This is a genomic window from Providencia sp. TYF-12 (assembly GCF_041344805.1).
Taxonomy (GTDB): Bacteria; Pseudomonadota; Gammaproteobacteria; order Enterobacterales; family Enterobacteriaceae; genus Providencia; species Providencia huashanensis.
In genome coordinates this window covers 2,881,879-2,939,549 of the sequence record NZ_CP166833.1, presented here as the reverse complement: position 1 = coordinate 2,939,549, position 57,671 = coordinate 2,881,879, and the positions used below count along the sequence as shown (strand labels likewise).

The 57,671-nt window shown below is 38.1% G+C and carries 57 protein-coding genes and 4 tRNA genes (1 of these 61 running past the window's edge); 34 read left to right on the top strand and 27 right to left on the bottom strand.

Annotated elements, in window-relative coordinates; all coding sequences use genetic code 11:
• The 5 genes from citX to citC all read right to left on the bottom strand — a co-directional run.
• Positions 1 to 281, bottom strand: the 5' portion of a protein-coding gene (citX, locus tag ABE954_RS13420) for a citrate lyase holo-[acyl-carrier protein] synthase (protein WP_042844183.1). 259 nt of this gene lie to the left of the window's left edge; 281 of the gene's 540 nt are visible here — the first part of the coding sequence; it begins with the start codon at positions 279 to 281; its stop codon lies beyond the left edge, outside the window.
• Between the two features lie 2 nt (positions 282 to 283).
• Positions 284 to 1,756 carry a citrate lyase subunit alpha gene (gene citF, locus ABE954_RS13415; protein WP_370661218.1) on the bottom strand — a complete coding sequence of 491 codons (1,473 nt, stop codon included), beginning with the start codon at positions 1,754 to 1,756 and terminating at the stop codon, positions 284 to 286.
• A gap of 64 nt (positions 1,757 to 1,820) precedes the next feature.
• Positions 1,821 to 2,717 (bottom strand): citrate (pro-3S)-lyase subunit beta, encoded by an 897-nt coding sequence (citE, locus tag ABE954_RS13410; RefSeq protein WP_042844181.1) that lies wholly within the window; start codon positions 2,715 to 2,717, stop codon positions 1,821 to 1,823.
• Positions 2,717 to 3,013 (bottom strand): citrate lyase acyl carrier protein, encoded by a 297-nt coding sequence (gene citD, locus ABE954_RS13405; RefSeq protein ID WP_042844180.1) that lies wholly within the window; start codon positions 3,011 to 3,013, stop codon positions 2,717 to 2,719. The genes citE and citD overlap by 1 nt, the downstream gene beginning before the upstream one ends.
• Positions 3,010 to 4,086 carry a [citrate (pro-3S)-lyase] ligase gene (citC, locus tag ABE954_RS13400; RefSeq protein ID WP_042844179.1) on the bottom strand — a complete coding sequence of 359 codons (1,077 nt, stop codon included), beginning with the start codon at positions 4,084 to 4,086 and terminating at the stop codon, positions 3,010 to 3,012. The genes citD and citC overlap by 4 nt, the downstream gene beginning before the upstream one ends.
• Before the next feature lie 368 nt (positions 4,087 to 4,454).
• On the opposite strand from citC, the gene dpiB reads away from it, so the two are divergent.
• Positions 4,455 to 6,083, top strand: coding sequence for a sensor histidine kinase DpiB (dpiB, locus tag ABE954_RS13395; RefSeq protein WP_048606926.1), 1,629 nt, complete (start codon positions 4,455 to 4,457; stop codon positions 6,081 to 6,083).
• A gap of 1 nt (position 6,084) precedes the next feature.
• On the top strand, positions 6,085 to 6,765 hold the full coding sequence (dpiA, locus tag ABE954_RS13390; RefSeq protein WP_042844177.1) for a two-component response regulator DpiA: 681 nt from the start codon (positions 6,085 to 6,087) through the stop codon (positions 6,763 to 6,765).
• Between the two features lie 240 nt (positions 6,766 to 7,005).
• On the opposite strand, the gene ABE954_RS13385 is transcribed toward dpiA, so the two are convergent.
• Complete coding sequence (locus ABE954_RS13385; protein ID WP_042844176.1) at positions 7,006 to 8,034, bottom strand: SEL1-like repeat protein; 1,029 nt, start codon at positions 8,032 to 8,034, stop codon at positions 7,006 to 7,008.
• Positions 8,035 to 8,961: 927 nt separating this feature from the next.
• On the opposite strand from ABE954_RS13385, the gene dtpA reads away from it, so the two are divergent.
• A complete protein-coding gene (gene dtpA / locus ABE954_RS13380) occupies positions 8,962 to 10,434 on the top strand; it encodes a dipeptide/tripeptide permease DtpA (protein WP_042844175.1) in 1,473 nt (490 codons plus the stop codon).
• A gap of 47 nt (positions 10,435 to 10,481) precedes the next feature.
• Here the strand turns inward: dtpA and glpX are convergent, their stop codons facing one another.
• Positions 10,482 to 11,459: a class II fructose-bisphosphatase gene (gene glpX, locus ABE954_RS13375; RefSeq protein WP_370661219.1), complete on the bottom strand. Its 978-nt coding sequence runs from the start codon at positions 11,457 to 11,459 to the stop codon at positions 10,482 to 10,484.
• 148 nt (positions 11,460 to 11,607) lie between these two features.
• Positions 11,608 to 12,531, bottom strand: coding sequence for an AEC family transporter (locus ABE954_RS13370; RefSeq protein ID WP_042844172.1), 924 nt, complete (start codon positions 12,529 to 12,531; stop codon positions 11,608 to 11,610).
• A gap of 607 nt (positions 12,532 to 13,138) precedes the next feature.
• Here ABE954_RS13370 and ABE954_RS13365 point away from each other — a divergent pair.
• The 17 genes from ABE954_RS13365 (at position 13,139) to ABE954_RS13285 (ending at position 27,285) form a co-directional block, all read left to right on the top strand.
• Positions 13,139 to 16,015 carry a DUF2339 domain-containing protein gene (locus tag ABE954_RS13365; RefSeq protein WP_210787276.1) on the top strand — a complete coding sequence of 959 codons (2,877 nt, stop codon included), beginning with the start codon at positions 13,139 to 13,141 and terminating at the stop codon, positions 16,013 to 16,015.
• A complete protein-coding gene (locus ABE954_RS13360) occupies positions 16,012 to 17,499 on the top strand; it encodes a DUF3999 family protein (RefSeq protein WP_042844170.1) in 1,488 nt (495 codons plus the stop codon). The genes ABE954_RS13365 and ABE954_RS13360 overlap by 4 nt, the downstream gene beginning before the upstream one ends.
• A gap of 171 nt (positions 17,500 to 17,670) precedes the next feature.
• Positions 17,671 to 17,931 (top strand): hypothetical protein, encoded by a 261-nt coding sequence (locus ABE954_RS13355; RefSeq protein ID WP_042844169.1) that lies wholly within the window; start codon positions 17,671 to 17,673, stop codon positions 17,929 to 17,931.
• A gap of 96 nt (positions 17,932 to 18,027) precedes the next feature.
• Positions 18,028 to 18,441 (top strand): GFA family protein, encoded by a 414-nt coding sequence (locus ABE954_RS13350; protein WP_042844168.1) that lies wholly within the window; start codon positions 18,028 to 18,030, stop codon positions 18,439 to 18,441.
• Positions 18,442 to 18,686: 245 nt separating this feature from the next.
• Positions 18,687 to 19,094: a phosphate-starvation-inducible protein PsiE gene (gene psiE, locus ABE954_RS13345; protein ID WP_370661220.1), complete on the top strand. Its 408-nt coding sequence runs from the start codon at positions 18,687 to 18,689 to the stop codon at positions 19,092 to 19,094.
• Between the two features lie 292 nt (positions 19,095 to 19,386).
• Positions 19,387 to 20,940 carry an AbgT family transporter gene (locus tag ABE954_RS13340; protein WP_042844166.1) on the top strand — a complete coding sequence of 518 codons (1,554 nt, stop codon included), beginning with the start codon at positions 19,387 to 19,389 and terminating at the stop codon, positions 20,938 to 20,940.
• A gap of 63 nt (positions 20,941 to 21,003) precedes the next feature.
• Positions 21,004 to 22,236 (top strand): peptidase T, encoded by a 1,233-nt coding sequence (gene pepT, locus ABE954_RS13335; protein WP_042844165.1) that lies wholly within the window; start codon positions 21,004 to 21,006, stop codon positions 22,234 to 22,236.
• A gap of 202 nt (positions 22,237 to 22,438) precedes the next feature.
• A complete protein-coding gene (locus tag ABE954_RS13330; RefSeq protein ID WP_274921884.1) occupies positions 22,439 to 22,711 on the top strand; it encodes a hypothetical protein in 273 nt (90 codons plus the stop codon).
• Positions 22,712 to 22,737: 26 nt separating this feature from the next.
• Entirely contained in the window at positions 22,738 to 23,124 is a 387-nt protein-coding gene (locus ABE954_RS13325) for a LuxR C-terminal-related transcriptional regulator (protein WP_274921883.1), read from the top strand.
• Positions 23,091 to 24,923, top strand: a complete 1,833-nt coding sequence (uvrC, locus tag ABE954_RS13320; RefSeq protein ID WP_042844163.1) for an excinuclease ABC subunit UvrC — start codon at positions 23,091 to 23,093, stop codon at positions 24,921 to 24,923. Before ABE954_RS13325 ends, uvrC begins: the two co-directional genes overlap by 34 nt.
• A gap of 57 nt (positions 24,924 to 24,980) precedes the next feature.
• Positions 24,981 to 25,529, top strand: a complete 549-nt coding sequence (pgsA, locus tag ABE954_RS13315; RefSeq protein WP_042844162.1) for a CDP-diacylglycerol--glycerol-3-phosphate 3-phosphatidyltransferase — start codon at positions 24,981 to 24,983, stop codon at positions 25,527 to 25,529.
• 166 nt (positions 25,530 to 25,695) lie between these two features.
• A tRNA-Gly gene (locus tag ABE954_RS13310) sits at positions 25,696 to 25,771 on the top strand.
• A gap of 23 nt (positions 25,772 to 25,794) precedes the next feature.
• A tRNA-Cys gene (locus ABE954_RS13305) sits at positions 25,795 to 25,868 on the top strand.
• Between the two features lie 6 nt (positions 25,869 to 25,874).
• A tRNA-Leu gene (locus tag ABE954_RS13300) sits at positions 25,875 to 25,961 on the top strand.
• 132 nt (positions 25,962 to 26,093) lie between these two features.
• Positions 26,094 to 26,180, top strand: a tRNA-Leu gene (locus tag ABE954_RS13295).
• Between the two features lie 270 nt (positions 26,181 to 26,450).
• Positions 26,451 to 26,603, top strand: coding sequence for a hypothetical protein (locus ABE954_RS13290; RefSeq protein WP_042844161.1), 153 nt, complete (start codon positions 26,451 to 26,453; stop codon positions 26,601 to 26,603).
• Between the two features lie 121 nt (positions 26,604 to 26,724).
• Positions 26,725 to 27,285: a hypothetical protein gene (locus tag ABE954_RS13285; RefSeq protein ID WP_339871217.1), complete on the top strand. Its 561-nt coding sequence runs from the start codon at positions 26,725 to 26,727 to the stop codon at positions 27,283 to 27,285.
• Between the two features lie 33 nt (positions 27,286 to 27,318).
• Here the strand turns inward: ABE954_RS13285 and ABE954_RS13280 are convergent, their stop codons facing one another.
• Positions 27,319 to 27,873 (bottom strand): SMI1/KNR4 family protein, encoded by a 555-nt coding sequence (locus ABE954_RS13280; RefSeq protein ID WP_042844158.1) that lies wholly within the window; start codon positions 27,871 to 27,873, stop codon positions 27,319 to 27,321.
• A gap of 163 nt (positions 27,874 to 28,036) precedes the next feature.
• Between ABE954_RS13280 and ABE954_RS13275 the strand changes: the two genes are divergently transcribed.
• Together ABE954_RS13275 and fabV are read left to right on the top strand one after the other, a co-directional pair.
• A complete protein-coding gene (locus ABE954_RS13275) occupies positions 28,037 to 28,351 on the top strand; it encodes a DUF1090 family protein (protein ID WP_048606937.1) in 315 nt (104 codons plus the stop codon).
• Positions 28,352 to 28,477: 126 nt separating this feature from the next.
• Positions 28,478 to 29,677, top strand: coding sequence for an enoyl-ACP reductase FabV (gene fabV, locus ABE954_RS13270; protein WP_371025483.1), 1,200 nt, complete (start codon positions 28,478 to 28,480; stop codon positions 29,675 to 29,677).
• Positions 29,678 to 29,743: 66 nt separating this feature from the next.
• Here the strand turns inward: fabV and ABE954_RS13265 are convergent, their stop codons facing one another.
• Both ABE954_RS13265 and ABE954_RS13260 read right to left on the bottom strand, forming a co-directional pair.
• Complete coding sequence (locus ABE954_RS13265; protein WP_371025482.1) at positions 29,744 to 30,253, bottom strand: YcxB family protein; 510 nt, start codon at positions 30,251 to 30,253, stop codon at positions 29,744 to 29,746.
• A 131-nt stretch (positions 30,254 to 30,384) separates the two neighbouring features.
• On the bottom strand, positions 30,385 to 30,924 hold the full coding sequence (locus tag ABE954_RS13260) for a toxin-antitoxin system YwqK family antitoxin (RefSeq protein ID WP_225832896.1): 540 nt from the start codon (positions 30,922 to 30,924) through the stop codon (positions 30,385 to 30,387).
• 236 nt (positions 30,925 to 31,160) lie between these two features.
• Between ABE954_RS13260 and ABE954_RS13255 the strand changes: the two genes are divergently transcribed.
• Together ABE954_RS13255 and ABE954_RS13250 are read left to right on the top strand one after the other, a co-directional pair.
• Positions 31,161 to 32,390 (top strand): nicotinamide mononucleotide deamidase-related protein YfaY, encoded by a 1,230-nt coding sequence (locus ABE954_RS13255; RefSeq protein WP_166687133.1) that lies wholly within the window; start codon positions 31,161 to 31,163, stop codon positions 32,388 to 32,390.
• A complete protein-coding gene (locus ABE954_RS13250; RefSeq protein WP_206227325.1) occupies positions 32,371 to 33,144 on the top strand; it encodes a nucleotidyltransferase domain-containing protein in 774 nt (257 codons plus the stop codon). The genes ABE954_RS13255 and ABE954_RS13250 overlap by 20 nt, the downstream gene beginning before the upstream one ends.
• A 5-nt stretch (positions 33,145 to 33,149) precedes the next feature.
• On the opposite strand, the gene ABE954_RS13245 is transcribed toward ABE954_RS13250, so the two are convergent.
• Complete coding sequence (locus tag ABE954_RS13245; RefSeq protein ID WP_048606946.1) at positions 33,150 to 33,578, bottom strand: hypothetical protein; 429 nt, start codon at positions 33,576 to 33,578, stop codon at positions 33,150 to 33,152.
• 140 nt (positions 33,579 to 33,718) lie between these two features.
• Positions 33,719 to 34,144, bottom strand: a complete 426-nt coding sequence (locus ABE954_RS13240; RefSeq protein ID WP_042844149.1) for a universal stress protein — start codon at positions 34,142 to 34,144, stop codon at positions 33,719 to 33,721.
• 302 nt (positions 34,145 to 34,446) lie between these two features.
• Between ABE954_RS13240 and ABE954_RS13235 the strand changes: the two genes are divergently transcribed.
• Positions 34,447 to 34,653 carry a ParD-like family protein gene (locus ABE954_RS13235; RefSeq protein WP_048606948.1) on the top strand — a complete coding sequence of 69 codons (207 nt, stop codon included), beginning with the start codon at positions 34,447 to 34,449 and terminating at the stop codon, positions 34,651 to 34,653.
• A complete protein-coding gene (gene map / locus ABE954_RS13230; RefSeq protein ID WP_042844148.1) occupies positions 34,646 to 35,416 on the top strand; it encodes a type I methionyl aminopeptidase in 771 nt (256 codons plus the stop codon). The genes ABE954_RS13235 and map overlap by 8 nt, the downstream gene beginning before the upstream one ends.
• A 79-nt stretch (positions 35,417 to 35,495) precedes the next feature.
• Here the strand turns inward: map and ABE954_RS13225 are convergent, their stop codons facing one another.
• The 5 genes from ABE954_RS13225 to ABE954_RS13205 all read right to left on the bottom strand — a co-directional run bounded on the left by ABE954_RS13225 (position 35,496) and on the right by ABE954_RS13205 (position 40,079).
• Entirely contained in the window at positions 35,496 to 35,927 is a 432-nt protein-coding gene (locus ABE954_RS13225) for a carboxymuconolactone decarboxylase family protein (RefSeq protein WP_264402847.1), read from the bottom strand.
• Positions 35,928 to 36,093: 166 nt separating this feature from the next.
• Positions 36,094 to 36,864: a DeoR/GlpR family DNA-binding transcription regulator gene (locus ABE954_RS13220; protein ID WP_042844145.1), complete on the bottom strand. Its 771-nt coding sequence runs from the start codon at positions 36,862 to 36,864 to the stop codon at positions 36,094 to 36,096.
• Between the two features lie 3 nt (positions 36,865 to 36,867).
• A complete protein-coding gene (locus tag ABE954_RS13215; protein ID WP_042844362.1) occupies positions 36,868 to 37,824 on the bottom strand; it encodes a D-threonate 4-phosphate dehydrogenase in 957 nt (318 codons plus the stop codon).
• Between the two features lie 16 nt (positions 37,825 to 37,840).
• Positions 37,841 to 39,115, bottom strand: a complete 1,275-nt coding sequence (locus tag ABE954_RS13210) for a four-carbon acid sugar kinase family protein (protein WP_042844144.1) — start codon at positions 39,113 to 39,115, stop codon at positions 37,841 to 37,843.
• A 10-nt stretch (positions 39,116 to 39,125) separates the two neighbouring features.
• Positions 39,126 to 40,079, bottom strand: a complete 954-nt coding sequence (locus tag ABE954_RS13205) for a 2-keto-3-deoxygluconate permease 1 (RefSeq protein ID WP_129465816.1) — start codon at positions 40,077 to 40,079, stop codon at positions 39,126 to 39,128.
• Between the two features lie 827 nt (positions 40,080 to 40,906).
• On the opposite strand from ABE954_RS13205, the gene ABE954_RS13200 reads away from it, so the two are divergent.
• Positions 40,907 to 42,190 (top strand): dicarboxylate/amino acid:cation symporter, encoded by a 1,284-nt coding sequence (locus ABE954_RS13200; RefSeq protein WP_042844141.1) that lies wholly within the window; start codon positions 40,907 to 40,909, stop codon positions 42,188 to 42,190.
• 66 nt (positions 42,191 to 42,256) lie between these two features.
• Here ABE954_RS13200 and ABE954_RS13195 read toward each other — a convergent pair whose 3' ends face one another.
• Positions 42,257 to 43,144 (bottom strand): LysR substrate-binding domain-containing protein, encoded by an 888-nt coding sequence (locus ABE954_RS13195; RefSeq protein WP_042844140.1) that lies wholly within the window; start codon positions 43,142 to 43,144, stop codon positions 42,257 to 42,259.
• Positions 43,145 to 43,265: 121 nt separating this feature from the next.
• Here ABE954_RS13195 and ABE954_RS13190 point away from each other — a divergent pair, with 121 nt between their 5' ends.
• The 3 genes from ABE954_RS13190 to ABE954_RS13180 all read left to right on the top strand — a co-directional run bounded on the left by ABE954_RS13190 (position 43,266) and on the right by ABE954_RS13180 (position 45,851).
• Positions 43,266 to 44,009 carry an aspartate/glutamate racemase family protein gene (locus tag ABE954_RS13190; RefSeq protein WP_071548005.1) on the top strand — a complete coding sequence of 248 codons (744 nt, stop codon included), beginning with the start codon at positions 43,266 to 43,268 and terminating at the stop codon, positions 44,007 to 44,009.
• A gap of 261 nt (positions 44,010 to 44,270) precedes the next feature.
• Complete coding sequence (locus ABE954_RS13185) at positions 44,271 to 45,215, top strand: SPFH domain-containing protein (RefSeq protein ID WP_042844138.1); 945 nt, start codon at positions 44,271 to 44,273, stop codon at positions 45,213 to 45,215.
• 186 nt (positions 45,216 to 45,401) lie between these two features.
• Positions 45,402 to 45,851 carry a GNAT family N-acetyltransferase gene (locus tag ABE954_RS13180; RefSeq protein ID WP_166687136.1) on the top strand — a complete coding sequence of 150 codons (450 nt, stop codon included), beginning with the start codon at positions 45,402 to 45,404 and terminating at the stop codon, positions 45,849 to 45,851.
• A gap of 169 nt (positions 45,852 to 46,020) precedes the next feature.
• Here the strand turns inward: ABE954_RS13180 and ABE954_RS13175 are convergent, their stop codons facing one another.
• The 3 genes from ABE954_RS13175 to ABE954_RS13165 are packed head-to-tail and all read right to left on the bottom strand — an operon-like array spanning position 46,021 to position 48,044.
• The gene (locus ABE954_RS13175; RefSeq protein WP_036958647.1) at positions 46,021 to 47,277 is read right to left on the bottom strand and encodes a PTS ascorbate transporter subunit IIC; all 1,257 of its coding nucleotides are present in this window, start codon (positions 47,275 to 47,277) and stop codon (positions 46,021 to 46,023) included.
• Between the two features lie 11 nt (positions 47,278 to 47,288).
• Positions 47,289 to 47,576, bottom strand: a complete 288-nt coding sequence (locus ABE954_RS13170) for a PTS sugar transporter subunit IIB (protein WP_042844135.1) — start codon at positions 47,574 to 47,576, stop codon at positions 47,289 to 47,291.
• A gap of 21 nt (positions 47,577 to 47,597) precedes the next feature.
• On the bottom strand, positions 47,598 to 48,044 hold the full coding sequence (locus ABE954_RS13165; protein WP_129465817.1) for a PTS sugar transporter subunit IIA: 447 nt from the start codon (positions 48,042 to 48,044) through the stop codon (positions 47,598 to 47,600).
• A gap of 230 nt (positions 48,045 to 48,274) precedes the next feature.
• On the opposite strand from ABE954_RS13165, the gene ABE954_RS13160 reads away from it, so the two are divergent.
• The gene (locus ABE954_RS13160; RefSeq protein WP_042844132.1) at positions 48,275 to 49,309 is read left to right on the top strand and encodes a LacI family DNA-binding transcriptional regulator; all 1,035 of its coding nucleotides are present in this window, start codon (positions 48,275 to 48,277) and stop codon (positions 49,307 to 49,309) included.
• A gap of 254 nt (positions 49,310 to 49,563) precedes the next feature.
• A complete protein-coding gene (locus ABE954_RS13155; protein WP_042844131.1) occupies positions 49,564 to 50,457 on the top strand; it encodes an endonuclease/exonuclease/phosphatase family protein in 894 nt (297 codons plus the stop codon).
• Between the two features lie 67 nt (positions 50,458 to 50,524).
• Here ABE954_RS13155 and ABE954_RS13150 read toward each other — a convergent pair whose 3' ends face one another.
• A complete protein-coding gene (locus ABE954_RS13150; RefSeq protein WP_042844130.1) occupies positions 50,525 to 50,815 on the bottom strand; it encodes a hypothetical protein in 291 nt (96 codons plus the stop codon).
• 1,122 nt (positions 50,816 to 51,937) lie between these two features.
• Between ABE954_RS13150 and ABE954_RS13145 the strand changes: the two genes are divergently transcribed.
• Positions 51,938 to 52,261, top strand: a complete 324-nt coding sequence (locus ABE954_RS13145; RefSeq protein ID WP_371025481.1) for a hypothetical protein — start codon at positions 51,938 to 51,940, stop codon at positions 52,259 to 52,261.
• A 118-nt stretch (positions 52,262 to 52,379) separates the two neighbouring features.
• Here the strand turns inward: ABE954_RS13145 and ABE954_RS13140 are convergent, their stop codons facing one another.
• Together ABE954_RS13140 and ABE954_RS13135 are read right to left on the bottom strand one after the other, a co-directional pair.
• Positions 52,380 to 54,008 (bottom strand): FGGY-family carbohydrate kinase, encoded by a 1,629-nt coding sequence (locus ABE954_RS13140; protein WP_131679945.1) that lies wholly within the window; start codon positions 54,006 to 54,008, stop codon positions 52,380 to 52,382.
• A 45-nt stretch (positions 54,009 to 54,053) separates the two neighbouring features.
• Positions 54,054 to 54,782, bottom strand: a complete 729-nt coding sequence (locus ABE954_RS13135; protein ID WP_042844127.1) for an SDR family oxidoreductase — start codon at positions 54,780 to 54,782, stop codon at positions 54,054 to 54,056.
• A 237-nt stretch (positions 54,783 to 55,019) separates the two neighbouring features.
• On the opposite strand from ABE954_RS13135, the gene ABE954_RS13130 reads away from it, so the two are divergent.
• On the top strand, positions 55,020 to 56,048 hold the full coding sequence (locus ABE954_RS13130; RefSeq protein WP_042844126.1) for a LacI family DNA-binding transcriptional regulator: 1,029 nt from the start codon (positions 55,020 to 55,022) through the stop codon (positions 56,046 to 56,048).
• A 65-nt stretch (positions 56,049 to 56,113) separates the two neighbouring features.
• On the opposite strand, the gene fetB is transcribed toward ABE954_RS13130, so the two are convergent.
• Together fetB and fetA are read right to left on the bottom strand one after the other, a co-directional pair.
• Entirely contained in the window at positions 56,114 to 56,890 is a 777-nt protein-coding gene (fetB, locus tag ABE954_RS13125) for an iron export ABC transporter permease subunit FetB (RefSeq protein ID WP_042844124.1), read from the bottom strand.
• A 12-nt stretch (positions 56,891 to 56,902) separates the two neighbouring features.
• On the bottom strand, positions 56,903 to 57,553 hold the full coding sequence (gene fetA / locus ABE954_RS13120) for an iron ABC transporter ATP-binding protein FetA (protein WP_042844123.1): 651 nt from the start codon (positions 57,551 to 57,553) through the stop codon (positions 56,903 to 56,905).
• Positions 57,554 to 57,671 lie beyond the last annotated feature (118 nt).

The following is a 57,671-nucleotide window of genomic DNA, read 5'->3' as shown; positions in this document are numbered from 1 at the left end:
CATTCCGGTCCTGTTTTTAATGCCCATGATTGTTGTGATAAAAACACCCACTGCCTGCGTGAAGCAATTTGTTTAAGCGCATTTAGTCCTTGATTAAAAACATGTCTAACAAGGGAGTTATCTTTAACCGCTCCCGGGAAAACGACAGTAAATGAAATCAAGGTTACCTGATGGAGACCAATCCATTGTTGCTGACGAGCCTGACGGGCATCACGGCTATCTAGCAGTTCAGGTAAGGAAATTTCAAATTGCTCTTGAGTATCAGGCAGTGGGTAAAACATAGTTACTCCTTCACTTGATGAACAATATCAATGACCGAACCATCGCGGTAGCGAACAACGGCCACGACCTTATCGGTAAATTCAATTGGATTAGGAGTACCAGTTAAGAGTTGTGCTCGTTCTCTTAACCAGTCCATTGAAACAGTTTTAATCCCTTGGCTTTCAAGTTGTTGTTTTAATTCAGGACGAGCTGGGTTTACTGTAATACCATGGTCCGTCACGAGAATATCAACGCTTGAGCCTGGAGTAACACAAGTTAATACTTCATCAACTAAGGTTGGGATGCGCCCGCGAACTAATGGTGCCACAATGATGGAGAGTTTTGAGGCCACCGCTGTATCACTATGACCACCTGAAGCTCCACGAATGACACCGTCAGAGCCGGTTAATACATTGACATTAAAGCGAGTATCGATTTCTAGCGCACTGAGTACCACCACATCAAGCATATCAACGGAGGCCCCTTTAGAATCAAAGCAAGCATATTGATTCGCACTGATTTCAATATGATTAGGGTTGCGGCCTAATGATTCTGCGGCGGCTTTATCAAAACTTTGTACATCTAATAATTTGCGAATTAAGCCTTTCTCATGTAAATCAACAATGGTTGACGTGATCCCGCCCAATGCAAAGCCTGCGGTAATATTGTGACGTCTCATTTTATCTTCAAGAAAACGAGTTACTGCCAGAGATGCACCGCCAGTCCCTGTTTGCAATGAAAAACCATCTTTAAAATAACCGGATTTTTCGATCACATCCGCGGCGGTACGGGCAATGAGAAGTTCCCGAGGGTTAGATGTCATACGGGTCGCATCGGCGCCAATTTTATCTGCGTCGCCTACGCGTTTTACTTTCACAATGTAGTCAACTTCATCTTGTTTAATACTGGATGGGTTATGTGGGTAATCCAATAATTCTTCTGTCAGCATGACCACTTTTTTAGCTGTTTCTGCGTCAATTTTGGCATAACCTAAAGAACCACAGCTTGCAGTTCCTGTATAGCCATTGGCATTACCGTACTCATCACAAGAAGGAACACCAATAAAGGCTACATCGATTGATAGCTCACCGCTATGTATTAAGTTTGCTCGTCCGCCATGTGAATGGATTTGTACTGGCTCATCCAATTCTCCACGTGAAATAGCCTCAGCTAATGGCCCCCGAATACCTGAGGTATAAATTTTACGAATAACGCCGTGGCGAATATGTTCAACTAAGGGGGAGTGACATGCACTTAATGAACTAGAAGCAAGGGTAAGGTTACGAAAACCCATTTCGGCAATCACTTGCATCACCATATTAACGGTAAGGTCGCCACCACGAAATGCGTGATGGAATGAAATCGTCATACCGTCTTTGAGGCCAGAACGACGGATAGCAACTTGTAAATCATCGCACAGTTTGCGATTTCTCGGTTTTTGTACCTGCTGTTGTATTTTGCCAATATCTTGGAATTCTTGTTGAGTTTCATCCATATTTGGTTGTAGGTAGGCTGATACGCGAGCCTGACGCTGAGTACTATTTGTCATTTTATTTGCCTCACTCTTCCCGAATGCCTGATAATGCTGCGCGTGATAATACAAGACGGGCTCTATCAATCACTGGGCCATCGACCATTTTTCCGTTTAAAGACACAACACCTTTACCTTCAAGGGCAGCTGAATCAGCTGCTTCAACAACACGTTGAGCATGGTCGACTTCTTTTTGAGTAGGTGCATACAGGTTATGAAGTAACTCAATTTGTCTTGGATTTATCAATGACTTGCCATCAAAGCCGAGTTGTTTAATGTGAGCGGCTTCGTGTAGAAAGCCTTCTTCATTATTAGCGTCAGAATAAACGGTATCGAAAGCTTGGATACCAGCTGAGCGTGCGGCTTGTAAAATGGCGCACCGAGCATAGAGGAGTTCAACGCCGTCAGGAGACCGCTCGGTGCGCAAATTGCGGACATAGTCCTCGGCACCTAGTGCGATGCCAATAAGTCGTTGTGATGAATGTGCAATATTAACAGCTTGGGTGATCCCCATAGGGGATTCAATGGCGGCCAGTAATCCAGTACTGCCTTCCTCACGACCACAACTTTTTTCAATACGTAGAATTTCATTTTCAATATCAATAACGTCTTGCGCAGTATCGGTTTTTGGCAAGCGAACAATATCGGCGCCACCGCGAACGACGGCCTCAAGATCGGCGACACCAAATGCGGAATCCAATGCATTGACACGAACAATAGTTTCAATATCTTGATAAAGCGGGTGTTGTAATGCGTGGTAAACTAAACGTCGAGCTGTGTCTTTTTCACGCAGTGTAACGGAGTCTTCAAGGTCAAACATCAGCGCATCTGCTTTATAAATAAAGGAGTTGCTTAGCATCGCTGCGTTTGAGCCAGGGACAAAAAGCATGCTTCTGCGTGTCCGTGATTTTTGTTGTGGAGTCATTATTTTTCCTCCCAAGGTAGGTAGTCGATATCACAAGCGCGAGCGAATAATGCTTCAAGACGTGCTCTGAGTACGCATTCCAATGCACCTTTATCATCAACGATGATTTGTGCACCTTGGATTTCATGCCGCTGTATCATTTCTTGTACGATCTGCGTGATGGCATCACCGAATTGTTTTTCGACACTGCTGGTTACTTGCACTGAAACTTCTTGAGTATCTTCTAAAGGTTCTATGCGAACCATGACATCACTTGATTCAAGCGTGCCAGCTATTGCTGCGTGTTTAATCTTCATATTTCACCTATGGCTAATTCAGAACTTTCGGTGCGGTTTATTGTGGTTGTTACTTGGTTAGCGAGCATTTCTTGTAAATATTGATATGTCGCTTCAGGCACAATCGCTTTAATTGCCGCAAGATCTTTTTTAGCGAGCAGTCTTCTAACTTGCGAGGCGGAAACCGCCGTGCCATTGATGACTATTCGCGGAAATTCAATGAGTTCTATAGGTGGAAAATTCATAGCGTCCGTTTCCAGCCAGAAGCGCATGTCTTGGTTATATTGATTAGTGACTTGGCAAAAAGGCTCAGAACCTACAAATCGATGGGTGATCCCAAGAGCTGGGGCGATATATTGACGAAAAATCTTAATATCGATCTCGGTATAACAGTTATTGGCAACCGTTTTATCTTTTATAAAGTAGCAAGGGAAAGTCGCTCGAGAAATAATATATTCAGAGCCTTTATGGATAGTGAGATTGTCTATCCCTTTTGTGCCCGCCTCAATCAAATTAAGCCTAACTTTATAAGGAAAGCGCGAGGTATCTTCTTTGACGACAAATAAATGTAGCCAATCGCACGCTTTTGCCGCTTGTTCTATCAAATAACGGTGTCCAAGGGTAAATGGATTGGCATTCATCACAATGGCGCCAATTTTTTTCCCATCTTTACGCTGTGCTTTTAAGCTTTCAATATAGCGTTTTAGATAACAGCAACTGTTTTCCATCAGCACCATGACATCAGGGACAGTTGCAATAGTATGAAAACCACATTGTTGAAATAGGCTTTCGTTCTGAAATTTGGTATAAATAAATAAATGTGTTGTGTTATTTTCATAAGCGAGATTAACAAGTTCTGTTGCTAACTTTAATGCAAGGCCTTCGCCACGAACATCATCGCTAATTGCAACGCATTTAATCACGTTTTTAGCTAATCCCCCGCATGCAATTAATTTTTCATTACGGGTTATAGTAATAAAAACGTCGATACTTGAATCAAGCTCTAAATCGTTTTCCTTTAAAAACTGAGTAATTTCAGCAAGTTTCCTGTTCTCATGACGTTTTACCTGATTAAACGTTATGTTTTCGAACATAATAGTATCCTGCATCTCATTTAGAGATGTTTTTAAAATGTTGCTAATGTTAAAGTTAATTAAATAATTATTTTTAGAATTTTTTAGTGCGCTTAATATAAGTAATTATTTAATTTCCCTTTTCAATATTAATATTAAAGAAGCTGTATTTAATATACTTGACCTATTTCATGTTTCTTAAATGAGTTTGTATTTGTTTAATGGTTTTAAAGTTTTTAATTATTGGATATGTTTTTTATTGCTTGGTTTTTATGTGTTTAATTATTAATATGTGTATTATACCTTTGGCTTTAACCTGAGTTATCCGTTATATTGTTATCTTTGTATTTAACAAATTTTTTACTTTTCATAGTGTAACGAGATTTAACATGAAAAAAGAATATGCATTCTCCTCACTGAAAAAAGTAAGCTCGATTTCGTTTTCAGTACGAGTATTCTTTCTTCTATTACTTGTCTCTGTCTTTTTGACGTTTGGGTTGGGTAAATATTTTACAGATACTGCGGAAAGCCGGTTGATTGCGAATATTAGGTCTCTAGCGATGAGCCAAGCGAAGCTAATCGCTTCAATTGAAGGGGTGGTGCAATCTGTAAAAAATAAAGATATCCCAAGACTGAAAATTATTGCAGATAAACTCAATCAAGATTCGAATTATGATTATGTGGTGATTGGTGATGAAAACTCGATTCGCCTATATCACCCAAACAGCCAGAAAATTGGCTACAAAATGCAATGGAACAAACCAGGTGCATTGGAGCGGGGCGAAAGTTACTTCATCAATGGTGAAGGTTCGATGGGAAATGCGGTACGAGCAAAAACTCCCATTTTTGATGAGCAGGGTAAAGTTATCGGGGTGGTTTCTATTGGTTATTTAACCAATAAAATTGACACCTCCCGCAGTGAACTATTTGTACAAACTGGCGCTACGTTTCTCGGTATATTGATTATTTTATTGTTTTTATCTTGGGCATTCTCACGCCTAATACAGAAACAAATGTTGGGCATGGAGCCAGAGGAAATCACACAATTAGTGTTAGTACAAAAAGGGATATTTGATGCCGTTTTTGAAGGGGTCATCGCTGTTAATACCCAAGGGCAGATTATCAATATCAATTCGAATGCTAGAAAAATGCTCATGTTGAGTGAGCCATTAGGGCAACTAACGGGTATGCGCGTTTCAGAAAGAATATCGCCCGCTGATTTTTTTATGACCGATATTGCGACAACTCGGCATGATGTGATTTGTGAATTTAATGGGCTAAATGTGATTGCAAATCGAGTAGCTATTCGTGATAGTGAGCAACTTGTGGGGGCTGTAATCAGCTTTCGTAGTCAAAATGATATTGAATCCTTAAATTCTCAGTTAACACAAGTGCGTCAGTATGTTGAAAATTTACGCACACTACGCCATGAACACCTTAATTGGATGTCAACATTAAGTGGTTTATTGCAGATGAAAGAGTATGACCAAGCTTTGGCTCTAATTAAAGGTGAATCAGAGTCCCAACAACAATTGATTGATACGTTACGCAGGCAATTTTTTGATAAGCAAGTTGCTGGCTTATTATTTGGTAAGTATCATCGAGCCAAAGAGCTAGGGTTACAATTAAAGTTTACGGCGGGTAGCCAACTGCGCGACTTACCTGATTCATTAAACAGTACTGAATTTTGTGCTGTCTTGGGTAATTTATTGGATAATGCTTTTGAAGCAAGTTTGAAAAGCAACCAAGGGAATAAGCAGGTCGAGTTATACCTTTCTGATGAAGGAAAGGAAATAGTTATTGAAGTTGTGGATCAAGGTTGTGGTTTCCCCGAAGAGCTTCAAAATAAATGGTTTGAACGTGGAGTGACAACCAAGACAGATGCAACAGATGGCCATGGTATTGGGCTCTATTTAGTTGCATCTTATGTTAAGCGCTGTAATGGCGCGGTGATTATTGAAGAAAATCAACCGCATGGTACAGTATTCTCAATTTTTATTCCGAAAGTGAAGATATAAAATGATTAAGATAAAAATCCTCATTGTGGAAGATGAGTTACTTCTGGCAGAAATGCATGGCGAGTATATAAAAACGTACCCTGCATGTGACAAAGTGTGGCTTGCGGGGAACCTAGCTGAAGCTAGGAAAATGATTGAATATATGAAACCCGATCTAATTTTATTAGATAACTATTTACCTGATGGTAAAGGTATTGATTTGGTTCATGAATTAATACAAGAAAGAAACAACGCAGATATTGTTTTCACAACCGCAGCAAGCGACATGGAAACGGTCTCTGAAGCAATTCGCTTAGGGGTTTTTGACTACTTAGTGAAACCTATCGCTTATGAGCGTTTAGGGCAAACATTAGATAGGTATATTCAACGTAAATCTGTTCTGCAAGCGAATAGTAAAACTAACCAAAGTAAAATTGATGATATGTTTAATACTTATGCGCGTGGTGAATCGAAAGAAGAGCTACCGACGGGGATTGACATCATTACATTAGAAAAAATATTAGCGCTATTTGCTGATTCAGAAGCAGAATATACAGCTGAAAGTATCGCTGAAACAATAAAATTGAGCCGCACAACAGCAAGACGTTATTTGGAATATTGTTTGGCAAAAAATAAAATTGAGGCTGAAATTGAATACGGGAAAGTGGGGCGACCACAGCGAGTCTACCGCAGAAAAATGTGAATGTTTGTATTAATCTGCGCATATCGATAAAAGTTCTGCATGGGGTATATATTCAATGCAGAACTTCTTGTATATAGCACCACTTTGGCTCAATGGGTAACGATAACGTCATGATATAAAAGGGAGTTAAATGGGGGGCATGTAGATTAAATTACATTATGAGAGTAAAGCGAAATGCCTATAAAAACGTTTGTTCGCCCCATCCAATTATCGCTGCACATAAATTGCATCCTCATTAAGTTATTTGCGCTGGTTTTCCAAAATTAATACTTTTTTTGCAGCTCGTTCATCACCTTTAGCGGCGGCAAGCTTATACCAACGTAGCGCTTTTTTATCATCGGCTTCAACCCCCATCCCATACTGGTAGCATGCCCCAGCTGCATATTGGGCATCAGCACTATTTTGCTGCGCCGCTTTGATAAACCAGTGACAGGCTTTAGTCTGGTCAGTTTTAATGCCATCACCGCGAGCATAGATAAGCGCAATATTAAATTGTGCGGAAACCTCACCTTGCTCGGCCGCCAAAGTTAGCCATTTTATTGCCGCTTGGGGATCTTTTTCGGTGCCTTGCCCGGTTAGGTACAGCATACCTAAACTATTTTGAGCAGGGGAAAAGCCTTGCTCCGCTGCGCGAGTAAAATATTGGAAAGCTTGTGGGTAATTGACTTTGTCATACATACCTGTTGCGGATTGATAGCCAAGCAAGTAGAGGGCTTGTGGATGGTTTTTCTCAGCAAGTTCAAGGTATATTTTTTGTGCTTTCTGCGGGTCTTTAGTTACTGCTTTACCTTCTTCATACCAGTAAGCAAGGGTTAACATAGCCGCTGGAAATTGCTGTTCGGCCGCTTTTTTTAACCATTTTTCTGCTTCTGCTGGGTTTTTCTCAAGAGCCTTATCGATACCATATAAGGTGTATTCTGCCATATTCATCTGGCCAATAGGGTCGCCGTTTTCAGCGGCTATCTTCATCCAGTGCAGCATTTGTTTTTCATCTTTTGGGATGCCAGTACCTTGTTGGTACATGAGCGCAAGGTTAATTTGCGCTTTTGTAAACCCCTGTTGGGCTGATAAGAGGTACCAATTTATTGCATTTTCAAATTGCTTATTGGATTGATAAAACATGGCCAAATTGAATTGGGCTTCGGCTTGCCCTTCATTTGCTAACCCTAATAATGTTTTTTCATCTAGAGGGGTTGGCGTAGGCTCAGCAAAAGCTAAGTGTGCAAAGAGGCTGCCGATGATAATTAAAGGAAGAAGTTTTTTTTTCACAAGGCGACCTCAATGTTGGTTTTGTCACAGTTTAGCGGGTAACTTATTTGGTTTTGTTCAGACCTGCAAGGGTTAAAGCAAATTGTACATTATGATTATCAAATCAAATGGTTAAATATTGCTAAAAAGTGAAAAAATAAAAAAAGAGAAAAAATATGAACTTTTTCTGAAATTAGCATGTCTTACTAGTATCTATATACTGTTTGCTTGCGTAAACATTCATATATTTACCCTCATCATTCATTTCTTTACACGAAGTAATGTAATAATGCACCTACGTAGTGATAGTTTGATTTAGTAAAAAGATCCTTGAGTAGAATGCATTGTGCCCAGTTTGTTACTGGGCTTTTTTTTGTCAAAATTTTACGTATTTTTCCCACTCATTAAACCCTCGAACCATTTTCTTGCACTCAATATATTCTTGGTTTTTATTTATTTGAATTATGCTTTTCGTTCATATCACTAATGTTAATAATCGGTGGTGCGATAGTTTCATGGCAGAATAATATTCTTAACATTAAGTATACAAGTGATTAAATAGTGGGCGTTGATAGTTTCGCTATTTTGTTAAAAATTGAAGTAAATCACGATAAGATTTTATCCATGCAGTAATTAATACTAGCTAATTCTTTAATTTTGGTGCATAAATAGCGTATATGGCTTAATTGATTATTGCGTTCTTGGCGGGTTATCTACCAGTCAACGTTGAATAAATAATCAAATGTGCTTTAACTCATTGAATTTATGCTTGAGATCCAGAAACAAGTTTGCACACAGTTTTGTTTGTTTTGAGATCAAGGAATGATGCTCCTCCTACCAAAAGTGAATCTTTCCGACGTTGAATTCTTGGGGTAATAACAATGCGAGAGCGCATAGAGCGTTCCGTGGTTTTTTTTGCATATCTACAGGTTGTACTAGAGGTAACTTGTGTCCACAACAAATAACAAAGAGGAAGTCAGTCTTAACGCGTTTAAGCAACCTCGCTCATTCTATCTCATCTTTTCCATCGAACTCTGGGAACGTTTTGGTTACTACGGTTTACAAGGTATTCTACCTATATATCTTAGCCAAGTTCTTGGTATGTCAGAAACTGAATCCATCACTTTATTCTCTGCATTTGCGGCATTAGTTTACGGCTTTGTTGCAATTGGTGGTTGGTTAGGTGATAAAATACTTGGTACAAAACGGGTTATTGTTCTTGGAACATTAACGTTGATTGCGGGGTATGCGTTTGTTGCCTTCTCAGGGCATGATGTCTCAATGGTGTATGTAGGTTTAGCGACTATTGCCGTTGGTAACGGCCTCTTTAAAGCGAACCCTTCATCACTGTTATCAACCTGTTATGATAAAGATGACCCGCGGTTAGATGGTGCATTTACCATGTACTATATGTCTGTGAATATTGGTTCATTCTTTTCTATGCTTGCAACACCGTGGTTAGCAAAACACTATGGTTGGGATGTTGCATTCTCACTCAGTGTTGTTGGCCTTATTATTACGCTGATTAACTTCTATATGTGTAAGAAGTGGGTTTCCCAACATGGGTCAAAACCTGACTTTGCTCCGGTCATTATTTCACGGTTAGTTGCAACAGTCGCGGGTGTTATTGCCTTGATTGCAATTTCGACTTGGTTATTGCATAACCTAGGGGTAGCGCGTACAGCATTAGCGGTTATTTCTTTAGGTATTTTGGTTATCTTTATTAAAGAAACGCTAGCTCTTCAGGGGATTGCACGTCGGCGCATGGTGGTGGCTCTGATCTTGATGCTCGAAGCAATTGTCTTTTTTGTTTTGTATAGCCAAATGCCAACCTCACTCAACTTCTTTGCATTACATAACGTAGAGCATGAAGTGTTTGGTTTTTCTATCGAACCTGCACAGTATCAAGCACTAAACCCATTATGGATTATGATTGGTAGCCCAATATTAGCCGCAATTTATAATAAAATGGGTGATAACTTACCCATGCCGCATAAATTCGCGATTGGTATGGTGTTATGCTCTGCGGCATTCTTAGTACTACCGCTTGGCGCCAAATTTGCAAACGAAGCGGGGATTGTTTCTGTTGAATGGTTGATTATCTGTTATGGTTTTCAAAGCATTGGTGAACTGATGATCTCTGGTCTTGGGCTGGCAATGGTAGCTCAGTTAGTTCCACAGCGTTTGATGGGCTTTATTATGGGCGCGTGGTTCTTAACTAACTCAGCGGCTGCATTTATTGCGGGTTATGTCGCTTCTATGGCAGCAGCGCCAGAAGGGGAGCTGACCAGTAAGCTTGAGTCATTAGCGGTGTACAGTGATGTATTCTTGAAGATTGGTTTAGTGACAGGGGCTATTGCGATAGTCATGGTGTTAACTGCACCATTGTTAAATCGTATGACGCTGGAACGAGCAGAATAATGATTCAAAAAAGGGCCGAAAGGCCCTTTTTTAATATCATGGAAAGGCTAATTAAATAAGCGGTTATTAATGATTTTTAATGAGCGGTCACGGCCGTTAACTAAAAGGGTATTTGAAAAACGGCTATAAGCATCTGTTGAAATTCCGCCCATTAACACTGTTGGCGTAATTGCCGTTGCGGCAAAAATTACATCATCTGTATTTACCATTTGCTCTAATGATAAAATTTCCCCAATCTCAATGCCCATTTGCTGGCATCGAATGGCTTCTTGAGCGGCGAGTAGTTTATTTTCTTCGCTATCCCCCTTTGCTTTGTCACGAGGGACCAATCTTGCTTGCATATCACCGCCTAATGCACGAGCGATGGCCGCACTAATAATGCCTTCAGGTGCGCCACCAGTGCCATACATCATATCAATTGAATGCTCGGGTAGTATTGCCAGCAATGATGCCAATACATCACCATCAGGAATGGTAATCACGTTAGCACCAAAATTACGAATGGTTTTGATGATATGCTGATGGCGTGGTTTATCTAATACTGCGATTGATAAGTTTGAAATGGGTTTATTCAATGCAGCGGAAAGGAATTCTAAATTTTTTTCGAGGGGATTAGCGAGATGAACAGCCCCTTTTGCAGCGGCACCAACGACGAGTTTTTCCATGTACATGTCTGGTGCTTGGAGTAATGAACCTGTTGGAGCAGCAGCCAGTACGGCTATGGCATTGTGTTCATTACACGCAACCATACGAGTGCCATCAATGGGGTCAACCGCAATATCGAGCCCTTGGGTGCCTGATTTTTTACCTACTTGCTCGCCGATATAAAGCATCGGAGCATCATCAATTTCACCTTCACCAATCACAATTTTACCATGAAAATCAATTTCATTAAGACGATTTCTCATGGCTTCTACAGCGGCTTTATCGGCTGCATTTTTATCTTGTTTACCAACCCAATCGAAGGCAGCAACAGCGGCAACTTCGGTGACGGAAGCAATAGCAACAGCTAACTCATCACTAATTTTCATTTTTATAAATATCCCAGGTGCATAAAAGAAAAGTACTTAGGGATATGATACGTTTTTTGTGATCTATCTGGCAAATAATTGGTGATTAAATCAACGGGGAAAAGTTGAGGGGCGGCGGGTGAATATAAACCCGCCGCTCAATTTAAAGCATTTCAACAATAGCGATTCCACCGATAATGGAGATTAAAGCGGCAAGTGTACTTAATAACACGGTGCCTGCGGAGGTTTCAGTATAAGCTTGATTACTGATTGCTAAGGCGGGAACCGCAGTGGCGGTGGGTAATACGCCAATGATAAAGGCGGCTTTTAGGAGGTCATCTTGTAAACCTACTGCAAGACCTGTTGCCAAAATCAACGCGGCTTGAACAAAATTTTTAATAAAAACGTTAAATATAATTTCTTTGCTAATAGTTAACTTAATACCGGATAGCAATAAACCAAGGAAAAATAAAGCAACACCTCCTGCCGTTTTACCAAGTTCATTGACTGAATTCTGTAAGATTTCAGGTAACTTAACACCAAAAATAGCGAGCAAGGCGCCTAAAATAGGAAGGAATACTAAAGGTTGGGCAATAGCTTTACCGATTGATTTAATCACGCTATGCCCTTGTTGCGAGCCACTGATCATCAGCAAAGTAAATGGAATAATAATCACCGTATAAATAAGGTTTCCTAGCACCATAGCAATTAAACCTGATGAACCGACAGTAGCTAGTAAGACTGGTGGTCCACAATAAGCCATATCCGGAAAAGAAACAGATAGCGCTTGCATTGCTGCATCTTTTTTATTGTGTCGGAAGATAAACTTACCGAAAATGAAACCAATAATGTATGTAGCGATTAAACCGACGGCCAATGCTAACAAATAATCAATATTTAAGAGTACTGAGGGTGGTGCTTGTGCGGCGGCTAAAAATAATGCAAATGGTAAGGCTATTTTGACAACAAAGTCAGCGAATGCTTGTGAATATTCTCTTTTAATAAAACCGTATTTACCTGATAACCAACCAACAGCTAACCCTAAAACGATAGGACCAAGGGCGGCTAGAATAATGTGGAGTAGCATTATATTTTCCTTAAACTATTCGTCAGATTTTGATGTGTCAATAATTAGTTATGAGCCTGTTCATACTAAAGCGGTATCGAATATCTCTCATATTACTGTGGTTTAAATAAACTCATTTCACGTTGGAAGTGGTAGATATTTAACCTCTATCAATAGATAAACTTATAATTGATGGAAATCATAATTGATAAAATAATAAATAACTACCATCGTTTAAAGATGGTGTTTTTCTGTATGAATATTTGAAGCATGGAAGCATGATATAAATATCATAATTAGACTAATTTTGTTATTCAGAGCAACTCTAATTATAATTAGAGGAACTAAAAATAAATAGGTAAGTGTTAATTTAATATGTCAAATCATCATTAAATGATGATTAAGGATTTTCTTAGTTACTAAAATTTTCAATGGGGGTATTAGTAACTGAGATTGAAAGGGTAGGAAGCGTATTTTTTCAACTAAATACGTAGTATAAAGGTTATTTTGTAACAGTTTATTACATTGAGTTGGCAAGATAATCAATGCTATCTACACTAGCGGTGATCACAAAACCCTATTCTAGCTGTATTTTAGATTGTGAAATTTATTTTGAGGAAACCTATTTGTGGATACTTGGATACTAGTAGGAGTCGTATTAGTATGTTTGCTTGTGTTAGCACCAATATTGGCTATCATAGCAATCAGCCGAACGGGCCGTATGCAGTACCAAATTTCTGAATTAAACCAGAAAGTTTTCTCTCTAGAAACTCGTTTAGGCCAATATCAGCAATCGAATATTACGCCTTCGAAAAATGTTGCCAGTTCGTCTGATGACCAACAAGGCATTTTTGGGGTAACAGATGAGCTAGAACAGGTAGTTACAAACGTACCAATCCAATCTAGTCCAGTAAGTGAGCCTGAACCATCATTTAAACCCTTATCCGGCGATACTGCATATCAGCAATCTGAAAAAGCAGCTGATTCTACAAACCCAACCATTCCAGTGCCGGCATATACGCAATCAGCAATTGTAGGCTCTCAAGCACGTAGCGGGGTGGACCCAAATCGGTTTAATAAAGCGACTAAACCAAATCGTTTTAATGATCAGGAAGTAGATACATCTACTCAGGGTCAATTTAATCAAAAAACGACGGGAAATAATGAGTCTATATTTGGGCATTTCTTTAGTTGGTTACTAAAAGGGAACCCAGTTGCCAAAATAGGGATACTATTATTATTCCTAGGGGTCGCGTATTTATTAAATTACAGTGTGCAAAATGAGATTATTTCCCCCCAAATACGCTTAATTTTTAGCGCGGTAGGTTGTTTAGTTTTACTAGGAATTGGCTGGCGATTACGTAATAAGAAACCATTATTTGGGCTTATCCTTCAAGGTGGAGGGGTAGGCTGTTTATATATCACCATTTTTGCTGCCTTTAAGTTATATACCATGTTGCCTTATAGCATGGCATTTGTGTTTATGTTGTTGATTTGTGCAGCGAGTATTGCCTTAGCATTATTACAACGTACGATTAGCTTGGCTATTCTTGCTTCTCTTGGTGGTTATTTGGCTCCTGTTTTACTTTCGACGGGAGGGGGTAGCCATGTAATTTTGTTTTCTTATTACCTAATGTTGTCGATTGGGATTTTAATTATTAGTGTATGGCAAGCTTGGCGCCCTCTGAATTTAGTTGGTATGGTGATGACCTATGGTGTCGCTATTTTATGGGGTTTGAGCAATTACCAATCTGATTATTACATCTCCTGTCAATTATTTATCATTGCTAATTTAGTAGTATTTAATGCGTTAACACAATTATTTTCACTCCGCTTTGAGCACGACAAGCAATTAATTGTTGATAATACATTGTTGTTTGTACCGCCATTAATCAGTATTGCCCTTCAATTCTTTATTGCGGATGATGTAGGTTTATTGCCTGCATTTATTTCTCTGTTAATTGGTTTATTGTACTTGGTTGCTGGGTTGCAGGTACATAAGCGCTATAAAGAGGTCGGTAAGAATATGGCTTTAGCAAATATTCTTATTGGTGCAGGTTTTGTAACACTGGCTATCCCATTGGCATTGACACTTGAATGGACATCAATTGTTTGGTCATTAGAAGGGTTATTACTACTCTGGCTTGGTTTACAACAGGGGCAGAAAAAAATGGCTACGGTTGGTTCATTATTAATTGTAATCAGTGCGATTACGTTACTAATGGACTACCCTTATGTATATTGGAGCCGAAGCAGTACTTATATGGTGCCATTATTATTGGTAGCTTGTTTTGGTGCTGGTGGGTTATTTCATATTCGCCGCAAAGAAAACAGTAACTTTGCCCTATTTAGTTATGGTTTTTTATTTTTAGGTTTGCTTACATGGCTCTGCTGGTTACCACTATTTACTGATATTTTATCGTGGAGTCGGGAGTCTGAAGGCTTTATAATATTAGTGTTAGTGGTGATCTCCGTCTGGTTATGGCGTCTATATGCTATTCGAATTAACTGGATACCTTTGTTATTTTGCCAATCAATTTTATGGGTTGCTGGTTACTATTACCTTGGTTTAGATTTCTTATATGATAAAAACCCAATGGGGCGCGGGGAAAACTCATTAATATGGGCGGTGATACTCGGTAGCTCAATTTTGTTTGTTATTCATGCGTATAAACTTCGTAATCAATGGATGCAATGGACCCTCCATGGCGCTAACTTGTGGTTAATCCTTGTATTTATTTTGACCCAAGTAAATTGGTTTGTCTCTATTTTACCTTGGGGTATGCATGAGATGGGCTATTTTATTTATGTGATGGCGATAACCTTAACTATCTTAGCCCTGTATTGGTTACAGCAAAATAAAATGCCACCAATGAAACGTAATGGGTTAATGTATTGGTATTGGATGCTTCCTGTTGCTATCGGGTTAATTATATTATCTGCTTACGCTAATTTAGAAGATGGCAAATTAACATTCTGGAATTATATTCCATTAATTAATCCATTAGATGAGGCGGGCTTATTCAGTATTGCTGCCCTTATTCTGATGCAAAAAGGTTTTGTGCAAAAAATACGTAAGGCTACAGAGGTAGATTATTGGATAATCCGAGGTTTATTGGTCTCAATTATTCTATTATCAGCATTTTGGTTTAACGGTATTTTAATTCGCGCAGTAGCTGATTTTGCTGGGCTAAGTTGGAATTATGCGGTGCTTTATGATTCTCGTTTGATTCAAACTGTTTTATCCATTAGCTGGGCGCTTGCTGCATTGCTTTGCATTGTTATTGCAGCGATGAAAAAAAGTCGTATCTGGTGGTTTATGGGGGCCAGTATTTTCGCATGTGTTATCGCTAAATTATTCTTAGTGGATATTCATGGACAAGGGGGGATATCTCGCGCTATCTCCTTTATCGGTGTTGCATTATTGATATTAATTGTTGGGTATTTTTCACCATTACCGCCAAAGGATATAAAAGAGAAAGTCGAACAGGAGACGCAATCATGAGACAAATAAAAAGTAAAAGGCTAGGAGGGCTATTTGCTGTCTTCTTGTTGTCATCATTGTTTTCTAGCTACCTTAATGCTGGAACACCGAAAGAAAATACGCCTTATAGTTTTTACCAAGGGATGGAAATTGATATTCCAGATACATCAGAGCCATTTTATTGGTTAGAAGTTCCTACAAGTGCTTATATAAATTCAGCATATCCAAATACATTGCAAGATGTTCGGGTATTTAATGGTACGGGGGATGAAATACCTTCTGTACTTTTTTATGATGCTGAAAAGTCTATTTCTAGCAATAAAGTCTCATTTGCTCCTCAGCGCTTAGTGACTCAACTGGATAATGTAAATTCTCGTGAGGACATCCGTAGAGAAAAGCAGCATCTGCTTGTTGAGACGGTACCAGGTAAAGTCGATCGTATTGAATTACCAAATATACAACTAAAAGATAATGCTGCTTATCATGCTTATTTATTAACGCGAGATCAAAGCCAAGCCCAAAATACGCCAGTTCAAAAATTAACATTGGAGTGGGCAAAAACGGAGGAAGAGTGGCAAGGAAAAGTCTTTGTTTTTGCAAGTGATGATAAAGAAAAATGGTTAAATATCGCAACTAATCAACCTATCATGAATTTGAAATTAAATTCAGAAACAATTGCGAGTAATAATATTGAGTTGTTAAATGGCAATTCTAAAGCGCTAAGCGCGCCATATCTAATGGCCGTTATTGTCAGTGCGCCAGATGTAACGCTACCTGAGTTAGTGAAGGTCAAGGCGCTATCTAACACACTGAACTCAACTCGCCGACAAGAAATATTCAATTTTGAAATGACAAATGATGGGGTTTCAAAAGACCATATTATATATCAATTACCCACGACCCAACCATTAGGTGAATTGCAAATTCATTTACAGCAATCAAATCGAGTTATTCCATTAAAGGTTGAATATTCATCAGATAAAGGGGATGTTTGGAAACCATTAGCTAATCTTGTTGCTTATAACCAAACAATAGATGGGGAACTAGTCAGTAATCCAAGCATCAATCTTTATGGGGAAATGGTTAATAAAGTTAGAGTATCTGCACTTAAAGGTAGTTGGGAAGATCAGCCGCCGCGGCTTATCGGTAAGCGTGATGGGTATAATCTTATCGTTAATTTACAAGGCGCTGCACCTTACTTGCTAGTGTGGGGGAATAAGCAAGCAGAGCTTGATAAATTAACATATAACCAACTAGTTGGGCAGGCTTATAGTGTTGACGAGTTAATGTCGCATTATCCCCAGTTATATCCTAATAATGAAGTGATTGAGCTCGGTGGTGCTGAAAGGTTAACCGTAGCCAAACAAGTCGATGATACCTCTAATTGGATAACAGTTTCGTTATGGGTCTTATTATTTTTAGGGATACTCGCGTTATTGTACTTCTGCTGGTACCTTTTAAAAGAAGTGAATTCGACAAATAAAACCAATAATGATGAACTCTAAATAGTTTTTTGTTCACTAACTTAAAGGGGGAGCTTTTGCTCCCTTTTTGCTAATAAAATTTAAATAAAATAAACCTGACATCCCTTTACCTTATCATGAGAACAATTACTTAAAATCTGTATTCGTTGACAAGCATTTGCGCTAAAACTGTGGTTAAAGGGAGGATGAATTATGAAAAAATCATTACTAACACGTCTATTTGTTGCAATCATTTTTTTTACGGGGACTTCAATATTCGCTCAGGCAGCAGATAACACAGTATTAACGGAGTTAGCATTACATAAGACAACGGCTTATGAATACAGTGTGTTAAATATCACTCAAAACGAAGCTGATATTGAGTCAGAACGTGAAACTAAAGAGTTAGATAGTGCCCAGTTGCGTAGCATCACGAATGATAAACGATTTACTGGACGGCAGTTTGAAATATGAGTTAAATAAGTATCTATGATGTTTTTAAAGATAACTAATCACTAAAATCCGTATTGATAACGAAAAAAACAATCTCAATCAGTATGAGGATAAAACATGTATAAGGGTTTATGTTTATGCGGTGCTGTAACAATCAGCGTGTCTAAGTCTGTTGATCAAATTAGTGTTTGTCATTGTGGTATGTGTCAAAAATGGAACGGGGGCCCGGGTTTCAGCATTGATGGGGGAAGTAATTTAACTATCGAAGGAAAGGAGGCAATAACGGTATTCGCTTCATCGTCTTGGGGAGAAAGAGCATTTTGTAAACATTGCGGTACCCATCTTTTTTATCACTTAATTTCCCCATCCACTTATTATGTGTCCGCAGCTTTATTCGAAGAAAGTAAAAATGCGCAAATGAGTATGCAGATTTATATTGAAAGTAAGCCAAAGTATTATAATTTCGTTGAAAAAACCCCTATGCTTACAGAGCAAGACATCATAAAACTAATGGGAGGGGTATCGGATTAAGTTGCACAGCTTATGGATTAAACTATATGCTATAAACAACAGGGCAAAAAGCCTCATTTCGTATTTTGTTTTCTATTTCTTTTGTTAAATTTAATTTGTATGTTATGCGTGTGCATTAAATTTGATTTATAATTAAGGGCATGGGCTCGCCTCGGCAAGTTAGTTTAAATATTGCTCATTAGTCGTCGGGCATTGCATTATTGAAATCATCCGCAGGTTGTTTTGAGGGAAAATAAATGAACAGTATGAAAGGAATGCGTCACGCTAGCAATATCGCGTGGGTACTGCAGTGGATATTAAACCTTGGTTTGATAGCATTAGCCGCGGTGCTTGTTTTCTTTTTAGCAAAAGAAACCGTTACGATGGCTTCATTGATGTTTGGAAGTACCAATGGGGCAACAGCGTATGAATTATTAGAAGGCATTGTCATATATTTTCTGTATTTTGAGTTTATTGCCTTAATAATCAAGTATTTTATGTCAGGTTATCACTTCCCACTAAGGTATTTTATCTATATCGGTATAACGGCAATCATTCGCCTTATCATTGTCGATCATAGTGACCCAATGACAACTTTATTGCATGCTGGTGCAATTCTGGTTCTTGTCATTGCCCTTTTTATTGCAAACACTGAAAAACTAAAACGAGAGTAATATTAATTAAGCTAATTTATCCATAGGCAAAAAAGAGTAGATTTGATTTCTTTTTTGTCTATAGATGATTCTGGTGGATACTTAAGCAATATATATTGGATGTCATACTATAAATTAATAAAATTTAAGATACGGTAAATTAGATAAAAACTAATAAACTTAAATGTTATTAATGAAATTGAATTTATCTGGTTTATCCTATAAAAACTAATAACGAAAGTGTTTTACTTTTGAATATAGGTTATTTACTGTTATAAAGTCCCAATTCTAATAACATAAGTAACTTGTAAATATGACAACTAATACACTCTCTAAGAAAAAAGGGTTTTTAAACCGTGTCGAACGGATCGGTAATGTTATGCCAGATGTTACCATGCTGTTCGTTTATGCCCTTATTATATGTTGGTTTTTATCTTATCTACTTTCATTTGTAGATTTCAATTATTACCACCCAATATCAAAAGATAAAATCTCTATTGTTAATATGTTTCAGTATGAGGAAATAATACTATTTATTACAGCGGCAGTTAAAAACTTCATTAATTTCCCTCCGCTTGGTATAACAATTGTTGCCACACTAGGTATTGGCATTGCAGAAAGTAGTGGGTTTATTAATACGGCATTGAAAAAAATGCTATCGTTTATTTCCCCAAGAATGTTGACTCCAACCGTGGTCTTTGTGGGTATTGTTTCTCACATTGCCTCTGATTCTGCTTATGTCATTCTAATGCCAGTTGCTGCTATGATGTTCTATGCCAGTGGACGTCATCCATTAGCTGGTATTGCAGCAGCCTTTGCGGGGTTAGCTGGTGGATTTACTGCAAGTTATACGCCTTCTATTATTGACCCAATTATGCAGAGTTTTACGCAGGATGCCGCACAAATGTTGGCCCCCGGTTATAGCGTTAATGTGCTATGTAACTATTTTTTTAGTTTGGGTGGAACATTTGGTGTTATTTTCACCTGTTGGTTTATTACTGAAAAAATTGTTGAGCCTTGGTTAAATAAAAATTGCCCGATTACTTCAAGCGATGTTGATACTGACTCTGAGAAAAAATTAGGGATGATTACCGCAGTTGAACATCGTGCTTTTCGTATTTCAGGGTTAGTTCTGATTGCTTTAGGTATTGGCTTATTTGCGTTGTTATGGCCAGATTCTTCTCCATTACGTGGCCCTGATGGCAGTTTAACCAGCCCAAAAGCCCCGATCATGCAAATCGTTGTGCCATTGTTATTCATTTTCTTTGCGTTACCAGGGATTGTTTATGGGTATATGACGAAATCTTTTACATCAACAAGAGATGTCGTTAAGGCAATGGAAAACATTACTAAATCATTGATCCCATTTATTGTTTTTGCTTTTTTTGCCGCTCAATTCCTATATTCATTTCAGCATTCTAATTTAGGTACATTATTAGCACTATCAGGTGCTGAATTATTGCGGACATTAGATATGCCTTCTGGCATGACTGTTTTTGGTGTTATTTTGTTGACCGCGATATTAAATATCATGATCACATCAGCGACATCTAAATGGGCAATTATGGCGCCAGTATTAGTACCAATGCTTATGGCAGTAGGAATTTCGCCAGAATTAACTCAAGCTGCGTTCCGTGTGAGTGATTCAGCGATGAACGTAAGCACACCGATGTTCCCTTTCTATCCTTTGATACTGATGTATTGCCAGAAATACTATAAAAATGCAGGGATAGGGACGTTGTGCTCTATGATGATCCCATTTACCATCGGGTTATTAATTATTCTGACGAGTACGTTATATCTTTTCTGGGCATTCGATATCCCAATCGGTTTTGACAGTGGTTATACATGGCACCCTGCACAATAAGCGGGCTTAATACCCGACATACTTGATATGTCGGGTAGATATAAAAAAGTTAAGGAATATAAAATGAATGAGTTAGGTAAACAATTAGAGCAGCGTTTTTATCGCTACCTCGCAATTGAAAGCCAAAGTGATGCAGCAAGTACTATTGTACCAAGTACAGAAGGGCAGCGTGAATTAGCTAAACTGTTAGCGGAAGAACTTGAAAGTTACGGCTTAAAAGATATTTATATTGATGAGCACGCCATATTATATGCGATGCGACCAGGCAATAAGCCTACTGCGCCAAAAATCGGCTTCGTCACCCATTTAGATACCGTTGATGTTGGCTTATCACCCGTGATTAAACCACAGACATTAAAATATGAGGGGAAAGACTTATGTTTAAATGCCAATGAAAATATCTGGTTCAAAACGGCAGAGCATCCTGAAGCGGCACCTTATGTAGGTGAAAATATTATTTTCAGTGATGGAACCAGTGTACTTGGTGCAGATAACAAAGCAGCGATTACCGTTGTGATGGAATTAATGAATAAACTGCAACATGCTGATTTTGATTGCGGGGATATTTATGTCGCGTTTGTACCTGATGAAGAAATCGGTTTACGTGGTTCGAAAATCATGGATTTATCCCGTTTTCAGGTAGATTTTGCTTACACTATTGATTGTTGTGCATTAGGTGAAGTTGTTTTTGAAACCTTTAATGCGGCCTCTATTGAGGTATCAATTAAAGGTATTACTGCGCATCCTATGTCAGCTAAGAATGTATTATTAAACCCTATTCGTGTTGCGCATGATTTTATTGGCTGTTTTGATCGTTTTGATACACCGGAACATACGGAACAGCGCGAAGGGTATTTCTATGTGACAGATTTAGTAGCAAACCCCGATAACGCAAAAATCAAAATGGCTATTCGTGATTTTGATCGCAATAGCTACGAAGCGCGTAAGCGTTTTATTGAACAAAGTATTGAGTTGATCCGAGCCCGTCACCCTAAAGCTAAAATTGAATTTAGAATTGATGATGTTTATAGCAATATAAGTGATTCTCTAGGGGATGACCGTACTGCTATCGATTTGATTTTTGATGCACTGAAAATTCAAGGTGTTGAAGCAAATGTAATCCCTATGCGTGGAGGGACTGATGGCTCTGCTTTATCGGCTCGAGGCATCTTAACACCAAACTATTTCACAGGGGCACTCAATTTCCACTCCTGTTTTGAATTTTTACCTGTGAGTTCTTTTGAGAAAAGTTATTTGGTATCAGAGACTATTTGCCGTTTAGTTGGGCAAAAATAGTTTAGTATTGATATTATGCGTAAAAGGCCATGTTATAAAGTGGCCTTTTTTATTGAATAGTTAATATTATTTACTTGGTGAATACTTTGTAGTTATAGTTTTTTTAACTTTAAAATGAGATAAATGAAAAAGAATATATGACTTTGTAACTATTTAATTTATTATTCTAACTGTTATCTCTAAATAAACACAGGGGGAGTAATTGATTAATATTATAATCATTGATGATAATAATATTACTATTCGCGGTTTTGAAGCTATATTTTCTCGGCATTCACGTTACAAAACTATCGCTTCATTTCCATCTATTCAGCAAGTGATTACATGGAATCGAAACCAAAAAGCGAATATTATTTTAATCAGTAGTGTTAAATTACAATATGATTCATTGAAAACATTACAAACACTTCGACGAACTCAACCAGATGTTGGGATAATTATTTATAATGTAAGAAATAATTATGCCTTTTTTTAAAAGCATTAGATATAGGTATTTTTGGTTTGTTGAGTGTTCATGTCACAGAAGAAGACCTGATAGAGGCGATACGGGTGGTTAATGTAAAGCGCCGAATTATTTCTCCAGATATAGCCCAAGACCTTGCTCTGCACCGGTTAGATTATAGTCACCAGAAAGATTTATGTGATTTATTATCGGGACGTGAACTCGAAATCATGTTGATGATCACCAAAGGTATGCCGATTAAGGTCGTGGCGGAGGCTCTATCTCTAAGCCCAAAAACAGTAAATACTTATCGATATAGAATGTTTAGTAAACTTAATATCGGTAGTGATGTAGAATTAACACATATAGCTATTGGTTATGGTTTAATTACAGCAAAACAGGGTTTATCCGAGTGGCAGAACAGTTCGAGTCAAAAGCGTTCTTAAAAACAGTAACGAATCAACCGGGTGTTTATCGAATGTATGACACTGGGGGCACTGTTATCTATGTTGGTAAAGCGAAAGATCTTAAAAAACGCTTATCAAGCTACTTCCGTGAAAATGTGGGCAGCCGTAAAACAGAGCAGCTCGTTAAGCATATTGCTTCTATTGATGTCACTGTGACCCATACTGAAACGGAAGCATTACTCCTTGAACATAACTATATTAAATTATACCAACCTCGTTATAACGTGTTGCTACGAGACGATAAGTCATATCCTTATCTTTTTTTAAGCAAAGAAGCCCACCCGCGTATTTCAATGCATCGAGGCGCTAAACATGCGAAAGGGGAGTACTTTGGCCCCTTCCCAAGTTCTTACGCGGTTAGGGAAACATTAGCCTTAATGCAGAAACTGTTCCCTATTCGCCAATGTGAGGACAGTGTTTATAAAAACCGCTCAAGGCCGTGTTTGCAATATCAAATTGGTCGCTGCTTAGGCCCTTGTGTAAAAGGGTTAGTGTCTGATGAAGATTATCAGCAACAAGTTGATTATGTACGCCTATTTTTAACGGGCAAAGATAAACAAGTTCTAGCTGGGTTAGTTGAACGAATGGAACAAGCCAGCCAAGCATTGCGTTTTGAAGAGGCTGCTCGTTTTCGAGATCAAATTCAAGCAGTGCGCGCAGTGACGGAAGAGCAATATGTTTCTGGTGATAGTGATGACCTTGATGTCATCGGCGTTTCTTTTGAATCGGGTTTGGCTTGTGTTCATGTTCTTTTTATCCGCCAAGGTAAAGTGCTTGGCAGCCGAAGCTATTTTCCTAAAGTGCCAACAGATACTCAACTTGAAGAGGTCGTCCAAACATTTTTAGGGCAATTTTATCTACAAGGCAGCGAAAATCGAACCTTGCCAGGTGAAATTCTGCTTGATTTCGCATTAACAGAAAAAGACCTATTAGCACAATCATTGTCTGAACTAGCAGGGCGAAAAATTAATATTCAAAGCCAACCACGTGGAGCAAGAGCGCGTTATTTGAAATTAGCACGTACGAATGCATCAATAGCGCTTTCTACACGGTTAGCTCAACACTCAACAATACAGCAACGTCTGGATTCACTTGGGAAAGTTGTTAACTTAACGTCGATCAACCGAATGGAATGTTTTGATATCTCTCATACCATGGGGGAGCAAACGGTCGCTTCTTGCGTTGTGTTTGATAAAACAGGGCCAGTGAAATCAGAATATCGGCGTTATAATATTACTGGGATCACGCCTGGGGATGATTATGCCGCAATGCATCAAGTGTTGACCCGTCGGTATGGTAAACATATTGATGAAAGTAAAGTACCGGATATCATTTTTATTGATGGCGGAAAGGGGCAACTTGGGCAAGCCAAAGATGTTTTTGCTTCACTTGAGGTGGATTGGGATAAAAACCACCCGTTATTAATCGGGGTGGCTAAAGGTACCGACCGTAAAGCAGGACTGGAAACATTATTTTTAAAACCGGAAGGGGAAGGGTTTGTATTACCTCCGGATTCGCCAGCATTACATGTGATCCAACATATTCGTGATGAGTCACATAATCATGCAATTACAGGGCATCGCCAGCGACGGGCAAAAGTAAAGAATACCAGTGCACTAGAATCGATTGAAGGTGTTGGGCCGAAACGCCGACAGATGTTATTAAAATATATGGGTGGCTTGCAGCCATTACGTAATGCAAGTATAGAAGAAATCGCAAAAGTGCCCTCGATCTCATACGCACTAGCAGAAAAGATCTATAATGCATTGAAACAGTGAGTGTCTTAGGGCAACATATTCATAATATCCAACTTGGTCAAAAAGTTAGTGAGCGTGATGAAATTAAACATACCAACGTGGCTGACATTATTTCGCGTCATCCTAATACCATTCTTTGTATTAGCTTTTTATCTCCCTGTCAGTTGGGGGCCTTTCGCATGCGCGCTTATTTTTGTCATCGCGGCGGTTACTGACTGGTTTGATGGCTTTTTAGCAAGGCTATGGAAGCAAACCACCAAGTTTGGTGCGTTTTTAGACCCTGTCGCTGATAAGGTTATGGTTGCTACGGCATTAGTATTAGTCACGGAAAGCTATGATGTCTGGTATGTGACTTTACCTGCCGCAACGATGATTGCTCGTGAAATTATCATCTCTTCTTTACGCGAATGGATGGCTGAAATTGGTAAACGTAGCAGTGTGGCTGTTTCTTGGATTGGTAAATTTAAGACGACAGCACAAATGATGTCACTAGTGGGGCTATTGTGGCGTCCAACGCCATTAATTGAAAACCTTTCAATTGCATTAATGTACATCGCGGCTATCTTAACATTTTGGTCAATGTTCCAATATTTAAAGGCTGCTTGGGCTGATTTGAGCGAAGCGTGATCGAAATGATTGAAAAAACAGCGAACGATCCAATTATTTCAATAATTGTATTGACTCGAAAGGTGAAATCAGTAGAATGCATCGCATCGAACGGCAACATGGTTTACCAAAATAAATAAGTAAATCAGCCAGTTTGAAAAGCATAAGCTGAAAAGTAAAGCTTTAAGCGGGAATAGCTCAGTTGGTAGAGCACGACCTTGCCAAGGTCGGGGTCGCGAGTTCGAGTCTCGTTTCCCGCTCCAAATTTCGCAAGAAATTAGGATAAGGCGCGTTAGCAAAGCGGTTATGCACCGGATTGCAAATCCGTGTAGCTCGGTTCGACTCCGGGACGCGCCTCCAAATTTAGCCCAGGTGGTGAAATCGGTAGACACAAGGGATTTAAAATCCCTCGGCCTTTAGGCTGTGCGGGTTCAAGTCCCGCCCTGGGCACCATCTTGAAGTAAACAAGCCTTAATGGTGTGTTTTATTTTAAGTTATAACTGGTCAATATATATTGTCTACCACAGTATATTGATTAGTGGGTAAATGAGTAATTTACCTAGATGTTGTAAGAAAGACAATTTGGCCCAGGTGGTGAAATCGGTAGACACAAGGGATTTAAAATCCCTCGGCCTTTAGGCTGTGCGGGTTCAAGTCCCGCCCTGGGCACCATCTAAACTTAATTGAGGTTACTCTTTAAGTTTAACATTTAACCACCTTGAGGTGGTTTTTTTGTATCTAAATTTTGGCTTAACAAAGTTAGTGTTACGTAATGCTTTAACTGCCCAGCCATTTTTCGCTTCCCACTCATATATCACCCACCAAAAGAAAGCACATGGGTATGCCATGTAAATTAACACTAAATTGGTGTAAAAAACCGTAAGTCAGACCGTTCCGCCAGTGTTTTATGTCAGTATTCTAACTTTAAAAGAGGACCTGACTATGTCTAACATGAAAACAGAAGTTGTCGTTGTACGGTTAACTAAACACGAACGAGCGCTATTAGATACGGTGAAAACAAAGCCGCTATTAGCTGACTGGTTGAAAGAAATTGCAATGGCTGAGGCAAAACAACGAAAAAACAAAGAAGCATAAAGTTGTAAATTACCTTTATTATGCGAGGTTATTTTATTTGATAAAAGGAAGGTTACCTTTTGATTAATCGACTACTTTTGTTAGTATCCAATGAGGTAATTTAATTAGGATGCTACAAGCAATGATAAAGGGAATTTTGATTTCTATTTTGGTTGTATTAACCTCTGGTTGCATGACAAATAAACAGAGTGCCCCTTATGGTTTTCAGTGGGGGCTACAACCAAGTGATTTAAAAAAATTACGGTTAAAAGAAACCCAGTGCACTGGGTTTCAAGAAGGCGGGGCGCTATGCTCTGTTGTAGGTTCTCCTGAATTTTATAATAAACCCTTTCTATTAATATTTTCACGGGAAAATAATACATTGATGTTAATTTCAGCACAGGGAAATGCTAGTCGTGACCAGATGGTGATCCTTAATGAATATGATGAAATTAACCAGAGAATGTTTGAATCATATGGCTTGCCAAAACAAACCATTGAACGTTATAAGCGAGACGTGTTTTTCTTAGATAAAATCTCAGATGATGAAACGACACCATTTAAGCGAGTATATGAACAAGGTGATATGCGAATTATGGTCGGGATTGTGAGTAACTCCCATTTCAGAAAGATACAAGACAAAAAGGACATTATTTATTCAGTTATGGTTATTCATAGTTTAATTCCAAATAAGCCGCAATAGGCGGCTTCTAAGCAAGTACGCAACTTCTTAGATTTATTTGCTTTTGCGTTTTTTAATCAGCTCGCTCATATCTTTCTGCCTTTGAATAAGTGACTCAATCTCCGCGTGGTAGATATCAGTGAAATGACATTCTAAAGAAGTTGCTTCCCCATCGAAGACTTCAACATAGCTACCATCTTGTTTAATTCCCCAGTAATGGTTGCCGTCCCCAATGATTTTTAATAATGGTAAGACATCAGTAACCTCATAAATTTCCCTTAGACTGTTATAAGCAGTTTTAATACTTGCCCACTCAGGTAGTTCTTCAGTTTCGATGCCTAAAATGACTAAACCACGATGAAATGTCCACGCAGGGCCAACATCAAACAGCTTTGCTTCTGGCCAAGCGTCTTCTTGAGCTAAGACACATAGCCCATTAGTACGTTGCGAAAAGCGCAAAAAATCTTCGGGTAGCGTAATGCCTGTTACATTCTCTAAATCACGAATTGCTTCCTCAGTCGGTGAATGTGCCGCAACGACGTGAAAATCTTTTTTATTTATTTGCTGCAGAGTTTCCCAAATCAGTTCATGAAATTGTTCTGGGGGCATAGTGAAATACTCCTTAATCTGATGGGTATATAAAGTGCGTTATTTTCCGGATTTTTTACATAAATTGCGATCGTTTTCCAACTAAGAAAAGTCTTGTAGATGAAAATATCATTAGGTGATGGACTAATGATAAATATTTTATTAAGTAGACTGAGAAAATATAATGAAAAAAGCCGTATTACTTACATTATTTGTCATGTTGATACCCTTATCGTCACAAGCGGGTTCTAGTTATTATAGTTGTGAGAAAAAACTGATAAAATTAGAGAAAGAGTTTCGTAGTGCTGTATCTCATGGTAATAAACATAAAATTTATAAAATAAAGAAAAAAATCCATAAGCTGGGTGATAAATGTTATGACAGTTATTCAGGAGCAACAAGGGGATATGATTATTATCCTAGAGGAAAAGCCAGTGAGCTTGAGAGAGAACTGGATTCACTGAGGCGTGTTCTTGAAGCTTTGAACGACTTAAAATAGACACATTATTGGCAAAATGAGAAATAAACTGGTCTGTTCACTATGTTTATGCTCACTCTGTCTTAAGTAAATGGATAATATCAGGTATATTAGAACCTGATTGTTAGCTACCAAGAAAAAATTATTATGATTATCAAACCTAAAATTCGTGGTTTTATCTGTACTACAGCTCATCCAGCAGGCTGTGAAGCCAATGTACGTGAGCAAATAGCCTACGTGAAATCACGCGGCGAGCTGAAAAATGGCCCTAAAAAAGTTCTAGTTATTGGGGCATCCACCGGTTATGGTCTAGCATCTCGTATCAATGCTGCATTTGGCAGCGGTGCGGCTACTATCGGCGTTTTTTTTGAAAAACCAGGCAGTGAAAGTAAGACAGGCTCTGCAGGTTGGTATAACTCAGCCGGTTTTGATAAAGCAGCAAAAGAAGAGGGGCTATATGCAAAAAACATCAATGGTGATGCCTTCTCGAATGAATGCCGTCAAACCGTCATTGATTTAATCAAACAAGATTTAGGCCAAATTGACCTTGTTGTTTATTCACTTGCATCACCCGTTCGTAAAATGCCAGAGACAGGTGAAGTGGTACGTTCTGCGTTAAAACCTATCGGTGAACCGTATAAATCAGTTGCGTTGGATACCAACAAAGATGTGCTGATTGAAGCCGTTGTTGAACCTGCAAATGAACAAGAAATTGCTGATACCGTTAAGGTGATGGGCGGGCAAGACTGGGAACTGTGGATGAACGCATTAGATGAAGCCGGTGTTCTGGCAGACAATGCACAGTCTGTGGCTTATTCTTATATCGGTACAGATTTGACTTGGCCAATATACTGGCATGGGACGTTAGGTAAAGCTAAAGAAGATTTAGACCGCGCTGCGTATGCAATCAACCAAAAATTGCAAGCGAAGGGTGGGGCTGCGTACGTCGCAGTATTAAAATCTGTCGTTACTCAAGCGTCTTCAGCTATTCCTGTGATGCCTCTTTATATCTCAATTGTATTTAAGATCATGAAAGAGCAGGGGATACATGAAGGCTGCATCGAACAAATCCAACGTTTATTCGCAACTAAATTGTTTACAGGCACGTCACCTGAAACAGATGAAAAGCACCGTTTGCGCTTAGATGATTGGGAGCTGCGTGATGATGTACAAAGTACATGTCGCGAAATTTGGCAGCAGCTTAATGATAATAACATCAATGAATTAACAGATTACCAAGGGTATAAAGCTGAATTTTTACGCTTATTTGGTTTCGGCTTAGATGGTGTTGATTATGATGCTGATTTAAGCGGTGAAGTTAACTTTGAAGTAAAAGAACTCATTTAATTGCTTTAATATCATAAAAGCTGTGATTAAAACCCGCATTTATCAATGCGGGTTTTATATTATCTATTAATCTATTTTACTTTTCACATATTGGATGAATTGTTGGCTGGCTTGTTCTGATGCGAAACTACGAGCGGGGATAATAATTGCGTAGATTCTATCCAAGTACAGATATAATAAACCACCATCGGTTCTAATAAATTGTATAGCACTCCATTTTATTAAAGAAGTTCCATGGATACTTTTCTCATATATACCTTCTTCATCAATACAATATTCTCGTTCAGTAAATAAAAAAACATTATCATCAGGAATTGCTTTATTTAGGACCTGAACAAGACGTAATGCAAAAGTGATAAACAGCAGTACTGCTAGTAAAAATGAAGTGAATATAATTGGTAAGGTTGCATTAAAATACCGAAAAGTGAAAACACAGGCAACGACAAAAATCATGACTAAAACTAAAAAAGGTAAATTATTGGTTTTATCTTTAGTGAAATAATGGTTTTTATGGCTATAACGACTGAATTTCATATAATCTGCACGATTAAGTATTACAGAAATTGGATCTATCATAATCAGGTTTTTAGGTTGTTTTATAGAGTGGTTATAGTGAGGATAGTAACGATAATTGTGGAAGGTGTAAATCTGATCGCTTATATAAAATAAACAATCAGATTAGTTTCTTCAAAAAATAAGCTAAGTGATTATTGTTCTATAAAAACTTCGCCATTTCGAATGACGGCTCTGCCAGTGACTGTACCGTTTTCATCAAATTCTGTTACCGTACCTACGAGTACACCATTATTAAATGTACCTGTAATATTAGGTTTATTGCTTGCGGTATCATGGAAAATTGTAAATGGACCTGATAATTTACCTTTGTTTACCGTCATCTCAAGATCAATACGCCCATTCTTATGATAATTACGTATAGTTCCGTTGACTAAACAATCTTTAAGTTGAATGTCAGATTCTGGATTCCCATTTTCATAATAGGTTTTGATGTATTTGTCGAAACATCCTTTTTTTATCCATGTTTTGAATTCTGGTTTACCATTATCATATTCCATTCCAAATGGCCCATCCGAAATACCTTTTGGTGCTTTTGTGGACGGAAATTCAATATTTTTAAGTTCATCTAAGGATGAAAATTTGGATTCTGATTTTGAGGAAGTAGCGAGTTGGCACCCTGAGATAAATAAAACTAGAGAACATAATACAACTGATTTAAAACGATTTAGCATTAACATATAAACCCTATTATTTGCTGTAAAAAAATAATTGATTCAAATAACTATATGACTATAGCCTTTTTATAACGGCGTGTTGTGAGAATTATCTTAATTTATTCATTTTTAGTTATAAGCCCAGTATTTGTTTTTATCGTTTATTTGAACATTTTTAAATAACTGATTTTAGTCAGGACGATTATAAGGTAATTTAATGAAGTTAAGTGATTTTGTAAAAAAGGGAGTCATGGATGTTAGTTGTTGAAATGTTAAGTACCGGCGATGAAGTTTTACATGGGCAAATAATCGATACAAATGCGGCTTGGTTGGCGGATTATTTCTTTCAGCAAGGGCTTCCTTTATCTAGCAGAACGACAGTTGGGGATGATTTAGAGAGTTTAATCTCTACTTTTCTTGAACGCAGCTTACATGCAGACATTCTGATTGTTAATGGAGGGCTCGGCCCAACAAGCGATGATTTAAGTGCATTAGCAGCGGCTAAAGCTGTGGGAGTTCCTCTGGTAGAACACTCACAGTGGGTTACGGTTATGGAAAACTATTTTATTGCGAGAGGGCGAGTCATGCCTGAAACGAATCGCAAGCAGGCATTATTACCTGAAAATGCAGAATTAATTGATAACCCCGTTGGAACTGCTTGTGGTTTTTCATTAAAACTAAATGATTGTGTGCTTTTTTTCACGCCTGGGGTTCCTTCAGAATTTAAGGTCATGATTACTGAACAAATCTTACCTCAAATACGTGAGAAATTTATATTACCGGAACCGCCAGTTTGTTTGCGTTTAACTAGTTTTGGGCGTAGCGAAAGTAGTTTGGCAAAACAGTTTGATAGTATCTCTTTACCGGATGATTGTGTGCTTGGATATCGTTCATCAATGCCAATTATTGAATTAAAACTGACAGGGCCTGCATCACGACGCCAACAAATGGAGAAATGCTGGCATACGATTAAACAAGGTGTTGGCGATAATATGATTTTTGAGGGGACGGAAGGTTTTGCTCAGAAAATTGCTAAACAATTACAAGATAGGGGGCTCCAAATAGCGCTGAGTGAACAATTTAGCGCAGGTTTATTAAATTGGACATTACATGCGGCTAATATCTTAGTGCATCATGGTCAAGTTATTGTTCCGCAGTCGGAACAAAGCTTAATAAGCCTATTGCAACAAGCCAAAGATAATGCAGCTCAACAATCCGTACAGATTGGGCTCGCAATTGGTGATTATCATGACCAATACTTAAATGTAGCGCTATCAACACCAACAGGAAGCTATGCACAGCGGATACACTACTTACCTAATAATCATAGCCAAAAAGAAAAACAAGAAGTGAGCGTCATGTTAATGTTAGATATGCTGTCGCGCTGGTTAAATGCTCGAGAAGTTATTGGTTATTATGAGTGGTTAGTTCAAGTTGAGACTTTGGTTCTGGATAATGAGCTAAATGATGACGTTAAATCTTAATGGTTATATTCCAATGCTAGAAGAGGTTCCAATCCAATCGGAATTTCAGGAAATAATTACTGAAACAGTGGAGCAACTCGCTTGGCTATTCAAAACGAAATTACATAGTGTTTATGTATATGGAAGCGTTGCGAGGGGAAGCGCAACGCCTCAGCAATCGGATCTCGACCTTTGTGTCATTTTATTGCAACCAGCGACTGTACAAGAGAATGCTGGGCTAACTGAAATGCAACTACAATTAGTCACTCAGTACAGCAACGTTAGTAAAATAGATTTTGATATAGGTTTATACTCTGAAGTTATTGATAAAGATAATTTATATAGCTGGGGGTATTGGATAAAGCACCAATGCCGTTGTATTTACGGGGCGGATTTGTCTACCCAATTTAATCCTTTTATGCCTTCACGGCAGATTGCTGAAGAGGTGAATGGTGATTTTGTTGAGGTGCTAAATGGCTATATACAGAAAATAAAAAATTGCAATAATTTCGATGAATTAAAGTTATTACAAAGAGCGGCTGCAAGGAAATTAATACGTTCAACAGATGTATTAAGGTTAGATACTGACCGGGATTGGCCAAGTAGTTTAAAGGATTATATGCAAAAATTTACGGGTAGATACCCTGAGCAAAAAAGTCGATTAGATTATTTTTTTACTCAGAGTTTACATCCTTCAGCTGATACTAACCAATTTATAGATAATTTAATAGCCTTTATTAATTGGTTAGATCATGAAAGAAATATAGCGGGTTAAGCTTATTATTTTTCTGATTGTATTGATTCAATTATGTAATTGAAGCTTGAAATGCCTTTTCTACAGGCTTTCTCTTTTAAAACTGATGGTGTTTTATCGATTGCACCTTTTAGGCTTGTTAGCTGGCTTGCATAAGTTTCAGCGCCAATTATGTCAGGGTTGTTGTTTAAATATTCTACTGTACTGTCAACTTTTTGGTAGAAATACCCACATGGGTTGTCAGTGATTTCTATGGTGCTCAGTTCTTTTAGTGAATCAGGTAAGAGTTGTTGTGAGTTTTGCTTAACCAGCTCAATATATTCCCCTGATTTTATCTGTTCAACCATGGTATTAATTTTACTTTTTATGTTGAAAAACATCATAATAGTAGTAATTAAAGCAATAGCTAAAATAACATTTATAGTAATACTGACCCCGAGTAGATACTTTTTCATTAAATCCCTTAAGTAAAAAGATAAAGTTTTATTTGTATTGATTATAAGTTAACTAGGTTTATTTTAAATATATTTAGGATAAATGATTAAACGTAAGCTAACTTGGCTGGAGCCGCATTTTATTATTTTTGATAAGGGTTTTATCGTACTGTGAGAACAGAAACTTTAGAGTTTTGAATAACCATTGAGGCGGTCGACCCCAAGAAATAAGTGGACATACTTGGTCGACGTGAGCCGATAACAATTAAATCTGCATTAATTTCTTCTGCAACTCGTAAGATTTCATCCCTTGGGGTACCCATCAGAACTTGTGCACTATATTTATCAGCGGGAATTTTAAATTCTTTAATAATCTCTGCTAGTTTTTTGGTTACGCTCTCTTGTTCGCTATCTGCTTTTTCTGCAAAACCAAAACCCATTGTTGTATAAAAGGGAATGGTAGGGATAACCGCTAAAAAATGAACTTGCGATTTTTCATACTCAGATAGGTGCTGAATATGAGGCATGACTAAATGAGCTAAGCTTTTTTCTGTAATATCAATGGGGACTAAGATTTTAGTGTACATTTTTTCTCCAGCTATCATCTTGTGAACATGCAACCATTAAGCTTTATTTTTACAAAAATAGAGCGGTAAACCGATAAAATAGACATAGCTAATTATAGAATAAAATATGCCTCTAAAACTAAGGTTAGCATGTTAATTAGGCAAATACTTTGATGAAGTATTCAATCTCAATAACTTACTCAATACGCAATCAAAAATTTTCATGCGGTTTGTGCTATTGACCGTTATCGCTCTTTTATCGGTTAATTCAATGTTATATGATCCGTATATGGTTTGTATCTATTTTGTATTGTGAGGGTATTTTGGGGATTGTTAAAATTTCAGATGAATTACATGATTATTTACGTCATGCAAGCCAAGTAATGTCTCGTTCAATTAACTCACAGGCAGAGTTTTGGATCAAAGTTGGTATGCAAGCTGAATTAAATCCGCATAAAACATTTACTATGCTAATCAGCGAAATGCTAGAAAAAGAGTCTATTGAATCAAAAGGAAAAGTTCATGAATAACATTAAAATTAAAACAGCAGATGAAATTGAACTCATGCGTGAGTCAGGAAGGCTCTTAGCTAGCGTATTTAAGATGCTCGATTCTATTATGGTTCCGGGTATTTCGACGATGGAAATTAACGACAAAGTTGAGAGTTACATTGTTAATGAATTGCAGGCACGTCCTGCAAGTAAAGGGCAATATGGTTACCAGTATGTTTTGAATACTTCATTGAATGAAGTTGTTTGCCACGGCGTTCCTAAAACAGATGAAATAGTAAAAGCAAAAGATATTATTAATGTTGATATCACATTAGAAAAAAATGGCTTTATTGCTGATTCTAGCAAAATGTATGTTATGCCAGAAGCCTCCCCTTTAGCACGTAAGCTAGTTAAAGATACTTATGCTGCGATGTGGGAAGGAATTAAACAAGTTAAACCAGGTGCCACATTGGGTGATATTGGTTCAGCAATCCAACATTATGCGGAGTCTCATGGGTATAGTGTCGTTAGGGAATATTGCGGACATGGGATTGGGCGTGAAATGCATGAAGATCCACAAGTGCTGCATTATGGTGTACGCGGTAAAGGAATTGAATTAAAAGAAGGCATGACATTTACGATAGAACCGATGATTAACCAAGGTGGAATGAAAATTAAAACCAAAAAAGATGGTTGGACGGTAGTGACTCGAGACAAAAAATTATCAGCGCAATCAGAGCATACAGTATTAGTGACTAAAGACGGTTATGAAGTACTGACATTACGAGATGAAGAAAAATAGCCCCTTATAAATTATTAGATAAAACTAAAATACCAGTTTGTGATCAGTAATCGATGGCAAACTGGCTGATTGTTATTAATTATTGCCTTAGTGCGATTGCTATGCGATTAAATGCACTCATTAACCCAATGGCTATAGTAAGGTCTGAAATTTGTACATCGGTAAAATGGGTTTTTAGTGTTTCAAATAGCTCATCCGATGTACCACTTGTGGCGATATTCACAACCGCTTCAGTCCAAGCTAATGCGGCTCGTTCTTCCGGGTCGAAATGATGGCTAACTTGCCAACCTGCTAGCGTGTCAATTTTTTTATTGCTAACCCCCGAAGAGCGTAAGGAATTGGCATGCATATCTAGGCAAAAAGCGCAGCCATTGATTTGAGAAACCCTTAAGTAAACAAGTTCAACAAGTTCTTTGCCTAATCCACTTTTATTGAGTGCATTTTTACAATCAATAAGCCCTTTATAGGCATCAGGGGATAATGTCGGATAAGCCAGTCTTAGTGCACTCATGGATAATTCCTCGTAAGTTCCGTTATTAGATAAATACAATATTAAAAATATTTTTATGAATCTTTTATTAGTCGGGCTTTTAGTCATATTTTTATACTAATTTTAAGTGAGTATATACTTATTCGCCGACGAAGAGGAGTGATGGTTGTATAGGCTGCTTAACAGATTAATTACTGGGGACCAGTAATAGTTTAGCGCTACAAGAGTGACTAAATTGCTGTTGAACATCGGGAGGAAGGTGATTGTCTGTAATAATATGAGTCAGTTCATCCATTTGGGCAACGCGAAATAATGACCATTTCCCGTACTTGCTGCTATCCGCTAACATAACAGATTGTGTTGCATTTTTAATAAGATCACGTTTTAGACCTGCTTTTTCTTCAGTTGGTGTCGTGATCCCTTTACTCAAGCTCCAAGAGTTGCAACTAATAAATGCAATGTCCGGGTAGATACTACGAAGAAGGCTTCGTCCATGCTCACCGATGCAGGATTGGCTGCTATCATCAATACGCCCACCAATAATGGTTACTTCTATCTGTTTAAACTCGCAAAGGAAAAGGGCAATGTGAAGGTCGGCGGTCACAACGCGCAGCGGCATATGCGTTAGTTCGCGAGCTAGCTCAAGCATAGTAGTCCCAGCATCAAGAAGGACAGTGTTTCCCGGTTCAATTAAACGGGCTGCTGCTTTTGCAATAGCCCGCTTTTCTCTTAGGTTACGTTGGTTTTTTTCGACAGTCGTGGGTTGCACTGGAATAAAACGATTTAGCGTTACCCCACCATGAGTGCGAGATATAACCCCAGTTTCATCTAGTTTAATTAAATCACGCCGGATAGTGGCCGCAGAAACAGATAATGCTTGTACAAGCTCATCAACAGTCACAAGGTTATGCTGTTTAAGGTACTCAAGTATTAAATCCAATCTATCCATTGTGCTCATTGATTACACTACATTCATTGCAAGTTTAAGGGAAATAGCCATGCTTTCAGGGTTTGCTTTGCCTGTCCAAGCAATATCAAATGCGGTTCCATGATCCGCAGATGTGCGTAAGAATGGAAGGCCAGCAGTGATATTAACACCATCATAAAAACCTAATAATTTTAATGGGATATGGCCTTGGTCATGGTACATTGCAACAACCATATCGTACTGCCCTTGATAAGCTTGTAAAAATACAGTGTCTGGGGGACAAGGACCATACGCATCGATGCCTTCAGACCTTACCTGTTCTATAGCAGGTTGTAAATATACGATTTCTTCGTCACCAAATAAACCGTTTTCTCCAGCATGGGGATTAACCCCTGCAATAGCAATACGTGGTTTTTCAATGCCAACTCGTTTTAAAAAATCCGATGCAATGCGAGTCACAGTAACAACACGTTCGCTGTTTAATGTGTCTAAAAATTTTCGTAATGCGATATGGGTTGTGACATGAATGACTTTTAATTTTTCAGTGTAAAGCACCATGGCATAATCTTTAGTATTCGTTAGCTGGGCAAGGAGTTCGGTATGCCCAGGATAATTATGCCCTGCAAGGTGCAAAGCTTCTTTATTTAATGGCGCAGTAGCAATTGCTTTAACGTCACCAGCCAGCGCAAGCTCAGTTGCTCGTTTGATACAGCGAAATGCTAAGTCACCGGCTTGTGCTTGAACTTTGCCCGCGACAAGTTCATCAGGGGCAGCTAAAGGTTCATCAATGATATTGATAGTATCGGCCGAAAACTGGGCTTCATTGATATTGTTTATGATATTAAGTTTTACTTGAGGAACCAAACCCGATGTAATTAAACGTTGCATTGTTGCTGCACAACCAATAACAACAGCGGGAGCTCCTGCTAATTCACCTTCGGCAAGGGATTTAACGATAATCTCAGGGCCAATTCCCGCAGGGTCACCCATAGTAATAGCAACGACATTATTTTTCACAATAAATTTCCTCAATATATTTGATGGCTTCGCATAAAGTGGTTATTTGGCCAAACCCTCCCGCTTTTGTTATGACGGGCAAGTCATCGATTTCACTATCAATAAAGGTGCCACAAGGTATACATGGCATAACCTCAGATTGGATTCGATAACCTTTTGCTCCCAAAGTATTGGCAACCGCAATAGCGATATCACCACCAGTTAAAAAAAGTCCCCCGATGCTGGCAACAGACAGCGTGTTTAATGTCAGCAAACTAATAAAGTCGCTGATTGTTTTTCCCAATTCATTACGCGTCATGCCATAGGTTATGCATAGCTCATCAATATGATGCCTATCTTGCACATCTCGACTACTACGTATGATGGTGTGTTTTTGTTGGTTTAATGTATGACTAACTTCTTTAATGAGTGCAGCCATGTAGTCATTTTGTGTATTGGATGCAAGGATCTGTGTTACATCAATATCAATGACGCTGGCATTACAGTGTGTTTGTGCATAATTTACTTGCTCAATGGTCGCGCTACTCATGGAGCCTGCAACGATAAATAGCGGTAATCCTCGCCTTTTACTCATAAAATTATCTTCAGGTAAGGCATTTGCAAACCCAGCGGCTCCGACTAATAGGCAAGGTTCAACTAATGAGGAAACGGCCTCAGCGATTAAGGTTAAATCACGCTCATTTTCGGCATCGGTAACAATAATAGTTGCTTGTGTAGGCGCTTGTGTTTGTAGCCATGTTGCGAACTGCCCTGAACGTATTTGTTCTAAAGAGATCTCGATCACGGGAAGAGCAGTTTGCTGATGAATTATCGTTTGTATACGTGATGAAACTACGGGTGTTTTTGGGTCAGATGCGAACTCAGTTTCTATCAGTGGCTTTCCATTAACTAAGCACTCACCGTTTAAGGTTACTCGTCCAGCAGCAGGAATAGCTGCGGCAACAATAGCGAGTTTAAGATTGGCTTCAGACATAACCGTTTCAATTTCTATGCCGATATTACCGCGGAATGTTGAGTCAATTTTCTTATAAATTAAAGGCTTTTCAGTTTGTGATAAAAAGGGTTTTAAGCTACCTCGGAGATTATCCGAGGCAGTTTCTGCATTTAGTGCACGGCTTTCGGTGTTGAGCACCACGACATCAGCAAACCACGAATGTTTTTGTGTGCTATCGAGTAATATCTCAGTTCGAGCCTGTTTTTTTGCAAACTGGACGCCAGTATCATTGGCGCCTGTAAAATCGTCCGCAATAACGAGTAGTTTCATGACTAATTCCTCACTCTTCGGCAGCTTGAGGCTGTTTAGTTTGTTGACGTTTAGCGACCCAAGACGTCAGAACTGGGGTTAAAATGGCCGTTGTGATCACCGAGGCTGCAATCAATGGGGCTGCAGATAGCGCAATTGCTTCAAGGGATGGGTCTGCTTGGGCGATTGCCAGTGGCGTTGCAACGGCATTGCCAGCGGTACTTGATGCGGCTGCGCCAGCAATACCTGAGCCGCCAACTAAACGGTCAGCTCTGATATTGAACCAACCTCCAACAAATGTGGTGAGGGCACCTAATAAAATTCCCGCTAAGCCCCCTTGTAATAGCATTTCTAAGTTGATCCCTGCACCTAATGCGAAAGCAAAGAAAGGGATTAATATTGGCCCGCCTTTTGTCAGGAAGTCACGCATATGCGGATCTAAGTTACCTAAAATCATACCAACAATCAGTGGGACGAGAACTGCAACTAAGGCCATTAAAGGAATATTTGCCATCCCTGCGGCACCTAATGCGATCATGGTAAAGAAAGGGCCATCATTGAGAGATAAAATTGAGATAGCACCGACATCCCGTTTGTTACCAAATTCCCCCACTAACGCAGCGTATAAGCCACCATTTGAATTACTCATAGCAGCAATAATTGCAACGCCAGTTAAACCAAAGATGCCGTCCATACCAAACAGGTAATCGACACCGAGCCCGAGAGCGATAGCGACAATTAATTTTGTTAATGTGATTGTACCGCCTTGTAATAGGGCTTGAGGGGCTGCTTTGAAGCTAATGCCTGCCCCCATGCACAGTAAAAACGCCCCTATCAGTGCGGGAGCGCCATTTTTAAATAGTGAAGTGGTAAAGCCTCCTATTTCGAGAGACTGGGGTGCAAAGGTATTGATCAGAGCACCGATGACTAATGGCACAACCATCATGCCGCCAGGTATACGTTCTATCGATTTTTTTATTTGCATGGTTTTCTCCGCCATGATTTATTTTAGTCATAATGATTATATTCAATCAAAATAAAACAGCCGTGACCTAGATCTCATTAATGATTTTTAGTGGAGAAGTATCATTTTCACTCATAAACAGCCTTTTTATCGTTAAATATAGTGAGATAACTTCAGAAATAGGGCGTATGGAGTGCACCGATACTTTGATTGAAATCGATCATGTTGACTATTTAATGACTGCAATCATGCACATAAGCTTATTGATGGCATATTAGCTAACATTTCTTGGTTCAAATTTAGCGGGATAAAAGTCGTATTTTAAAGGAGGAGTTGAATAGGTGAGATAATAAGCGTTGCTAAATTTAACTGTTCACTGACTATAATAATTAGCATTACCACTTCTATTTTATGGCTAATTTCCAGATGAATAAATGCAGTAGAAGAAAGGACCACAAGAAAGGATCAGAAGTATCAAACATTATATAAGTCATACTTGCTTTAGTTAAGTAGATAGCGGTCTTTAAACTTATTTTTATTCAAACAGTATTTAATCTAATACAGAATTATTTTTATCAACATTGAAATAAAATAAATTTTTTAAATAAAAAGGATAATTTTTAAAATATAATGTTAGGTTTATTGTAAGGTCTATTCTATTTAAAGCCTTATATCTCAGTGTGTTAAATTAAATTATTGTCTTATGCATTTTTTGCATGGTATTTCGCCCATTTGCATTTCTCTTTAAGTTAAAAAAATGTAACTATCGATTTCAGGCTCAAGAGTCGCATCCAATAAAAGGTTATAGGTGATAACTATGACTTTAAATAAATAAAATAGGGGTACGAATGAACAGACACAAACTCATGAAACAAATTATGATAGCTATTATTCTAGGTATTATATTAGGATGGGGGTTTCATAATTATGCCGCATCAGTAGAAGAAGCAAAAAATATCGCATCTTATATGAATATTATTACTGATGTTTTTTTACGTTTAATAAAAATGATTATTGCACCACTTGTATTTGCAACAATCGTGTCAGGGATTGTATCAATGGGAGGCTCTTCTTCTGTTGGTAGTATTACAATTAAAGCGATGGTATGGTTTATTTCAGCAGCTGTAATTTCATTATTAATTGGAATGGTTTTTGTCAATGTATTCCAACTAGGTGTAGGTTTAAATTTAACAGTTCCAGCGGCTGCGGTAGATAGTGGTTTAAATACATCAGGGTTTACTCTGAAAGCTTTCATCACACATATTTTCCCTAAAAGCTTTGCGGAAGCAATGGCGAACAATGAAATTTTACAGATATTAGTTTTCTCAATCTTTTTTGGCTCTGGTCTTGCATTTATTTGTAAAGACAAAAAAAGCCCCATAGTGACTTTAATTGAAGACTTATCTCGCATCATGTTCCGTATTACCGATTATGTGATGAGCTTTGCACCGATTGCGGTATTCGCTGCAATTGCTTCAGCCGTGACGGTTGAAGGTTTAGGTTTACTTTATGACTATGGGAAATTAATTGGGCTTTTCTATATTGCTTTAGCGGTATTGTGGGCAGTACTTTTCTTTGCTGGCTATGTTTTCTTAGGAAAATCTGTCTTTAGTTTGGGGAAATTAATTCGTGAGCCTGTCGCTCTCGCTTTCGCAACTGCAAGTAGTGAATCAGCTTATCCAAAAACAATGGAAGCTTTAAATCAGTATGGTGTCCCTAAAAAAGTGACAAGTTTTGTATTGCCTCTTGGTTATTCCTTCAACCTTGATGGTTCAATGATGTACCAGTCTTTTGCCGTATTGTTTATTGCGAATGCCTATGGGATTGACTTGAGTATCACAGAGCAAATACTTATTTTGTTAACCTTAATGGTAACGAGTAAAGGTATGGCTGGTGTAGCAAGGGCATCTATTGTGGTTGTTGCCGCGACATTACCTATGTTTAGTTTACCTGAAGCTGGGATTTTACTATTACTTGCCATCGATCAATTTCTTGATATGGGAAGAACGGCAACAAATGTTGTTGGTAACAGTATCTCTACCGCGGTTATATCTCGTTTAGAAGAGAGAAAAGGGCGTGTAAATGAGGAGTCTGAAATAGTGATGAGCGAAAAAACACCCACAACTTTATAGTGATGGTCACTATTATCTAGTTAACGCCCTTCTTATCAGAAGGGCTATTTCTTTAAGCATTGGTAGTTATTGCGCAGTTTGGTTTCTCATAAACTGCCAAAAGCGTTCTGATGAGATATTTAACCTAGCTTCGGTTCGATAGATATAAACCCCCATAGTGACTGATAATTTTGGGTCTAAAATAGCTAATTCATTTTTTTCAAGTTCATTTTTAATTGAGTAATCAGGTAACCAACCAACGCCGCTACCTGTTAGTATCATGCGTTTTAATACATCGCTCATAGATGAAACAAAAGAAAGTTCAAAGGGAAGGTTATCTGATTTATTGATTAATTGGTTGACTTGCCTCCCCATATAGCTTTCATCTGTATACTTCATTAAAGGCAATGTTGAGCTATCAATATTGAAAATAGGGCGTTTTTTTTCGTCGCAGGGAGAGACAAGATGTAGCCGGCTTTCTAGTATTTTCGTGTGTAAGAATGGTGATGACATTAACTCTTCGTTATAAAATGATAATATAAAATCACTTTGCCCTTCTTTGAGTTTATGTACTGCTTCATCAACATTTATTGACTCTACAAAAAAAATCTTATCTACATTTTTTGAAAATTGTGAAATAAAGTCAGGAAGTAAAAATACTGAAAGTGAATGCGCAGCCGAAATATTAATTTTTTGCTTGTCATTATCTATACCTTTAATTCGGTTTATTTGAAAATAAATGTCATCAAGTAAATTTCTGGCATAAACAATAAAGCTTTTTCCTTGTGTGGTAAGTTGTAATGGGTTGGTATTTCTATCAAATATTTCAAAGCCAACCGATGATTCAATTGATTGAATTCTTCGGCTGAAAGAAGACTGTGATATATTTCTTTTTTCTGCAGCTAACGTAAAACTTCTACATTCTTCTAGTACAACAATATCGTGCAACCATTTAATTTCAAGATTACTGATCATTGTGTCCTCTAATGGTTTTTAGTTATTAATCTACTATGCAAATTTAGCATGACTTATAGAAACTCTGCAATTACCTAATGCTAACAATATGTCATGATATCATTAATTTGATGGAGGGCTTATGAAAAAAATATTAGGTATGTTAGGGGGAATGGGACCAGGAGCAACCGCGGATGCTTTTATTAAATTAATCAATAATACACATGCAAGTAAGGACCAAGAACATATTCCTATTATTATTGTGTCATTGCCTGATATTCCAGATAGAACAGAAAATATTATTTATAATGGGCCATCACCATTACCAGCAATGATACACTCACTTAAAATACTTGAAAGTGCAGGTGTATCTTGCATTATTATGCCATGTAATACGGCGCATTATTGGTATGAGGACTTAAAGAAAGAAATTAATATTAATTTTATCAGCATTATTGATGCAGCATGTAAAAAAATAATTGAGGATAATGTTAAAAAGGTAGCACTATTGGCGACGACAGCAACCATTCATACTAAATTATATCAAGAAAAACTAAATGTGAACAATATTGAATGTATTGTTCCCGATGAGGTTAATCAATATAAAATAATGCAGAGTATTATTTTATATAAATCGGGTGATTTAGCTAAAGCAAGAGAGTTGCTCTATCCTTATATTAGCCAACTAAAATCACGTGGTATTGATAAGTTTGTAATGGGTTGCACTGAAATTCCTTTAATATTAGAAGAGCTTTCAAAAAATAACCCTGAGGATTTTATTGATGCAACAGAAGCATTAATAAAAGAAGCTATTAATTGGTATACTATCGATGAGAAAAGAGAGGTAGATGAAGAAAAAACAAATAAATTAATTGAGTTTCATTGAAAATTATCATTCGCCATCACTGGGGTAATCTGATAAATATAAAAACTATTAAATAATAAATATATAATAATGCATTGTATAACATGTAATTGTGATTTTTTTGCATTCAATTTTTAATTGACTGTAATTTGAGCTGTTTTATCTTGTTGGATAGATGGGTTAGCCTTTAACTTTAGGAATATTAGACTTGTAGTTGTCCGATAAGTAGTGACAATAGTCGGTTTATTATAATGACTAATATTGTTAGATAGGGATTAACTCATGCAATTTAAATCAATGGTTAAATTGGTTGTTGGTGCAGTATTGCTATTTGTAATCGGTATTATTGGTATTAATTCATATACAATTGTGCAAGACGGTTCTGTTAAAGTGGGAACATTTCTAGGTAAAGTAGACCCTGTCGCTTATGATGCAGGTTTGCATTTCCCTATTAACCCATTTACTACTTTCGATACATATTCGACGAAAGACATTCGTGTTTCATTAAAGGAATTAAGAGTGCCTTCACAGGATAAGCTAAAATCGATTGTCGATATTACTGTAATGCTACAGTTTGATGGTGCTAAAGCACCAGTATTGCGTATTAATGGTGGTACTGAAAGTGAGGCATTGGATAAATATGTACGCCAAAAGCTTATTTCAACCATTCTCGAATTTGGTAAAGACGTCGCTAATGCACAAGACCTGTATACGGCTGATACACAAAGGAAGCTTCAAGAGTCTATCCGTGATGCAATTCAAGGGTATGCATCCCCATATGGGTATACAATAAAAGAAATCATGATCCAAGATATTACTCTACCAGAAGTTGTTCAGGAACAAGTGGTCAACACTAAAATGCGCCAAGAGCAGATCAACCAAGCGAAAGCAGAAGCCGAAAAAGAGCGTGAGTTAGCACAGAAAAAAGTGGTGATTGCTGAAGCTGAAAGGGAATCAGCGGAACAGCAAGCGATAGCGAGGGAACGTAATGCGCAAGCAAGTTCTTTTGCGATGCGTCAAGAGGCTGATGCAAAATTATATGCGGCTCAGAAGGAAGCAGAGGCTAATGCGATATTACAACGCACAATCACCCGTGAAATGATTAACTGGAAACAGTTAGAAATTGAACAAATTAAAGCACATAAATATAAAGGTGAAGTGCCTAACATTGTTGTTGGCGCAGATTATGACGGTAAAATGATTATGGATATGCGAAATAGCCAATAATCAACACTGATTAACAAAAATTATATTATTGAAACCAGCTCTATTCATTTAGGGCTGGTTTTTTATTTTACTGAGCACAATTGACGCGAAATCGACCAACGACTTGTTGTCTAATAAGCTTCCCCGATTATTTAACAACAGAAATTAACCGGTATTTAGCGGTATTAAAAATTAGGTAAAATATCTATGGTTCATATTGAAGAAATAACAAAACTCAATTTTTGGGATGTATGTGAACTTACATCAAATAAAAATGGTATTGCTACCGTATTAGAAGAGCACGTATGTTGCAATGCATACTCAATAGCGGAGTCTCACTATTATCCGGAATATATCCCCAAAGCACTTTATTGGGATGATAAATTAATTGGCTTTTTTATGTACAAAATAGTTGATGAACAGCCAACTCATGCTTTTATTTGTCGTTTTATGTTGGATTATAAATACCTTGGTAAAGGTTTAGGAAAACAGTCTTTTTCTGCAATTTTGGTGTATTTAAATAGCTTAGGAATACGAAGAATCTCTCTTGGGTTAGATGAGGAAAATATGATTGCTAAAAAAATATATTGCAGTCATGGGTTCAGCTTTACTGGTGAGATTATTGATGGTGAGCATATATATGCTTTGAACCTATAGGCATTAAAGTCAGGCTTTATCGCTAAGGTGGTAGCTCTAATTTGTATTTTTGTGATAGTTATTTGATAGTTGTGCTATATCGTAATCAAGGAGTTGCTGTGATGCTTAATGTTTCTGGATTAATCAATGACTCCCCAATAGTATAACAATATTGGGGAGTTTATGTGTTTTAACGAACAATAATACCTAATAAAATTCCGATTGCACCAAAGTCAGCATCACTGAATGTAGTGTTAGCAATACCAATATCACCCAGAACAGGTAATAGGAATACAGGTAAGAAAGTAATCAACAAGCCTTGAGCAAACGCACCTAAAATAGCCCCGCGACGGCCGCCTGTTGCGTTACCGAATACCCCAGCGGCTGCACCGACGAAGAAATGTGGGACAACACCAGGAATAATGACGGTCATGTTTAATGCATACAATACAAACATGCCTAAAACACCTGCTGCAAAACTACTTAAAAAGCCTACTAATACAGCATTTGGGGCATATGGGAATACTACTGGGCAGTCTAAAGCGGGTTTTGCATTTGGTACTAATTTGTCAGAAATCCCTTTAAATGCAGGAACTATCTCGGCAATAACCATACGCACACCTTGCAGAATAATATAGACGCCCGCAGCGAATGTAATAGATTGCATCAATGAGAACATGAACCAATTTTTACCGCCACTGACTTCACGTACAAAATCACCACCTGCAAATAAGCAAGTAATAATGAAGATAATGAACATGGTAAATGAAATGGCGACTGGAGTATCACGTAGGAATAATAAGCTTTTTGGTACATTCATATCTTCGGTAGAGTGTTCTTTATTACCGAATTTGCTACCAATAAAGCCGGCCAATACATAAGAAATTGTCGAGAAATGGCCGATTGCAACATCATCTGAGCCCGTGACTTTTTTCATGTAGGGGTGAGCGATTGCTGGGAAAAAGACCATACAGAAACCAACAATCAGTGAGCCTACAGTAACCAGTAAGGTTCCTTCCATTCCTGCTGTAGCTAAGATCACTGCAATCATCATTGACATGAATAGGGTATGATGACCGGTTAAGAAAATGAATTTCCAAGGCGTCAAACGAGCAATCAAAATATTGATTAACATCGCAAAGAACATAATCATTGCCATTTCACGGCCGAAGCTTTTTTGTGCAATGGAAACAATTGCTTCGTTATTCGGTACAACACCATTTATACCAAATGCATGTTGGAAAATAGCTGAAAAATCACCTAATGAGCTTACGACTAGACCAGCACCTGCACCTAAAATGACAAAACCCATGATGGTTTTAATGGTGCCTTTAATACATTCAGTCACCGGTTTTTTCTGCGCTATTAAACCGATAAGGGCGATTAAACCGACTAAAATAGCAGGTTCAGATAAAACATCCTGCATCAGAAAACGAAAAAATGACATAGTGCCTCCGCTTACATTGCACCAAGTTTTTGTAAAGCAACAGACAGGCGTTCTTTCATCGCGACTTTGTCAATCATGTTATCGAGCGCTACGATTTCGCCACCGACTTGTTGGGCAACCAATTGCTCTGCAATGTCAGTTGTTCCTACAAAAATATCGCTTACAGTTCCTTTTGCTGAGCCTAAATCGACGTGATCTACATCAGCACTTACTTGTAAGTCTTTCAAAATATTTTTGATGCTCATTTCCATCATCAAACTTGTGCCTAAACCATTTCCACAAACAACAGTGATTTTCATAATATTTACCTTAATATTTAATTATTCATATTTAGCGATGATGCTAAGAATGTCATCTACGTTTTCTGATTGCATGATGCTGTCTATATCTTCTTGATTATCAAAAAGCTCCGCCAACTTTGCGATAGCGCCAATGTGGCTGTTGCTATCTGTTGCTGCGAGAACAATTAATAACTTAACTGGGTCGTTGCCTTCAGAACCAAATTCAACGCCTTGTTTAATAACAGTTAAACCTAGTGATAATTGATTTACGCCATCTTCTGGGCGTGCGTGTGGCATCGCAATGCCAGGTCCTAATACATAATAAGGGCCAATTTTCTTATGTGATTTAATAATGGCATCAATATATCTTGGTTCGATGAATTTATTATTAACCAAAGGGCTACAGGCGATTTTTATCGCATCTTGCCAATCAGTGGCGCTTTCGACGACCTGAATGACGTTAGGGGTCAGTAATGTCGTTAGCATAGAGTTACTCCTGGTATGCTGAATTTTTATCTTTTTTAATGGTTGAATGAATAGTAGTGATCTATGGTAGCGCTATCTAGCTTAAACTTTCATTTTCGTGATAGCGCTATCATTTTGAATAAAAATAGCGAACAAATACTAATTCAGGACACTTGTTGGCTGATTAACAAATTCAACCTATGGTAAGTTACTCGGGTTAATAATAAGTTTAGGCTAATTAAAAGTATTTTATGGAAAAAACACGAAAAAGAAAAAATACAGGGCGAGTCACGCTGCAAGATGTTGCAAAATATGCAGGTGTTGGGTCAATGACAGTATCCCGAGCGCTTCGTACGCCTGAATTGGTTTCAGACAAATTACGTGAAAAAATCAACGAGGCAGTTGAAGAACTGGGTTATATTCCAAATTCAGCTGCGGGTATTTTGGCGTCAGGCCAAAGCCGAACAGTCGCCGTTTTAATTCCGTCGTTACGTGATAATGCTAGTTCAGTATTTCTGCAATCATTACAAGAGGTTTTGAATAAAAATAATTATCAAGTTGTCATTGGTAGTCATGACTATCAGCAGAAAAAAGAATCTGAAGTTTTATCTACATTATTACAGAGTAACCCTGCGGCCTTGATCATTTTTGGTGCGATTAATTCAGAGGGGGTATACACCTACCTTAAAAATGTAGATATACCTGTTATCAGTGTTGCTGGGGGAGGGAGTCATCCATTTACATTGAATATTAAAAGTAATATAGGGGAAGCGGTTAATTTTTTAACACATTATATGTTACAAAAAGGGTATAAGAAGATAGGCTATATTGGGGCTCAAATGGATAATAAAATGCAAAGCCAGCAACTAAGTGGCTGGAATAAGGCTATGCTCGAATATAACCAAAGTGCAGATCAAAGCATTACGACTCCTTATGTTGCTACCATGGATTTTGGACGTCAGGCGATTAGCGAAATGCTAACTCGTCAGCCTGAACTTGAGGCTGTGATTTGTAGCCACGAAATGATTGCGTTAGGGGTTATTTTTGAATGTCAAAGGCGCTTGATTAAAGTGCCGAAAATGTTGGCTGTTGCTTGTGTTGAAGGGTCCGCAAATTGCGACCATATTCACCCATCCTTGACTTCGGTACGCATTGATTATAGCAAAATGGCGAGAGAAGCTGCCAAGAAGTTGCAAAGATGGTTAGCGGATACTGACGGTGATCTTTCACAGAGACAAGAAGAAGTCATTTTCCCTTATAAGTTCGAAGCTAGGCAAAGTGCATAGGGGGGCTATCGATTTAGTCACACTATTTTGTTATTTAACTGTCTCTTAAACAAGAAATTCTATAATAAGTCACTTTTTTGTTCTAAAAAAGATTGTTTTTTTGCCTCTCAAAATAAGATTGTCGACTTGGTCACTGCATCATTCTTATTCCTTGCTACAGTATATTAGTAGGTCATATTTCACCTGTACTTAAGTTTAGACTTTTGACGGGTATTGACCTCTTTATAGCTTTAGACAATAGCAGGGGAAATATAATGAAATTATTAAAAACAGTTATTTCTACCGCAATTTTAGTTTCTTGCGGTGCATTAGCAACAACCACGGGGTCTGAAGTACTTAAGGTGCAAGACGGAGGTACGCCGAATAAGGTCTATACCGCGAATAAGCCTACGATTAAAGTTGCAACTTATAATATCGGAAAGAACGAGTTGGCATCAGATGTGAAAAATTTCGATGCTTTAAATAAAGCAATTGCGAGAATTGATGCAGATGTCATTGTTTTAACCGAAATTGATAACAAAACGGCGCGCAGTAAACATGTTAATCAACTGGAGGAAATCGCTAAGGCTAACGAGATGCACTTTGCATTTGGTAAAGCATTAGATTTTGATGGTGGTGAATATGGCGTAGGAATTTTATCAAAATATAAAATTGAAAAATCAAAAGTCATTAACTTGCCTTCAGGCGATGCGGAGCAACGTGTTGTATTATTATCTCAGATAACAAAACCGGGTTTTGATGCGCCAATTATTATAATGGGGACTCATCTTGATTGGCAAAAAGACCCAACAGTGCGTATTGGGCAGGTTCGTCATATTTTAGATGCGAGCATTGGGGATACAGACACTGGTTTTGATAATATAGCTGCATCAATAAAAATATTAGCTGGTGACTTTAACTCAACGGCTAATGAACAACCTATTCAAGAAATCCGTTATATGTGGCAGCCCGTTGAGAAAAAAGGGACGGATTATCGTAGTTGGCCAGCAGTTAATCCAGCGATTGACATAGACCACATTTTTACATTTAAAGGGCAAGTGTGGAATGTAAATGAAATGCAAATACCAACGGATAGCGAAGAGTTTCAATGGTCAAGTGTCAGTGACCATCTGCCAGTGATAGCGGAATTGGAGTTACAAGAGCAGTAGATAGGTAGGTAAAACGGAGTTGTATCGGTAAAGGCCTCATTTGCAGGCCTTTGTTACATCTGTACTTTCATTTTTTCTGAAGCAATTTCTGTCTCTGAATATAACGTTTTTCAGCTATTTCCAAATAACGTTCAACGGTTGAATATATTTGTTGACGTTGTTCCGATAACTGTGGGTCATTATCTAAGGCGGAAGAGGTTTGTTTAATAAACTCAGCAATATAGCTTTTAATACAACCAAACTGATTAGCCACATTAGCATAATAGTATTGGTAAACATAAGATTCTTGAGAATGGCTTAGGTCTGTATTGTTTTTTATATTGTTGGTTGCAAGCAAAAGTAATTGAATTTGTGTCATGGCATACCCTTTTTCTTTGGAAGGCAATGCTACCTGAATTTGAAATTTAAATTTGTCATTTTTAGTCGGAAAATTTTATGTATTAGTTTAATAGGGGATTTTTATAGGAATATTCTGTAATTTGGGTTAGTTTAACTAGACGAATTGGGAGATGTTTGAGGTACACACAAGATTTAAATCATAATGATATCGTTAAATATTCTTATGGTTTATTTGTTAAATTATTGTATTAATCTGTTTTTTATCACTTTCAAAATGCTCATTGCAATCTCATTATCGATAATTTTCAATTATTAATCAATTCATTACGATATTTTTTGTTTTGGTTTTTTGGGCTGTAGGCAATATGGGATGTAAAATAATATTGATAATGGAAAGGTAATGACGCTACTTATGAAACTAGTAGAAGAAGATAACCTAACTTTCCTTTTGGTTGTAATTTATTGATTTATATTTACTTTTATTTTTTGTGTGTTTTTCTTGGAAGAGATAATCTTATTTATAAAATTACTCAATAATAAAATAAATAAATAATTTACTCATATACTGAGTCTATATACGCATTATATGAGTTTATTAACAATTAGACACACTAATTCTTAATTCGAATTGTTTAATAATATATTTGAAGTGATTACTATTAAATGATAATTAACAATTAAGTCCAATTATTGTTTCTATCATATAAAAGAGAAACGCTTTTTGTGAAAAAAATACAAATTGAAACAGTTAATCTTTCGGGTACTATTTATATTTTTAGCTTAATGCTGGTATACTTACTCATGTGGTGGGTAAAATAAAGTATAAATACGAATAACCTATATGAAACTAGTTGTGTCTATTTACGTAGATTATTACTATTACGGAAAATAGCGATTAGGTCAAATGCGGTTGTCTAATAAGGTATTCTTAAGTAGGTAGTACCATCTATTATTAAATTAATTCTTATTTACTTACAATTAGCTAAAAATAACTACTCAGGTATTTTTGAGAGAAGTACTGTTGTGTCATTTTGGTCAATTGGCTGTGTCATTGCGTTTATGAGAGCTTAAAAACATGAATATCATAAAGTTGCTCACAATCTTATTGTTAACTGGGTGCTCTTTTATTTTAGGAGTAACGATGAATTATGCACCAACACCTGATTTGGTAAAAATGGCAAAAAGTAGTGTGGAAGATTACTTGTCTTATCCTGAATCTGCGTCATTTAAAGGAGTGAAATATAATTTTATTCGGCAAATAGCAGACAAAGGGGACTTAGGCTATGTTTGTGGCGAAGTTTTTCGCGTAAAAAATGCTAAGTTAGAAGGGTACAAAAAATTTATTGTGAAAGCGTATACCTATAATGATGGTAGAGTCACAATGTCTATTCCAATGGTTGAAGGGGACTATGACTTATTACCGATGGAGATGGTAAATGCATTATGGCAAAAATATTGCTTTTGAGATTAGTCGGTAAGGGCTTTTTATCCGTTCAACATACAAATAAACAGGGAACAGAGAGAAGAAAGCCATAAAGCGGCTTTCTTCATTATAAGGCTAGATAAGGCTAGCTAATAGTTATTTAACCTTTTAACTCTCTAGCGCATTTCTGTAAGTGTAAAAAAGACGCAAACCGTATATCGTGATGCGCTTTATAGGCCTTATTCGGGTGGTAAGTTAAATCAATCGCACTAAACTTATTCATAGCCTGTGCGACATCATTACAGACTTTTCCTGCAACAGCACCTAGGATAGCGGAACCCAGCAATACAGGTTCACTTGCTCGGGTTGAAATAACTGGCACACCACATGCGTCTGCAAGTAATTGGCGGATTAGTGGGTGTTGACCCGCTCCACCACTAACAACGATATTTTCGATTGAAGCACCTGATTTAGCTTGTGCTTCAATAATTTGCCTCAAACCATACCCAATACCACAAACACCGGCAACATAGAAAGACAGTAAATTTTCCATGCTGTTATCCATTGTTAAACCTGCAATCACAGCTCTTGCATGTGGATCGGCAAAAGGCGCTCGGTTACCTAGAAATTCTGGGACAACATGTATTTTTTGTGCTAGTTCAACGGATTGAGAAGGAGAATCAGCTTTTTCTAGAACTAAATCTGCTAGCATGACAGGTAATGATTTCCCTTGTCCTTTGGCTGTTATTTGAGCTTGCGCTGAGGCTGGGTGTAATGAAAGCAGTTGGTCTATTGCAGCACCAGCGGCACTTTGTCCCCCTTCGTTTAACCACATACCAGGAACCATAGCGCTATAATAAGGCCCCCAGACCCCAGGTATAAAAACAGGTTCTTTGGTGGTTGTCATGGTGCATGAAGAGGTACCAAATACATAGGCCATATTTGCAGTTGCATCACCGTTCACACCTACAGTCCCAATCCCTCCTGCATGAGCATCAATCATACCGGCAGCAACAGGAGTGCCTGCGAGTAAGCCCATTTGCTGTGCGGCCTGTTCTGTTAACCCTGAACCACAAGGCGTGCCCGGCTCAACGATTTGTTGCCCAATGCGGGAGAAATTTTCTTCGACCAGTTCAGATAAACCAGCTTGTTGGAAATAATCAGCATCCCAACGTTTTTCATGGGCAAGGTAGGTCCATTTGCAGGTGACGGTGCAGGTTGAGCGTGCCAGTGAACCCGTTGATTTCCATGTCAAAAAATCAGCTAAATCAAAAAACTGCCATGCGTTATCATAGGTTTGGCGTAAATTTTCTTTTAACCACAATATCTTTGGTGTTTCCATTTCTGGAGAAATTTTGCCGCCCACATAATTTAAAACGGGGTGTTTTAACTGGTTAATACGCTCTGCTTGTTCAGTCGCTCGATGATCCATCCACACAATGATGTTACGTTCAGGGTCATTCGACGGGCTAACAGTGATCGGGTGCTTATCGTGTCCAATGACGACCAGTGAGCAGGTTGCATCAAAACCGACTCCAACCACTTGTTGTGGTTTTACATTAGAAGAGGTGATCGCTTGTTTGACACAGTAACAAACTGCTTTCCATATTTCATTACTCGACTGTTCCGCAAAATTAGCGCTATCGCGAAAAAGTGAAATATCATGTTTGGCTGAGGCTAGCATATTACCAGCCATATCAAAAACACCGGCACGCGCGCTACCGGTGCCAACATCAATACCAATAACGACATTGTCATTATTATTTAATGAGGTCGTTGGATTACTCATTTTTTCCTCCAAGATGTGGGCTGTAATCTATGACAAGTTGGTAGGTTAGAGGTCGACGCTATTTGGAACGATAACTAAATCACGGATAGTGACATTTTTGGGGCGCGTCAACATGAATAAAACGGCTTCAGCCACTTCAATCGGTTGCATTAAACTGCCATTAGCTAATGCCTCATCCATTTTTTCCTGCGGCCAATCGTCGAGTAGTGCGGTGACAACAGGGCCTGGTAATACTGCACCAACACGCACACCATGCTCAGAGACTTGGCGGCGCGTAGAATGGACAAACGCTTGAACGGCAAATTTTGATGCAGTGTAAATTGGTTCCCAGATCACAGGAACGACCCCAGCGATTGAACTGGTGAATAATACATCGCCAGACTTTTGAGCAATAAAATGTGGTAATACGGCACGAACACTACGAAAAGCTGCATTAATATTTAAATTCAATACCTTATCCCATACATCGGGGTCGCCTTCAGCAACGGGCCCACCAATATAGGCACCCGCATTGGCATGGAAGATATCTAAACGACCTGCTTTTTTTAGGATTTCATCTAACATCCCATCAACTTGTTTGGGGTTCATCAAATCGATGACTAATGGAATAGCGTTTTCGCCAAGTTCAGCCACGAGTTGATTCAATCTTTCTTCAGCACGGTCTATCAAAACGACTTTAGCGCCTGCTTTGATCAGTGTACGAGCACACTCAAGACCGATACCAGAAGCGGCACCTGTGATTGCTGCGACTTTGTTTTCAATGGAAATAGCCATAATTTTTACTCCAATTGGGTATTTTAGCGGAAATATAAGAATAAAAAGCATTGTGAAATCAATGAAATGACAATGAGTCACAGGAACGGATAGGTGGCTACATATGAAAGACTGATAATATTTTTTTGTTTTATATCAGCTCAGAATTCATCAATTTCAGTTCTGCTCAATCGATGTAGCAGTATTGCGACTTTTCTACTTTGGTGTCAAGCTAGTAAAAAATGGAGATATGAATCTGTGACAAAGATCAGACAAAATAAGAAAACAACGATCTACGACCTTGCAGAATTAGCGGGGGTTTCAGCCAGTGCGGTGAGTGCTGTACTCAATGGAAATTGGCAAAAAAGGCGGATTAGCGCACAGCTTGCACAGAAAGTAATGCGTATCGCGGAAGAACAAAATTATTCTGTAAATAAGCAGGCCAGCTTATTACGCAGCAATAAGTCTAAAATTATCGGCATGTTAGTACCCAAATATGACAACCGTTATTTCGGTTCAATTGTTGAGCATTTTGAGGAAATGGCACGTGAAAGAGGGCTATTTCCTATTATCACCTGTACGCGACGTGATCCTAAACTCGAAATTGAAGCGGCACGCGCTATGCTTTCATATCAGGTGGATTGGTTGATTTCGACAGGGGCAACCAACCCCGATAAAATTACGGAAATCTGCCAAGTCTCCGGCGTGCCTACTTTGAATTTAGACTTGCCGGGCACATTGGCGCCTTCGGTCATTTCAGACAATTATCTCGGGGCGAAAACGCTAACCCAACGTATTTTGCGCAAACAAAAAACGCCACTTATACAGGGCGCCGCTCTAATTTTTATTGGTGGACGTGAGCATGATCATAATACTCGCGAGCGTATTCGCGGGTTTATTGATGCCCATCGCGAGCTAAGCATAGATGTCCCCAGTGAAAATATTTTGGCTTGTGGCTATGCGCCTGAAAAAGCAGAAAAAGCGCTCTCTGTTTTCTTTAAGCAGCATAATAATGACCCGCAAAAGATAGCGGAATGTGGCTTATTTATTAATTCAACAATTTCATTAGAAGGAGTGATGCGTTGGTTAGGGCATAAAGGGTATACTGGGTTACAGCAACCTAATTTAGGTTGTTTCGACTGGGACCCATTCGTTGCATTGCTAGGTAATGATATTGAAATGGTTAAACAAGATGTGCCTACTATGCTTAATCATATTTTTAATTTAATTGATAACGAAAATAGCCAAGCTCAACTGATTGAAGTCTTGCCAGTAGGAATAAGCTAATCCACGCTAATAATGATGATTGAAACCGCCTGCACAAAATTAACTTACAGGCGGGCTATGGCGAATTACTTATTGAGTGTTGTGACTAAGAGTTGATGTCGTTGATTATAAAACTTCGTATAAGTCATATAACCGGCCAAGATAGTTGAAAGGCTGGCGGTTCCCAGTAGCATAAATGTCACCATAATTTGGTATTTGACCGCTTGCAGTGGGTCAACGCCTGCAAAAATTAACCCCGACATCATGCCGGGAAGGCTAACAATTCCAACTGTTTTAGCTGAATCAACCGTGGGGATTAATGATGCGCGAATACTATCGCGGATTATGGAAGCAGAAGCCACTTTCGGTGTTGCTCCCAAGCTCAGCATTTCTTGGATTTGTTGCTGTTGGCTGGCAAAACGTTGACCAAGGTTATTAAAGCATAATCCTACGGCTATCATCGCATTCCCGGCTATCATGCCCGTTATAGGGATGACTTGCATAGGCGTAAATTCTATTGCGTTGGATAATATTAGGATAAGCAGCGTTAGGAATGTACCAGATGTAATCGCTATTAATGCCGTAACATAAACTTTATCAATATACTTACTTCTTTTTTTGGCATTCCACGCAGCATTAACGCAAATAAACATGACTAAGGCGATGGTGAGCAGTTTATGATCAACATTGAAGATGTATTTTAAGATATAACCCGCTATTAGTAGCTGGATGATAGCTCGACAGGTACTCCAAATTATATCTTTTTCTAGGGAAAGTTTTTCTTTATGGCTAATAAAAATAGCCACTAAAACTAACATGACCGAAAATGTTAGTGATTCATTGGAGATGGCTGGTTGGTGCACAGTAATATCCTATTATTCTTCATGATGAATGGGAAGGGTAATAACCTCATTGGTATGAGATATTTCATCTTGGTCATGGGTTACCCACAACACCCCGATTTTTTTATCAGTGGTAAGGTGGTGAATAAATTCATTTACTTTGATTTTATTTTCTTCATCAAGGGCACTGGTTATTTCATCTAATAGCAAAATTTGCGGTAAAAATTGTAAGTTACGGATAAGAGAAATACGTTGTTTTTCCCCACCAGAAAGCTCATTGATACCTTTTTCTAAAATAGTTTCATGCAGTGAGAAATAGTTTAAGTCACTTATTATCTTATCTTTATTGAAAGGTAACTTTCTTATTTGGTATGGAAATGCCAAATTATCATATACTGTTGTGCCAAATAAAGCAGGCGTTTGCGTACAGTATGAAACTTGTTGGCGATAGGTTTCTGGTAAAATAGTATTGATATCTTTTCCCTTGAAGGTGATCGAACCTTGAGTGGGGGAAATTAAAGATGCCACTATTTTTAATAAGGTGCTTTTTCCACAACCGGAAGGCCCTGTGATTAATTTGAAATCACCTGCTTGTAGGTTAATCTGCACATTATCTAGAATTGTTTTCCCATCAATGGTATAACCAATATCCTTCAATTGTAGCAGTAAATGGTTTTGTTCCATATTATCAATGACCTATTTAACTAAAATACGCAGTTTAACGCGAATGATACCCATTCCATTATTTTATCTGATGACAGTACATTTACGTTGTTCAATATCAATTTAGATATAACTAATA

What these genes read in the sequence shown, in the direction of transcription:
- citF (WP_370661218.1), bottom strand. Translation starts at nt 1,756, where the DNA reads ATGGATGAAACTCAACAAGAATTCCAAGATATTGGCAAAATACAACAG.
- citE (WP_042844181.1), bottom strand. Translation starts at nt 2,717, where the DNA reads ATGACTCCACAACAAAAATCACGGACACGCAGAAGCATGCTTTTTGTC.
- citD (WP_042844180.1), bottom strand. Translation starts at nt 3,013, where the DNA reads ATGAAGATTAAACACGCAGCAATAGCTGGCACGCTTGAATCAAGTGAT.
- citC (WP_042844179.1), bottom strand. Translation starts at nt 4,086, where the DNA reads ATGTTCGAAAACATAACGTTTAATCAGGTAAAACGTCATGAGAACAGG.
- dpiB (WP_048606926.1), top strand. Translation starts at nt 4,455, where the DNA reads ATGAAAAAAGAATATGCATTCTCCTCACTGAAAAAAGTAAGCTCGATT.
- dpiA (WP_042844177.1), top strand. Translation starts at nt 6,085, where the DNA reads ATGATTAAGATAAAAATCCTCATTGTGGAAGATGAGTTACTTCTGGCA.
- ABE954_RS13370 (WP_042844172.1), bottom strand. Translation starts at nt 12,531, where the DNA reads ATGCTACTCCACATTATTCTAGCCGCCCTTGGTCCTATCGTTTTAGGG.
- ABE954_RS13360 (WP_042844170.1), top strand. Translation starts at nt 16,012, where the DNA reads ATGAGACAAATAAAAAGTAAAAGGCTAGGAGGGCTATTTGCTGTCTTC.
- ABE954_RS13355 (WP_042844169.1), top strand. Translation starts at nt 17,671, where the DNA reads ATGAAAAAATCATTACTAACACGTCTATTTGTTGCAATCATTTTTTTT.
- ABE954_RS13350 (WP_042844168.1), top strand. Translation starts at nt 18,028, where the DNA reads ATGTATAAGGGTTTATGTTTATGCGGTGCTGTAACAATCAGCGTGTCT.
- psiE (WP_370661220.1), top strand. Translation starts at nt 18,687, where the DNA reads ATGAAAGGAATGCGTCACGCTAGCAATATCGCGTGGGTACTGCAGTGG.
- ABE954_RS13340 (WP_042844166.1), top strand. Translation starts at nt 19,387, where the DNA reads ATGACAACTAATACACTCTCTAAGAAAAAAGGGTTTTTAAACCGTGTC.
- pepT (WP_042844165.1), top strand. Translation starts at nt 21,004, where the DNA reads ATGAATGAGTTAGGTAAACAATTAGAGCAGCGTTTTTATCGCTACCTC.
- pgsA (WP_042844162.1), top strand. Translation starts at nt 24,981, where the DNA reads ATGAAATTAAACATACCAACGTGGCTGACATTATTTCGCGTCATCCTA.
- ABE954_RS13290 (WP_042844161.1), top strand. Translation starts at nt 26,451, where the DNA reads ATGTCTAACATGAAAACAGAAGTTGTCGTTGTACGGTTAACTAAACAC.
- ABE954_RS13285 (WP_339871217.1), top strand. Translation starts at nt 26,725, where the DNA reads ATGATAAAGGGAATTTTGATTTCTATTTTGGTTGTATTAACCTCTGGT.
- ABE954_RS13280 (WP_042844158.1), bottom strand. Translation starts at nt 27,873, where the DNA reads ATGCCCCCAGAACAATTTCATGAACTGATTTGGGAAACTCTGCAGCAA.
- ABE954_RS13275 (WP_048606937.1), top strand. Translation starts at nt 28,037, where the DNA reads ATGAAAAAAGCCGTATTACTTACATTATTTGTCATGTTGATACCCTTA.
- fabV (WP_371025483.1), top strand. Translation starts at nt 28,478, where the DNA reads ATGATTATCAAACCTAAAATTCGTGGTTTTATCTGTACTACAGCTCAT.
- ABE954_RS13265 (WP_371025482.1), bottom strand. Translation starts at nt 30,253, where the DNA reads ATGATAGATCCAATTTCTGTAATACTTAATCGTGCAGATTATATGAAA.
- ABE954_RS13260 (WP_225832896.1), bottom strand. Translation starts at nt 30,924, where the DNA reads ATGCTAAATCGTTTTAAATCAGTTGTATTATGTTCTCTAGTTTTATTT.
- ABE954_RS13255 (WP_166687133.1), top strand. Translation starts at nt 31,161, where the DNA reads ATGTTAGTTGTTGAAATGTTAAGTACCGGCGATGAAGTTTTACATGGG.
- ABE954_RS13250 (WP_206227325.1), top strand. Translation starts at nt 32,371, where the DNA reads ATGATGACGTTAAATCTTAATGGTTATATTCCAATGCTAGAAGAGGTT.
- ABE954_RS13245 (WP_048606946.1), bottom strand. Translation starts at nt 33,578, where the DNA reads ATGAAAAAGTATCTACTCGGGGTCAGTATTACTATAAATGTTATTTTA.
- ABE954_RS13240 (WP_042844149.1), bottom strand. Translation starts at nt 34,144, where the DNA reads ATGTACACTAAAATCTTAGTCCCCATTGATATTACAGAAAAAAGCTTA.
- map (WP_042844148.1), top strand. Translation starts at nt 34,646, where the DNA reads ATGAATAACATTAAAATTAAAACAGCAGATGAAATTGAACTCATGCGT.
- ABE954_RS13225 (WP_264402847.1), bottom strand. Translation starts at nt 35,927, where the DNA reads ATGAGTGCACTAAGACTGGCTTATCCGACATTATCCCCTGATGCCTAT.
- ABE954_RS13220 (WP_042844145.1), bottom strand. Translation starts at nt 36,864, where the DNA reads ATGAGCACAATGGATAGATTGGATTTAATACTTGAGTACCTTAAACAG.
- ABE954_RS13215 (WP_042844362.1), bottom strand. Translation starts at nt 37,824, where the DNA reads ATGGGTGACCCTGCGGGAATTGGCCCTGAGATTATCGTTAAATCCCTT.
- ABE954_RS13210 (WP_042844144.1), bottom strand. Translation starts at nt 39,115, where the DNA reads ATGAAACTACTCGTTATTGCGGACGATTTTACAGGCGCCAATGATACT.
- ABE954_RS13205 (WP_129465816.1), bottom strand. Translation starts at nt 40,079, where the DNA reads ATGCAAATAAAAAAATCGATAGAACGTATACCTGGCGGCATGATGGTT.
- ABE954_RS13200 (WP_042844141.1), top strand. Translation starts at nt 40,907, where the DNA reads ATGAACAGACACAAACTCATGAAACAAATTATGATAGCTATTATTCTA.
- ABE954_RS13195 (WP_042844140.1), bottom strand. Translation starts at nt 43,144, where the DNA reads ATGATCAGTAATCTTGAAATTAAATGGTTGCACGATATTGTTGTACTA.
- ABE954_RS13190 (WP_071548005.1), top strand. Translation starts at nt 43,266, where the DNA reads ATGAAAAAAATATTAGGTATGTTAGGGGGAATGGGACCAGGAGCAACC.
- ABE954_RS13185 (WP_042844138.1), top strand. Translation starts at nt 44,271, where the DNA reads ATGCAATTTAAATCAATGGTTAAATTGGTTGTTGGTGCAGTATTGCTA.
- ABE954_RS13180 (WP_166687136.1), top strand. Translation starts at nt 45,402, where the DNA reads ATGGTTCATATTGAAGAAATAACAAAACTCAATTTTTGGGATGTATGT.
- ABE954_RS13175 (WP_036958647.1), bottom strand. Translation starts at nt 47,277, where the DNA reads ATGTCATTTTTTCGTTTTCTGATGCAGGATGTTTTATCTGAACCTGCT.
- ABE954_RS13170 (WP_042844135.1), bottom strand. Translation starts at nt 47,576, where the DNA reads ATGAAAATCACTGTTGTTTGTGGAAATGGTTTAGGCACAAGTTTGATG.
- ABE954_RS13165 (WP_129465817.1), bottom strand. Translation starts at nt 48,044, where the DNA reads ATGCTAACGACATTACTGACCCCTAACGTCATTCAGGTCGTCGAAAGC.
- ABE954_RS13160 (WP_042844132.1), top strand. Translation starts at nt 48,275, where the DNA reads ATGGAAAAAACACGAAAAAGAAAAAATACAGGGCGAGTCACGCTGCAA.
- ABE954_RS13155 (WP_042844131.1), top strand. Translation starts at nt 49,564, where the DNA reads ATGAAATTATTAAAAACAGTTATTTCTACCGCAATTTTAGTTTCTTGC.
- ABE954_RS13150 (WP_042844130.1), bottom strand. Translation starts at nt 50,815, where the DNA reads ATGACACAAATTCAATTACTTTTGCTTGCAACCAACAATATAAAAAAC.
- ABE954_RS13145 (WP_371025481.1), top strand. Translation starts at nt 51,938, where the DNA reads ATGAATTATGCACCAACACCTGATTTGGTAAAAATGGCAAAAAGTAGT.
- ABE954_RS13140 (WP_131679945.1), bottom strand. Translation starts at nt 54,008, where the DNA reads ATGAGTAATCCAACGACCTCATTAAATAATAATGACAATGTCGTTATT.
- ABE954_RS13135 (WP_042844127.1), bottom strand. Translation starts at nt 54,782, where the DNA reads ATGGCTATTTCCATTGAAAACAAAGTCGCAGCAATCACAGGTGCCGCT.
- fetA (WP_042844123.1), bottom strand. Translation starts at nt 57,553, where the DNA reads ATGGAACAAAACCATTTACTGCTACAATTGAAGGATATTGGTTATACC.